Origin of the sequence: Grimontia sp. SpTr1 (assembly GCF_947387585.1) — a bacterium.
Classification (GTDB): Bacteria; Pseudomonadota; Gammaproteobacteria; order Enterobacterales; family Vibrionaceae; genus Enterovibrio; species Enterovibrio indicus.
This window is the reverse complement of record NZ_CANDOD010000001.1, coordinates 403701-461371: the sequence shown is the minus strand read 5'-3', so window position 1 is coordinate 461371 and position 57671 is coordinate 403701. Positions and strand designations below refer to the sequence as shown.

Genomic DNA, 57671 nt, shown 5'->3' with positions numbered 1-57671 from the left:
CCAGAACCGGACGCATAAAGGTATACAGCCAAGGTCGATGCGCGGCGAGAATACCCAATGGCACGCCAAGTAGTACCGACAACATCGTAGCAGTAAGCACCAGCACGAAGGTTTCAATCATCTCCGTCCAGTAGCCCAAATTCAAAATCAGCAGAAGCGCTGCAACAACAAAAATCACCAGCGATACGCGTCGGTGAAGCAGCCAGGCGATGCCCGCAGTCAACGCAATTGGCACATAAGGTGGGAACCATTGCATCACATCGACGAGGGAAAGAATCAGCCATTCAAGCGAAAGTGAAAGCGCGTCGAAAAAGCCCGCTGCATTGTAGGTAAGCCAATCGACAACGGTTTCCATGTAGTCGCCGAGTGGAATTTTATTATCTGTAATCCAGTTCATGTGTACTCCAAAATCCATATTGATGTGCTGGGCTGATGGTCAGCCCAGCACCTGCTTTCGCGTTACTGCTTGCGAAATGCAGTTGGGTTTACTGGATATTGAGGTGAGCCTTCACAGCGGGCAGTGCATCTTTGCCGTCTTGTGTTTTCACGCCGTCCAACCATGTAGTCAGCACGTCAGGGTTGCTTTGCAGCCATTCCTTCGCCGCCACTTCAGGTTTCTCACCGTCGTTCAGAATGCCGTTCATGATTTCGTTTTCCATTGGCAGGGTGAACTTCAGGTTAGTCAACAGTTTGCCGACATTCGGACATTCCGTTGTGTAGTTTTGACGTACGTTGGTGTAAACATTCGCACCGCCATAGTTGGGGCCGAAGTAATCATCACCGCCGTCCAGGTATTCCAGCTCAAAGTTGCTGTTCATTGGGTGCGGCGCCCAGCCCAGGAACACAATCCACTGGTCACGTCGCACGGCACGTTTAACCTGAGACAACATGCCCGCTTCGCTTGATTCAACCAATTCAAACTCTTTCAGTCCGAAAGCGTTGGCATCAATCATGTCCTGAATCAGACGGTTACCGTCGTTACCGGGTTCGATACCGTAGATACGGCCTTTGAAGTTGTCTTCAAACTTTGCGATATCAGCAAAGTTTTTCACGCCACCTTCAAACGCATACTTTGGCACCGCGAGCGTGTACTTTGCGCCTTCCAGATTCATGCCGATGGTTTCTACGGTGCCTGCCTCGCGGTATTTCGCAATGTCACCTTCCATGGTCGGCATCCAGTTACCGAGGAATACGTCGATGTCGCCATTTGCCAGCGAGGTATAGGTAACAGGGACAGACAACAGTTGGATGTCAGTGTTGTATCCCATACCTTGCAGTACAAGCGTGGTCGCAGCCGTCGTCGCGGTAATATCCGTCCAGCCCACATCAGAGAAGCGGACTGTTTCACACTGGTTTGCCATTGCTGGCATGGCAGTGAGACCTGCCGCCAGTGTGATGCTCAAACCTGCCAGTCGCTTGGTCTGTTTATTATCCATGGTTACTTCCTCTTCCTTTCTTTTTGGCTGAGGGCACAACGACTTGCTGCGCCCTTCCGTTTTTGTTTGGGTGTTGCTGATGTTGCTTGTCGCCTTAACCTCGCATACTGCATAGCTCGCTTACTGCAAAGGATTCAGGCGTTGCTGGGTTTCCCAGTTTGGGTCAATCCACACCGACACATCCGTCGGCGCCTCCATGGGCTGCCCCAAAATCATGTCTGCAGCACGCTCGGCGACCATGATGGTTGGGCCATTCAGGTTGCCGTTCGGGATCGTTGGGAAGACAGATGAATCCACTACACGGAGGTTGGTAATACCGCGAACCCGAAGTTCGTTATCGAGCACGGCCATGTCATCGCTGTCCGCCCCCATTTTGCAGGTGCAGGATGGGTGGTAAGCGCTTTCCACATTCGCCTTCACCCATGCATCAATTTCTTCGTCGGATTCAACTTTCATACCCGGTTGGATTTCGCCATCGCGATAAGGCGACATCGCTTCCTGCGCCAGAATCTCGCGGGTTAAGCGAATGCAGTCGCGCCAGTCCTGTTTGTCCTGTTCGGTGCTGATGTAGTTGAAGATGATTTCCGGCTTGTCATTGGTGTCGGCACTTTTAATGTGCACATGGCCACGGCTTTCCGGTTTGTTTGGCCCAACATGAACCTGGAATCCATGCCCCTCCACCGCAGACTTTCCGTCATAACGGATTGCTGCCGGCAAGAAGTGATATTGAATGTTTGGCCATTTAATACCCGCGCGGCTTCGGATAAATGCACAGGATTCAAAGTGATTGGTCGCTCCGAGACCGTCTTTGAACAAAATCCAGCGAGTACCGATCAAACCTTTACTGATAAGTCCCAGCTTGCCGTTCAAAGTGATGGGTTGTTTGCAGAAGTATTGGAAATAAACTTCCAAATGATCCTGCAAGTTTTCACCCACGCCTGGAAGATGGTGTTTCACTTCCACGCCCGCATTTTCCAGCACAGATTTGTGGCCCACACCAGATACCTGCAACAGTTGCGGAGAACCGACAGAGCCTGCAGCACTGATCACTTCTTTACGCGCTTTTACCTCGAACGAGTGCCCGCCTTTTTCATAGGCAATACCCGTTGCGGCTTTGTTTTCTATCAGGATTTTTTTGACCGTGACGCCCTTGATTAGCGTCAGGTTGTCGCGCTTTAACGCGCGTCGAAGATAGGCATTAGACGTAGAGGCCCGAACACCACCATCCACGGTCATGTGCATGGGTCCAAAACCTTCCTGCTGATAACCGTTGTAGTCTTCTGTGACCGGATAGCCAGCCTGCTCACCCGCATCAATAAACGCGCGATACAGCGGGTTAAGCGCCATATCGTTGCCGTTGCAGGTGCCTACAGGGCCGTTGCCGCCGCGGTATTCGTCTTCGCCGCCAATCCAGGTTTCCGCGCGCTTGAAATACGGCAGACAGTTTTGATAGTTCCAGCCTGCCGCACCATTGGCTTCCCATTCGTCAAAATCACAGGCGTGACCTCGAACGTAAACCATACCATTGATAGATGAACTTCCACCTAAAACCTTGCCGCGAGGGCAATGCAGCTTCCGTCCGTCCAACCCTTCTTCGGCTTCGGTTTCAAACTGCCACGCGTACTTTTCAGTGTTCATTGGGTACGAAAGCGCAGTCGGCATTTGAATGAAAATGCTTCTGTCAGTGCCACCCGCTTCAAGGATCAGCACCTGATGTTCACCTGACGCACTCAGGCGATCTGCCAGTACACAACCCGCCGATCCAGCACCAACAATGATGTAATCAAATTCTTTGTTCGACATTCCAGCCCCGATTTCTTATGCGTAAGGACTGTCTACATCGCCCAATTCGACGTAAACACTCTTGGTTTGGGTGTAGCTGCTTAGGGTCTGGATACCGTTCTCACGACCAATACCGGATTGCTTGTAACCGCCAACTGGCATTTCCGCCGGAGATGCTCCCCAGTTATTGATCCAGCAAATACCCGCCTGAAGCTTGGCAATAACGCGATGAGCGCGGGAGAAATTGTTGGTGAATACGCCTGCTGCAAGGCCATAAGAGGTGTCATTCGCTCGGGAAATGACTTCCTGTTCGTCGCTGAACCGCAGGACAGACATGACAGGGCCGAAGATTTCATTCTGAACATGTGACATGTCATCCGTACAGTTCGCAAACACGGTAGGTGCAACGAAGTTTCCTTTCGCCAATTCACCTTCTGTCACTTGGTATCCACCACACAACAAGGTCGCACCACTTGCTTTACCCTTTTCGATAAAGCCGAGCACTTTGGATAAATGGTCTTTGGAAATCAGCGCGCCGATTTGGGTTTCCGGGTCGGTGGGGTCGCCCACCACCAGTTGTTCCGTACGAGCTTTCAGTTTCTCAAGGAAAGTGTCATAGATATCGTCATGGACAAAAACGCGGGTACCGTGCGTACACACCTCACCTTGGGTGTAAAAATTCGCAATCATCGCGCCAGATACTGCGTTATCAATATCAGCATCGTCGAAAACGATCAGTGGCGATTTACCACCCAACTCCATGGTGACAGGCTTTAGCGTACCCGCGGCATCAGCCATGACCTTTTTGCCCGTACCGCATTCACCGGTGAAGGACACTTTGACGATGTTGTTATGACGCGACAACATTTGGCCCACGCGGTAGTCGCCTTGAACCACGTTAAATACACCATCTGGCATACCTGCTTCGGTAAAGATCTCTGCCAATTTCAGCGCTGTCAGCGGTGTTTCTTCAGAAGGCTTAAACACCATGGCATTGCCTGCTGCAAGAGCAGGGCCCGCCTTCCACATCGCGATTTGGATCGGATAGTTCCAGGCACCAATACCTGCACACACGCCAAGCGGTTCTTTTCGCGTATAGAAGAATTGGTTTTCGCTCAGGCTTTGTTGTTCACCCTGAATAGCCACAGCAAGACCCGCGTAGTATTCGATAACATCAGCGCCAGTGACTACATCCACATACTGGGCTTCTTGCATTGGCTTACCGGTATCCAACACTTCCAGCGCTGCCAGTTCGTCATTGCGTTCACGCAGAATTGCCACCGCTTTGTTGAGAATGCCGCGACGCTCTGCCGCACTCATTGAAGACCAAACCTTGAAACCTTCCCATGCGGAAGTCACAGCGATATCGACGTCCGTTTGGCTTGCTTGTTGTACTTCAGCAAGCGCTGCACCGGTAGCAGGATTTAATGTGGTAAAGGTTTCGCCGGAAGTCGCATTAACATACTGTCCGTGAATATATAACTGTTTAATATCCATTTAATTTTTGCCTTTTGATATGGATTCAACATCTTTCAGCTGAAGCTTGAGATAATCTTCGACTGTCGCCATTGCTGCGCGCGGATCGATACCTTCCGGCGCAAGCGCACCACGAAGCCATATTCCGTCGATCAATGCTGCAATGCCTTGGGCAACGAAGTTAGCGCGCTCTGTAGACATCAGCTTTTTTAATTCAATGCGAAGGTGGGATAAGAGGCGTTTTTCATTGACGCGTTGCAATCTAAAAAGCACAGGTTCGTGCATAGCGTGCGACCAGAACGCCAGCCAGGTTTTGGTGACCGCGGCATTCACCTGATTCGGGTCAAAGTTACCTTCCACAATCGCCAGAATCCGGCCATATGCATCATTTGGCGATGTACCATTGAGACGCACCTGCACGCCTTGAGAAAGCTCTCGCAAAACCGAACGCATCGTTTCTTCGAGTAATCCGTTTTTGCCGCCAAAGTAATGGTTGATGATGCCTGCCGACACACCCGCTTTACGGCTGATCAGTGAAACGCTGGCACCTGCCAAGCCTACTTCATCTATCACCGCCATGGTGGCAGCAACAAGCTGCGGGCGGCGAATTGCTGGCATCCCTACTTTTGGCATTCCGCTCTCCTTTTTTCTTGCATTCAATCTCCCTAAACACCATCACATTTAGGTTAAAAATGTAGCGCAGATGTTTTTTGATTGAACGTTCAATTAAAAATAGACTTACAAATTAAACATTTGTTGTCAAAACAATATTTGATGTGTAAAGGCGAGAAATGAACAATCCAAAGAATTTAACACTTTACATTCAGTGACATACAGATGATTGATGGCGGAGTGGTGAAAAGACTGATTGAACATTATTTAGCACACTAAACATTTTTGAAGGCGCTTAACCGCCCTGACACTCTCATATTGAGAGTGCTATTCCATGCTGAGGTGTACGCCTAAACAATCTGAAAGTGGGTCACTGAATCATGCGTTTGATGATTTTGACCGTGATTAGCGGGTAAACGATCAACGAAACCAAAATCATCAAAAATGCCATGCCAAGGAACAAAGATTGATATTCAAAAGTGGAAGGCAGCAACAGAATCAAAGCGACCGATACGGCTCCCCTCGCACCGGAGAAATTCAACAGCCAGAATTCATCTGTAGACAGTGCTTTATGTTCTACACGCATGACTGGTTTTAAAGTACCTAAAGCAATAAACCGCGCAGCGAACAATAGAATGAGAGCGAGTACGGTGTAAAAAACAGATAATGTGGAATCTGATGTCAGTGTGAAATAGCTGGTGCCCAACAGAAAAAACAGCAAGGCATTCGCCGCATAATCCAGGTATTCCCATACTTTTTCTTCTGATTCACGGTTCTTGCTGTCGTGATCCGGCTTGTAGCCGTATGCCAACGCCGCAGCGAATACCGCCAAGATTCCCGAGAAGTGAAGGAATTCAGCCAGCACAAAGCTACCATAAGCCAATGCCAGCGTAATATTGGTGGTAAGGATGTAATGCGAAGTGTGCATTAGCCTTAATACCCATCTCGCAACCCTTCCAAGCACAGCCCCAGAGATCAGTGCGCCAAAAATGTGAGTAACAAAACTGAACCCTGTTTGCAGAGCATCGAAGCCTTCATCGCCAAATATCAGAAGCGCGAGAATCCCCGCTACGGTTACCACAAACCCGTCATTGAGAATCGACTCTCCCTCAATCAGCAGCTTTTGGTTTTCCGTCACGGCTTCATTCCCTTTAAACAGCGCACTGACAGCTAGCGGATCAGTCGCGGAGATGATCACGCCAAATAGCAGTGCAGGAAGCCAATCCACGCCAAGCAGAAAATACAAAGCACCACCAATAACAAGCATGCTGATGATAATACCTAGCGTGCCTGCTAACACAGCAGGCAGCAAAATAGGCCGAAAATGGAACAAGCACATCTTCTTGGTAGAAGCGAAAATCAGTAGCGGAACAAATACATAGAGGACAACTTCCGGATGCAGTACCAATTCAGGCAGTCCTGCATCAGAGGCAGAGGCGACCCACCCATAAAGCAACCCGGCAAGCAGAATCCAAATGATGTCAGAAAATACCATCCAACGTTCGGATACATAGAAAATAGCATTCAACGCAACCCAGCCAAGCGCGGCGTACGTCACCAGAGCAGGAACAGATTCAGTCATAAGGCTCTAAAAGTTCAGAAGAGGATTGAGTTAACCCTAGCCAGTTTTTAGTGACGAGAGCCACCTTCTCAGAGCAAGAAAAGAGAGATTGATTCCTTGGGTGCAGATTTTGAAAATGTGGTTAGAAAAGGGGCTTGAGCCCCTTTTAGATTGACTCCGGAAGCATTGGGGTTATGTTTAGTTTCCCCAGAATGTGTCTTCTGAAACCTGATCTGCCGAGTAAAGCCAAGCTTCAACAATCTTTCCATCCTCGATAGTCAGCATATCGACACCGACCATACGCATTGATTGGTCTCCACGTGCAGCCGAAAACTCGACGATCACAGCGACATTGTTTTTATTGCCACCAACAACGTTAAAGGTTTCAATTTTAAATGAGCCTTGTGACACTTCCATCATGCCGCCAATCATGCCAAAAACTGCTTGCGCACCTTCGTGCTTTCCTGAAAAGTGATTGTTTCCTGGTTGGTACCAAACAACATTTGGTGCTATCAGCGCACCCAGTGTTTCCAGATCACCCGTTTGTACTGCCTGAAAATAAGTTTTGGCCACTTCCAAGTTCTTGCTTACATTGCCTGCATCCATCTCAATGTCCTCTTAGATTTTAAACTCGCGACTTTTTGGGTCTGTTGACCTTTTGTTTACGAATTAAATCTTATGAGGCAACTCGATAGCGAAAAACCGTATAAAATGAACACACTGTTTACTATTTGGATTCAATGTGAACTTAACGCATCTAGAAACCTTCAAGGCCGTGGCTCAACTAAGCAGCTTCGCAAAAGCGGCAGATTCAATGGGCGTATCCAAAGGACTGGTCTCACGACACATTCGTGCTTTGGAGAGTGAGCTATCATGCAGGCTGTTCTTCAGGACAACACGTTCCGTCGTACTTACAGAACCTGGAAAAGAGCTCTTCAGCGCCGCACAGCAAATCGAAACGATCTCCCAGAAAGCGATGCAAAGTATCAACATGTTGACTCAAGACGGCTATGGCTACATTCGGTTTACTGCACCAGATGCGCTAGGCCCTCTTATTGCCCAATCAGCCCTTCCCGCCTTTGCCAAAGAGAATCCCAACATACACTTAGAACTGGATTTCACTACGGACATTAAAGATGTTGAATTTGGTGAGTCCGACGTGGCGCTGAGATCTCAAAAAGCCCTACCTGACAACCTAGTTGCGAAAGATATTGGCGCTTTGAAAGACGTACTGGTTTGCTCACCTTCGTTGGTTAATCGTCACCCAATAAATACTTTGAGTGACATTCTCAACGTGGCATGCCTTAAAAGCACATTTGATGCATCTTGGAATGATTGGTCATTGCACTCTGAAGACGGGCAAAGGGTTCAACTCACTATTCATGGGCAATACGCCAGCTCAAGTTATGAGGGGCTCATATCACTGGCGATGGGAGGCTTAGGAATCGCCTGCATTCCTCTGGCCTTGGTTGAGAAATCGCTGGCAGATGGCAGTCTCGTTCGTGTCTTACCGAATTGGTCAGCCAGTCAGCATCATTTACATCTCGTCTATACACACCAGCGTTTCTATCCCAAAAAGTTAAGGGAGTTTATTGATGCGGTGCTAGCGTGGAGAAAAAGCAACAACCATTGGTTCATTGCATAATCGCGACTGTATCATTTCCGAAGAATAACCCTTTTCCTTACTGCTCTATGCTGAAAACGTATTCGAACGAAGGAAGCAAGCGATGGCCGAGCAAGCGGGAGGAGAGCAGGAATTTACAACACCACGTAACCCCCAATCAGGAGTAATGCGTCGATTTCTCGCCAGCCATCAAAGCTCGCTTCCTATTCTTTTCCTTGCGGTATTCGTTGGCCTATTAGCAGGGCTGCTCTGTACTTTCTTCGATATCGCCATTGATTGGGTCATCACGCAACGTAATGAATGGTCAAAAGCCCATGGCGAAATGTCGCTGCTGACCATAGTGACTGTTGTCTTCAGTAGCGCTTTGCTCTCTGCATTCGGCTTCCTTTTGGTAAAGAAAATCGCCCCGGAAGCAGCCGGCTCTGGGATCCCTGAAATAGAGGGCGCACTTGATGGGCTTCGTCCCGTTCGTTGGTGGCGGGTAATTCCAGCGAAGTTCTTTGGCGGTATAGGCGCCATTGGTGCAGGACTGGTTCTGGGGCGCGAAGGGCCTTCGGTGCAAATGGGCTCCAGCGTCGGCAGAATGATCACTGATATATTCCGGCTCAATGATGATGAAAGTCGCCACACCTTGGTAGCTTCAGGGGCTGCCGCAGGTTTAGCTGCAGCCTTTAACGCACCACTTGCAGGAATTATGTTTGTCGTTGAAGAGATGCGCCCTCAGTTTCGCTATAACCTGATTTCGATTAAGTCCGTCATGATTGCCGCAATTGTCGCGACCATTACCTACCGATATTTTCAGGGACAAGGCGCGATGATCCCCTTACCTGCACATGCCGATGTGCCTTTGGAAGCCTTGGGGCTTTTCCTAATTCTGGGGCTGATGTTTGGTGGTTTTGGCGTACTGTTCAACCGGATGGTGGTTTGGAGTATGGACGGTTTCGAGCGTCTGCACCGACATGAAACTAAGCGGTTTATCTGCATTGGCGCAGCGCTCGGCGCCATGTTTGGTGTGATGATCATTTTTCTGCCTCGATTAACTGGCGCAGGTGAAAATCTCATCACAGATGCCGTTGGCGGGTCGTTTACGCTTTCGATGCTTCTACTGCTATTCATGGCACGAACCGTCACCACTCTCGCCTGTTTTTGTTCCGGCGCCCCTGGCGGTGTTTTTGCTCCAATGCTTGCGTTGGGAACGCTCTTTGGTACCTGTTTTGGTGCCGCTTGTATGTTGGTATTTCCGGACTTTGATATCACTGTTGGAATGTTTGCTGTCGCAGGCATGGGCGCACTGTTTGCTGCTACCGTTCGCGCACCCATCACCGGAATACTTCTGGTGATCGAGCTCACCCATAACTATGAGCTTATCCTCCCTCTTTTGATTACGTCTCTCGGTGCAACCATGACGGCGCAAGCCATGGGTGGAAAACCGCTCTACAGTCAGCTATTGCAACGTACACTGAGTAAGCAAAAAGCGGCCGAAAGCATTGAAACTCAAAATACGTCGACATAAAAAAAGCCGCATCAAAAAGCGGCTTTCTCGAGGGGGAATCTGTTGATTTTAGGCAGTCTGCGCCTGTCGGTTGCTGTAAGGGCTTTTTAAGTCTGTCAGGACTTTCGCACCATACATACCGCGGTAGAAAACCCACAGGTAAGTGACACCCGCAGTCAGCATACCAATACCCAATGGGATCAGCAGCAGGTTTATCAACGCCAGAGGCACAGCAATCCAAAAGGTGCGAATGATCCAGCGGAAATGGTCGACATACATGTCTTCCCCGGCTTCCAGAGCTTCTTTGCGCTTAAAGTAAGCAAATGCAGCACCCGCGATGCTGAAAACACCAAAGGTCAGCAGGCCACTAAGCAGCAGCATGTAAGCAATCATGGCAGAAGATTTGAACTTTGAAGGCTTTGTATCTGTTGTCATTATATTTGTACTTATTTTTACGTGAGCGTGAAAAAAGCGCATGTTAATTCATTAAATTGACCCAAATCAACACATCAATAAACATTTAGATAAATCACGTTACAAACCCAATTTTTTGTTCATTTAACAAGCAAAAATGAACAACTGAGATAAATTTACCGCCCAAATATAATTTTTCGTGCAAATATTCATCAAAATTGCGTTCTCAGGTACCCATCCTCTGCCGGTAACGCCTTTGAATAACCTTTGCCATATAGCCAATCACAACCAGGTTCATACCCAACGCTAGATATGCCATGGTTTTGCCTGTAGTGATCACTTCATAGACTTCGAAAGGCAAATATATCGCCCCACTTGCCAAAGCAAACCACTCTGTCCAGCCAAAGGCTCGCCACAATCCATAGGCTTCGACAAAACGGACACTGGCATAGAGCACCGTTCCCAATGCAAATAGGGTCAGGTTCCTGTCATCAACACTTGCCAACGCTTTATGAATCACACTTGGAATTTCTCCAGCAGGATTAAGCCGCAAATGGCGCAGCATCTGTTCGCATAGTTCTTGGATTTCAGCACCACCCAATTCATGTAAAGCCAAGCCAACTATCAAGGCCAACAAACCCTTCCCTGCCTCCAAAATGGCAATGGCTCTCAACCCCTTGGGTTGGTGACTTTCTATCGTTTGATGATTCACATTCAGGCACTCATAGGAAAAGCTTATTAAGCGTGGGCAGTATCGTGATGAGATGCAGTAACAGAGACAAGAAAAAGGGCTCTTAATGAGCCCTTTAGGAAATGAATGTCGATTAAATCGAGTAGATGAAGTAAAGCTGAGCTTTCATTCGGATGATGATGCCGCGAATCACATCAAGGAAGCTCATAAACCCGATAGGCTTTTCACCTGATACCCACGCCAGTCCCACTGCGCCAACAGGAATGTCATAGCCTTCGGGTTCTTCTAGTTTCAGCCTGACAAAATGGTGCTTGTTGGCAAGATTTGAACCTGTAGTCATGCGCACATTGTCGTCAGTGGCAATCAGTCGGGCCTGAGATTCTCCTGTTGCTTCAACAATCCCCTCTACTTCTGCTTTAAAGATCTTACCTGGGTAAACCGGGCTCGCGAATTCAGCATACTGCCCTACTTTCACATTGCGGATAGCTTGATGATTCACTCGCATCAGCACATATTTTTCATCGGTGTACATATGGATGCGAGGAACCATGCCTACATACTGACCTTCGCGCATGATGAAGTTAGTCACGTAACCATCTGCCGGCGCACGCACTCGGGTTTGTTCAAGGTTCCACTCAGCCTGCGCGGTATTCTCTTTTGCACTTTCCAAGTCTGCTTCTTTAGTGGCGACTGCCAGCACCGATTTTTCTTTGTTCAGACGCGCTTGCTCAACACCAATTTCCGCTTTTTGTATTTGCTTCTCGAGCGTGGCGACTTGAGCGCCAGCGAGTTGAACCTTGTTGCGTTGCTCGTCCATCACAGATTCAGTGACTGTATTTGGTGCACGCTTATTCTGAGTGATGTATCGGTTTAGCTGGTTGGTCTTCCATTTGGCATCTTCTTTTGCTGCTGCCAGTTGGCTTTCAAGCACATTGAGATCAGCTTTCGTTGCTTCATATTGCTGTTGGTTCAAAGAGACATCTTGAATCGCCACTTCGAGTGCCACGTTTGCCGCATGCTCGGCAACAGCAGCACGATTAAGAGCGATTTCGTAAGGTTCGGCATCAAGCGTGTAAACAAGCTGACCCTCTTCAACGCGTTGGTTTGGATTAACGTAAATCTGATCAACATTGCCGCGAATTTGATTTGAACCCGGGCGCAATTGAATATGCGGAGACTGCACCACAGAACCGCCAGTTAGGTCCATCGGCGTGAAATTCAATAATCCAATCCAAACAAAAATCAGCCAAGAACCACCGCCAATGTATGCGAATGCCTTGCTATAAACGTTCCATGGCATGCCAACGAGGCGAAGCAGGTAAATAAAGAGTGCCCATACGGCCAAACCTTCAAGCATGATTTTCCTCCTTCTCGCTAACTGTGTTTGTGGTGATTTCGGTTTCATTGACTGGCGTACTCGGCTCACGCCAGATGTCCCGGATCTTTCTCAGTGCTTTTTCTCCATCCACAAACGCGAGAATCACGGCAACCACCCACACCCAATGCCAGATAAAACCAATCCATGTCAGGGCGGATATCAATCCCATTTGGTGATGCTGCTTTTTGCGGGCTTTACTGACTGGCAATTCATGGACTTTCCAGAAGCCAAACGCGATTGCACCGACCGATCCCAACAGAACAACCAGCGCGACCACATGGAGGACAGTATCCGTGGTGGTATCTACAAAAGGGGTTGCCAACAGGCTCATTTGATTACTCCGACATTCATTCGACGTATGAATGTTCACACGGGAAGACTAACGACACTTGAATATGGATTGATTAAATTAATTTAATGCATATATTGAATCATTCTATCCACTATAAAGTGATATATATGTTCGACATCTCATTTATCCGCATGGCTTACATCCGTCCGCTAATCAGTGGCTCATGTTCGAAATATCACTTAACACCGGAACAACTGGGTATTCCTGCCTCTTTGTATAGCGATGAAATGGCGCTCGTTCCCCATGCAGTAGTCAATGGATGGCTAACAAAGATCGCCGAGCTCTCAGGCAACCCGTCTTACCCACTCGCTATTGCAGATTCCCTGACGATTTCCTCCATTGATGTGAAAGCAAACTGGTTTATGTCTGCACCGGATTTGGCAGTCACCTTCAGGCGAATCAACTATGGTTTGAGCTGCTTTCACTCAGGCGCTCACTATGTAGGAAGGCAATCAGGAAAATTGTTGAAGTGGTGTTATGACAACGAATACTCAGGAACGGCGGCAGGTATCGACTCACTGCGCGTCGCCATTATGATGACTACCGTTCTTCGCCATTTTACCCATGAAGGATTTGCTCCGCTGGCCGTCAGGCTCAAAGGGACGGATATAGATATCAACGCCGCAAGCGAATGGTTTGGATGTGAAGTGAAGACAGGTTGTGCCATGACGGAAGTCTGGTTCGATAACAAATTGCTACTTTTGGAACATGCCGTGCCGCGCGACCATAACAAAGCAACAGTGATTTCTTTGTTTGATTTGGATGAACTGGTCAATATGCCGCAACGCGATGATCCCACCAAAGCGCTGTATGAAGTCGTGAACTTCACCCGTCATTACGGCATGCCCTCTTTGGAAACGGTCGCATCAACGCTGAGTCTTTCCACGCAGCAATTGCAGCGGCGATTACATCGACTGGGTTTCAGTTTCTCGTCCATGCGGGGTTATGTGCTGAATAACATTGCGGCGAGGTACATGTTAAAGGGCTATGCCCCGGATGAGGTTGCCCGTCTACTTGGCTACAGCAACCCACAAAGCTTCACCAAAGCCTTCCAACGCGTCCGTGGGTGTACGCCGAAAGAGTACATGCGACGTATGGAACACTGATCGCGCAAACAATAAGCATGCAGCCGATCTGCCCTTCCCTTTTCTATTGAAAACACAGTAATATTTGTTTGCTCATTTTGAGCATTATTCTCAGGGCGGGGCGAAATTCCCCACCGGCGGTATGTCAGCACGCAAATCATTGTAAGACTGGCGAGCCCGCGAGCGCCCAAGCGCATGCTTGGGGTCAGCAGACTTGGTGAAACGCCAAGGCCGACGGTTATAGTCCGGATGAAAGAGGATGATAAAAATGCACCGATTCACGGCGGCGTTCGCTTAGCCGAAGATCGTTGGATTGCGTATGGCTGCGTTCGCAGTTTGCGCTCATCTATGCCCTGATTCTGGTATTTAAACTTAGGAGTTACCATGAATCAGACTCACACATCTCTACTTTCTGGCACCCCATTTGAGCGCGTTGAAGCGGCGCTTGAAGCACTGCGTTTGGGTAAAGGCGTTTTGCTTCTCGACGATGAAGATCGCGAGAATGAAGGTGACATCATTTATTCTGTAGACCACCTAACCACCCAGCAAATGGCACTTATGATCCGCGAATGCTCCGGCATCGTTTGCCTGTGCCTGCCTGAAGAACAAGCCGATAGGCTGGAACTTCAGCCAATGGTGGCCAAAAACAACAGCGCCAACCAGACTGCTTTTACCGTTTCCATCGAAGCGAAAGTGGGCGTCACAACCGGCGTTTCTGCGGCTGACCGCGTCACTACGATCAAAACCGCCTCTAACCCAGATGCAAAACCTTCTGATCTGGCGCGTCCTGGCCACGTGTTCCCACTCCGCGCACGCAAAGGTGGTGTTCTTGTCCGTCGTGGTCACACCGAAGGCACTATCGATCTAATGCAAATGGCCGGCCTTTCGCCTGTTGGTGTTTTGTGTGAGGTGCAGAATGAAGATGGCTCCATGGCAAAAGCGCCAGAGATCGTCGAGTTCGGTAAGAAGCATGACATGCCAGTACTGACCATCGAAGACATGGTTCAATACCGTCTCGCGTCAGCGGAGAAGATCGCTTAATCTTTCGAACGATAAGCAATTTTGAGATCGCTCACACTTTTAGATTGATGAGCGGTCTCTATTTTGTAAAAGAATAATTCCTCTCATCGTGCAAGCTATCACCAAATTGTTAACCCCACTCCTTCTTTCGGAAAGCAAAATTCACCCAACACAAGAACCACTCGTCATTCCATTCACGCGGTGAATTTCATCAATCCTTTTTATCTTCAGCATCCAATAGCTGAATTGATATGGATTGCATTCATCATGAGAATTTCTAGATACAACACTGTGAACTGGAAGTTTATTTTATGAAAAAACACTTTGAGCTCATCGACAAGCCGACTTTCTTCGGTGCGTTGGGGCTGCTGTTTTCTGTCATCGTTCCATTGCTGGTTTGGCCTGACCAAGGCGCAGAGTGGATTGCGATTGCAAAAACCTTTATGACAGACAAGCTGGGCTTTATGTACCTGGCTCTTGGTATCGCTGCCTTCTTTTTTATGGCTTACATCGTTTTCAGCGATATCGGACAAATCAAACTTGGTGACGCAGACGAGAAACCAGAGTTTGCAACCGGCTCTTGGGCTGCGATGCTTTTCTGTGGCGGTATCGGTGCCAGTATTCTTTACTGGGGCACTATCGAGTGGGCTTACTACTATCAAAACCCTCCTTTCCAACTGCAGGCTGGCAGTGAAGAAGCCGTTCGTTGGGCGGCGACCTACGGTATTTTCCACTGGGGGCCAATTGCTTGGTCTATTTACCTGATCCCCGCTATTCCAATTGCTTACTTCTTCTACGTTCGTAAACAGCCTGTACTGAAAGTATCTGCGGCGCTGATGCCAGTGATTGGAGAAGCACGCAGCCACGGTAAGCTGGGCAAGTTCATTGATGTACTCTTCATCTTTGGTCTTCTGGGTGGTGCTGCAACCACATTAGGTCTGGCCGCACCATTGATCAACGAAGGTATCAGCTACCTGTTTGGCATTCCTTCTACCACAGTGACTCAAATCGGTGTTCTGCTGCTTTGTACCGCGCTGTTCGCCTACTCGTCTTACAAAGGTATGGATGAGGGCATCAAGGTTCTGAGTAACATTAACTTTTGGGGTGCACTCGGTCTGCTGGCATTTGTACTGTTTGCTGGCCCAACGCTGTTCATGCTGGAAACCGGTTTGGACTCCATCGGTCGTATGCTGTCGAACTTCTTCGTCATGGCAACCTGGGCAGAACCGTTTGGTGGCTACGGCACGTTTGAAGACACCCACTTCCCGCAAGATTGGACTATTTTCTACTGGGCATGGTGGCTGGTATTCGCGCCAAGTATGGGTCTGTTTGTGGCGCGTATTTCGCGTGGCCGTACTATCAAGCAGATGGTCTCAGGCTCCATCTTCTTCGGCTCGCTGGGCTGTGCGCTGTACTTCATGATCCTGGGTAACTTTGGTCTGTCGCTGCAACTGTCAGGTCAATTGGATGTTGTTTCTATCCTGAATGAGAAAGGCGCGACAACGGCGATTTTCTCAATCCTTGAGCAGCTGCCTATGAGCACTGTGGTTATCGCTGTGTTCACGATTCTATGTATCATTTTCACCGCGACCACGTTCGATTCCATCTCGTTCATTCTGGCTTCTGTAGTACAGAATAACGTGACTGAAGACCCGCTGCGCTGGAACCGTCTGTTCTGGGCATTCACCCTGTCTGTGATGCCTTCTATCCTGATGTTTATGGGTGGTCTGGCAACGCTACAAACGGCGGCAATCGTCGGCGGCTTACCTCTGCTGGTGATTGCGGTCATGCTGATGATCTCGGGTGTGAAAGCAGCAACGCTCGACCTTTCACATCAGGAAGGCTACGAAGACCCAACCATCAACATCGAAGAGTTTCCGGAGGTTGACCCTTGGTCTCGTGAAGGTATGGCTATGGCAAAGTTTGAACGACTGAAAGACGAAGCGATCACAGCGGCAAACGAAGAGCGTGAGAAGTTGGATGCTATCTGGGACCTCAAGAAAAACATCCGCGCAGAAGCGTTGTCGCGAGGCGAAACTGGCATGGAATTGGGCGATGCTCCTCAAGAGCAGCTGGATGAAATCCAACGCCTGACTGACGAAGCCATGGCCGCCAAAGAACATAAGCTTCAGGCTTCTGAAGCAGCGCAACAAGCACGTATCGAGTTCAATGAACTGATGCGTGAGAAGAAGCGTTTAGAGCAAGAAGCGGAAGAGCAAATGGCGTAAACCGCCAACATGGCATGATAAAGGGCACAATTTGTGCCCTTTTCTTTCATCTAAATGTTTCTATCTCAGAAACGACTGTTTTTCGTTCAAAGCCCAAAGCCCGTTCAGACTTTTTTACAGAGTCAGGCTCGAAGATTCTGAATTTGTTCTTACCCATATCTTTTGCTTCATACAAGGCTTCATCAGCAAGACGAACCAAGCCATCGCTATCTATACTGTGGTCTGGGAATACGGCAAACCCGATGGAAAGCCCCACCTGAATCTCAATATCATCCACATAAATGGGTTTACCCACTGCTTCGATTAAGCGTTGGGCGATATCCGGCAACATATCCCGGCTTTCGGGTCCGTTATAGATAATAGCGAACTCGTCTCCACCCAACCTCGCAACCGTGTCTTGCTCCCGGCATTGTTTAAGCAGCCGCCCAGCGACGATTCTCAAACATTCATCACCGATCGGGTGTCCGTGCAAATCGTTGACGGGTTTGAAGTCGTCCAAATCCAAGATGGCCAGGGCAACATGACGTCCCTTCAAACTTGCTGCATGCAAAGCCAGCTTTAAGTCATCACTAAACCGAATGCGGTTAGCCAGCTTGGTTAGAGGGTCAGTCATTGCCAGTTCGGTAATTTTCTCCTCGGCTTCCAAGCGTCGCCGGATTTCTTGCTTCAAGCGAAGGTTCCAGTAATAGAAAAGGCCTATCGTAGTGGCAGAGCAGATGAAAATGGCGAAAATCACTGACCAGAACAATCCCCAATCTATGCCTGTTTCATAGCGAACAGGGAACCAGCGTTCAAAAATCTCTTTTCGTTCTAGCGGAGAAATATCATTGATGGCGATGTTGAATAGGCCTACCAGTTCTGGTCTGTTTTTGTTCACCAACATCGAGAGCTTGGCGTTGGATGGCAACACACCACCGATTTTCACATTGGTGATGTGATGGTCCTGAATCACATACACCAATGACCCCAGCACAGAAACGAATCCAAACAGCTCTCTGGATTCTACTTTCTTTAATCCTTCCTCTGTGCTTTCAAATGTCTGGACGGTTAAGTGCGGATACAGCTTTGGGATCACTTCGGCGGCAGGCGAGTTAGCCAATACGCCGATTGTTTCATCGCCAAGGTTGACCAAATCATCAACAAAGGGAGCATCGACATGCGTTGCCAACGCACGATGTGAAATAAAATAAGGTTCGGTGGCTAAATAATCTTGAAGTTTTTGTTCGGTTGCTACGTCTGCAACAATCAAATCACAGACACCTGCTTTTAAGGCTTGCAGGCTTTCGTAATAAGACTCTGTGGGGTGAAGAACGAAAGGAAGACCAAGTTTTCGGCTGATTAACTCGGCATAGTCTGCCAAAACACCGACGTATTCTCCGTCATTATTTATTGCTTCAAAGGGTAACCAGTTCGGTTCCACACACATGGAAACATGGCCTAAAGCACGAACTTGGAGTTTTTGTTGGTCGGTCAACTGTTTTGCGCGCGCGACTTCAGAGAACATCACCATACAAAACAGGATAAAAAGATAACGCTGATACTGCCCAGAAATCCGTGAAATAACCGGTGAAAGTTTGGCCATGGCTTCCTCCCCAAAAAAGGTTACCGATTTGCCGCAACCCTAGATGTATTCTGCCATGGAGCAACACGAACATTGTGTATCAATAATAAAACAATCGTTGCATTGATTGAATTATCATGAGAAATGAAATTGCCTTCAAATCATCACACCAAGCATTACCCATTCACATAGTGAATACCACCAACCTATAAGCGAAAAACTAGATTATTATTCTTTTAACAATTCTCGCTCAGACCCAAATTGATCAAATACTCGATTAGTATGGATGCATTTTTTCTTTTTTTATTAGCTAGATAACAGCATCACACCCCATGAAAGCGCTTTCACTATCTATCAGAATTTTCAACTTCATTTATTAGGGTTTCATAAACAATTTTCCCACTCGAACTTCAACAAATTTCTGATTGATGTTTCATTCACAAAAAAGAAAATTCTGTCATAACAACACAATGCATATACCCACAACCCACATTTCTATAACGACTCGCCACGTTTCTACCCGTCTGAGAGGTCCGAAATCCGTTTTGTACGTCGCCGGCGACTTCTCATTGCGAAACCAGGGTCTATTGAGCTTCCTCTGGATTTATTAGAGTAATAGCTCTAATATGTTCGCAACTTCCTCATGCGGAAACCATTATGCTTGCCAGAAAACCCTTCCTTGTCCGTTTGATCATTGCATTGATGCTTTTGCCCAGTGTGAGCAGCGCAGAGCCCATGACCTTTGAGCAGGCATGGCAATCTGTCTTGACCCGGAATGATGCGATAGCCGCAGAACGCGCTAACGTTCAGCGCGCCGAACACATGCGAAACGCCGCATCGGCACATCACCTTCCTGCGATTTCACTTAGCGGTAGCTACACCCGCTTGGATCAGGACGTGGAACTCAAACCGTCCCAGCTAGCTCACCATATGAATGGTGGCGATGCATTGGGCCAATTGGCTGGTTCCGTTCCTCAATTAGCTCCCCTGATGGGGAACCTCGATAACCTGCTGACCACCACCTTGGCCGACCGCGATATCTACACCAGTTCGATCCGCGCTATCTGGCCGATCTTTACCGGCGGCCGTATTCTTTCAGCGGAAGACATTGCCAACGCCCAGCGCGATGAAGCCAGCTTCTTGATGCAAATGGCTCAACAGGCGAAGTTTGAAGATCTAACGAAAGTCTATTTTGCGACCGTGCTGGCTGCGCAGGTGTTGGAGACTCGCGTAGAAGTGGAGCAAGGGCTCGAAAAACACCTCGACCACGCGAAAAAGCTGGAAGAGCAGGGGCAAATTGCGCGCGTTGAACGCTTGCAAGCGGAAGTCTCTTACGACAAAGCCAAGACCGAACGCCGTAAAGCCGAACGTGACCTGGAAATCGCGCAAGCTGCGCTGCAAACACTGGTGAAAAGCGATGCACCGGTGACGCCATCCAGTGCCCTATTTACTCAGAAACACGCCCCTGCGATGGCGCCATTCATGCAAAAAACACTGGCGGATTATCCCGGCCTGAAAGTGTTGGACGCCAAACGCGAACAAGCTGATGGCTTGGTTAACCTAGAGAAAGGCAAGTACTACCCGCAGGTTTATCTTTACGGTAACTACAACCTCTATGAAGGTGATTCCTTGACCGCTGAATTGGCACCTAACTGGGCAGTTGGCGTGGGCGTAAGCATTCCCCTTATTGACAACGGTGGCCGTTCAGACAAAGTGAAAGCCGCTCACAGCACCGCACTTCAGGTTCAGCACCTTCGCGCCCAAGCGGAACAAGACCTTTCACTGCTGGTTGAGAAAACATGGCGAGAAGCAGGACAAGCACTGGAAGAGTACCAAGGCTTGGCTTCAAGCATTTCCCTTGCACAAGAAAATCTCCGCTTGCGTGAAAAAGCCTTCGCGCAAGGGCTTTCTACTTCACTCGATGTCGTCGATGCTGAGCTTTATCTCGCCGGCATCAAAACCCAGCAGCTTGCAGCGTCATACCAATACGTGCTGTCGCTTTCCCGTCTACTCGCTGTTAGCGGCGAGATGAATCGTTTCCCAGAATTTCAGGCGGCATCACTCCAATCAACCCAACCAATAAAGGGATAAATCACAATGAGCAAATTGAAATCTATTGCGCTGGCCTTGCCTGCTGCTGCCGTTATTGGTTGGATTGGCTACAGCTTTTACCAAGCTTATCAACCCGTGCCTGAGCGTTTTCAAGGTCAGATTGAAGCGCAGCAATACAGCATTTCTTCGAAGGTCGCTGGCCGTATTGATAATGTGTTGGTGCGTAAAGGTGAAACCGTGAATAAAGGCGATTTGATTTTCACCCTTTTTAGCCCAGAGCTTGATGCCAAGCTGGAGCAAGCGAAAGCCGGACAACAAGCAGCAGACGCCATGGCAGAACAAGCTGAAAGCGGCGCTCGTGAGCAGGAAATCAGCGCTGCGCGCGACCAATGGCAAAAGGCCCGTGCTGCGGCACAACTGGCGGACAAAACCTTCAAACGTGTAGATGCGCTCTACAAAGAAGGTGTTGCCGCTGAACAAAAACGCGACGAGGCATACACCCAGTGGCAAGCGGCTAAATACACAGAAAATGCTGCACTCCAAATGTATGAACTGGCGAAAGCCGGTGCGCGCTCTGAAACCAAACGGGCAGCGCAGGAAAAAGTCCGCATGGCAGCCGGTGCGGTTGCTGAGGTGGAAGCTTATGCCAAAGACACCAAGATCCATAGCTGGTATCAAGGCGAAGTCAGCCAAATCCTGCTTCACCCTGGCGAGCTGGCACCGCAAGGTTTCCCGGTTGTCACTGTCATCGACATGAAAGATGCCTGGGCAGTCTTCAATATTCGCGAAGATAAACTGCGTCAGTTTGCCAAAGGCGCTCAGTTTGAGGCCAACATTCCTTCTCTGGGAGAGAAGGTTTATGAGTTTGAAGTCACCTATGTTGCCCCATTGGCGGATTTCGCGACGTGGCGCGCCACCAACAGCCAGAACGGCTATGACATGCGTACCTTTGAAGTAGAAGCCCGCCCTTTGACACCTATTGAGGGTCTGCGCGCAGGCATGAGTATTCTGGTCTCCGAGCAGACTCAGGGTTGATCACCATGGACAAACCTTCGTTTGCGTCACGGCTTCTAGATGAGTGGCGATTAACTTCATCAGATAAGTGGCTAACCGCCCTGCTGGGCTGGTTACCCCTAGCGTTGTTTCTGTTGGTGGGGGCGATTTTCTCATCAGGTACAGGTCGCGATTTGCCAATTGGCGTGGTCGATCTTGACCATAGTGCCATGTCGCGTAGCCTCACCCGTTACTACGATGCCAGTCCTGCTTTGGAAACTCGTAGTTTCACCGGCGTTCAAGAAGCTACCGCTTCACTGAACAGTGCGGAGACTTACGCTACCGTCATCATTCCCTCGGACTTTGAGAAAGCCACTCTTCGCGGCGAAAGTCCAGAAGTGACTGCCTTCTACAACAGCCAATATATTCTGATTGGTAAGCTGGTGAATGCAGCGATTACCCAAAGCCAAAGTACCTTTGCGGCCATGGTGGAAACCAAAGGGAAAATGTTGCATGGCACGACGGTTTCCACTCAAGCGGCGGGACAGTCTGTGCCTGTCCGTTTTCAGTTAGTGCCCTTGTTTAATAACGGCACTAACTACGCGCAGTTTCTTGTCTCGGCGATTATTCCCGCGCTTTGGCAAATTGTGATTGTCGCGAGCGGCATGCTTTCCATGGCACTGACCGACAAACGCATAGGGCTGGAAAATCAGTTCAAACAAGGTTTGTTCTCGGCGCTAATCGCCAAAATAGTAGGCTTGCTTATTCCGCTCTGGCTGATGGGCGTTGTCTTCGCCACCGCCATGCACTTTGGATTAGGCTGGCCGATGAACGGAAGCTGGACGTTACTTTTCGCCTCACAAGGCTTGATGGTGTCAGCAGGTCTCGCGATAGGTTCCTTACTGTATTTAGGCACACGAGATGCGACCCGCGCGATGAGTCTGGTCGCAGGTTTTACCGCGCCAGCCTTTGCGTTTATGGGAGTGAGCTTTCCAGCCAGTGACATGCCGTTTCTGGCGCAGTGTTGGCGCGCAATGTTACCAGTGAGTCATTACATCACGGTGCAAATTGGCCAGTTCAACTATGGCGCGACAATGATACAAATGCAGCCCATGCTTCTCGCTTTAGCGGCTTTCAGCCTGATTTGGCTGCTTGTCGCCGCTAAACTCAAACGGCTCTGCCGCTCAGCGACGCTCATTCAGGAGGCTGGCATATGAGTTGGACTGCGTTGTTTAAGCAAGAACTGAAGGCACTGTTTACCAATCCGGCAGTGGTTTTCACCGTGTTTGGCGGCATTATTATTTATTCACTGCTTTACCCATTGCCGTATGAAAACCAACTCCCACGCGAACTTCGTGTTGCGGTTGTCGATCACGATAACAGTCAGGAAAGCCGCACGTTCGTTAGAATGTTGGACGCCACCCCACAGCTTTCTGTTGCGATGCGATTGAGCACAGAGACGGAAACCAGCGCTCAAATTGCCGGTGGTAATATCGAAGGTGTCGTTGTGGTTCCACAGCACTTCTACCGCGACCTGTTGATGGGCAAAAGCCCGGTGATTTCCGTTGGAGGAGACGCTTCTTTCTTCCTGACCTACGGCACTATCGCAGAAGGTGTCGTCAATGCGGGCAACACACTTGGCGCGTCAGTAAAAACGACGCGCGCCATGATGCAAGATACGCCAATGGAAGCAGCATCCAAGCAGATAACACCGTTCTCACTAAATTTGGTGCCGGTTTATAACCCAACGACTGGCTACGGAAATTACGTGGTTCCCGGCGTGTTTATCCTGATCTTGCAGCAAACTTTGCTGATCGCTTCCGGCATGCTGGCCAGCGTAAACCCACATAACGGGGCGAAAAATCTTATCGCGCGAACCTGCATTCTTACTGCGATTTACAGTGTAATGGCAATGTACTATCTGGGCGCCAGCCTTGAGATAAACGGGGTTAATCGTTTGGCAGAGCCTGTAAATCTCATCATCATTATGATGCCTTTTTTGCTGGCGACGATTGGCCTAGGTACGGTGATTGGAAAATGTCTTTCAAGGCCGGAAATCATTACCTTAACGGTGTTGTTAAGTTCGATGCCTCTGCTGTTTACATCAGGATTTGTCTGGCCAAGCAGTGAACTGCCAGTGTGGTTGAACTCTTTGGCGCAAATCGTACCTTCCACACCCGCTATTCAAGCGACTATTCAGCTCAATCAAATGGGCGCGACGATTCAGAGCCAGCTAGGACACCTTTCTCAACTATGGCTACTAACTGTAGTTTTCGGCGCTATCGCCTTGATGGCAAAAACTAAGCATAAAGCAAACCAACCCCAATAAAAAAGAACCCCGCTAAAAGCGGGGTTCTTTTTCAATTAGCACTTAAATTAACGACTCAATCGCTTCGATAACCGCGTCTACTTTAGCGCCATTCGCAGCTTCAGAGTGCGGAGCAGCAAAGCGATGCGAATCATTGTCATAGTACTTACCGGAAGCGTCAGCGAATTCGTCGGTCAGCGAGGCTCGAGCGAGAATATCGGCGCCAATACCAATATCACCGCCTGACACACCAAACCCTTCCGTCACCATTTTGCTGCCGAGCATTGAACCCGGGTTAACGGCCACCAACATGGGACCATCAATACCTAGATCGTGCGCCAGCTTTTGCGTCCACATAGTGATGGCCAGCTTACTTTGTGCATAGGCCGAGAATTCATCACCGACTTTTACATCACCTTTCAGCTCGGCAATGTTGACGGGGGCTTGCGCGGCAGAAGAGAGGTTAACAACACGCCCTCCTCCGCCAAGCAACGGCAGCAAGCGCTTAGTCAGCAGGTAAGGCGCGACTGTGTTTACAACGAACCGCACGTCGAATCCATCTTCGGTGATTGGCGAAGAGGTTCGGAAAATACCCGCGTTGTTAATCAGCACATCCAACGATGTATGGTTTGCCACCACCTCATCAGCAAACTTTTCGACATCCTTCAGGTTCGACAAATCTGCCAAGTAGGTTTCCACATTACCAACGCCTTCAATCCCCTGAACTTGGACTTTCGCATTATCCAGCTTGGCGGCGCTGCGCCCATGCAACAGGATATTGTGACCTTGAGAAGCCAGTAGTTTAGCGGTCTCCAACCCAATACCATCTGTTGCACCTGTAATTAAAATCGTTTTTGTCATTGTTATTCCCTTGTTCGTAGGGGCTGTCGACCATTGGTGGTTAAGCGTTGGCAGCACAAGCATCTGAACTTCTTACCCTTACCACGACATGCGTTGTCATGCTGTCTCTGTTTTAGCGATTGCTGTTGACTACCTTTACCCACTATCCTATTTGAAACGGTTTCATTAGTAATTGCGCACAACAAAGAATCACTTTTTAGTTTTTATTGATAATGATGAATATCGAACACCTCAAACTCTTTGTCCGGTTAGCCTCGACAAACAACATCAGTGCCGCGGGCGCCGAGCTTGGACTCTCACCTGCGGTCTCCAGTGCGCACATTAACAAGCTCGAAGAAACCATGGGCGTAAGATTAGTGCATCGCACCACACGAAAAGTCTCTCTGACCGAAGAAGGCATTGCCTTTTTGCCTCATGCAGAGGATGTGTTGGCGAGTGTCGAGGCGGCGTGCGCCTCGGTCGGAGGAGGAACGACCACACCAAGGGGAACACTTCGAATAACCGCCCCTGCATCTTTTGGACGAATGCATCTTATTCCTGGGCTTAAAGGCTTTTTGGAGGAATACCCCGATCTTTCGCTCGACCTGCGCCTGTCAGATTCTATCGTCGATCTGGTTGAAGGCGGCTTTGATATCGCCATTCGAAATGCCGAGCTCAAGGATTCCAGTCTCATCGCGCGTAAGCTTGCAACGGATAACCGAATGCTCTGTGCCTCACCGTCTTATATTGCTAAAAACGGCAGGCCAGAAACCCTAAAGGAGCTGAGCTCCCACACTTTTGTTCTACTCCCTTCTTTGGAACAACTGGCGTTTCGAACACCCAGCGGGCTTGAAAGCATCAAAGTGAAGAGTTTGTTGAGAACCGACAACGGTGAAGCCGTAAGGGACGCCTGTATTGAAGGAATTGGCATTTCTGTTTGTTCAAATTGGGCAGTACACGAGCAATTGGAACGTGGTGAACTCGTGAGAGTTCTCGAGAACTTCCAGTTGGAATCAGACACTGCAATTTGGGCTGTCTACCCAAGCTCGAGGCAACTCGCCCCCAAGGTGCGCGCATTCATTGATTACTTTGCCCAACGCTTTGAAAACATGCGTTGCTGGGGGGAGAGAGGCTGACCCACCATACGACGGAATACTGATTTCTCATATTGAGAAATCAGTATTCCGTCCCTTTTCTTATGACTGTCAATCTGAGAAAAAAGCCTATTCCAGACTGATTCTCACAATAATAAATTTATAAATATCAGCAAATTAAAAATGGCACGCTCTTTGAAATGGGGTTATTAACATTTTCAAATCCTGGAGCAACTTATGTCTCGACGTGCCATACCTCTCGCGCTAGCGTTGATGTCGCCCGTTGCCTATGCAACGCCGTTCGATACGTGTCCAAGTAAAGCCTATTTGTTCCAAGCTAATCCGGTACAAGTGTATGGCGTTAATCTCGTCACCGGCGAACACAGCCTGCTGCAATCTGATACCGGCTTGAATGCCAATATCAACGGCGTAGGTTTCAACTTCGAAGACAGGTATATCTATGGGTACGACACATCCAACAAGCAAATTGTCCGTTTAGGGCAGGATTTCCAAGCGGAAGTTTTAAACGTTTCTGACGTCCCCACTGACCACACTTTCTTTGTCGGTGACGTTTATGACCACACTTACTATCTGTACCGCCAAAACAAAGGCCTTTTCAAAATTGATTTGAGCCCATTGGACAGTGACCCGAATGCTACTTTAGAGATGGAGAGAATCACAACAACTGCTTCGGTCAGATTGACCGACTTCGCTTTCCACCCAGGCAACGGCGGGCTTTACGGCATCGACAACCAAAGCGGCAACGTCTATTTGTTTGATACCACAGATGGCAGCACCTCCCTGGTTGGTAATGCAGGTATAACCGGGACATTCGGCGCAGGCTACTTTGATGTCAACGGCTATTTCTACGTTTCACGTAACAGTGACGGACAGATCTTCCGCATCGATTTGTCTGATTACGGCGCAGATGGCGACGTCACCGCAGATGAGTTCGCACCCGGTCCTAATTCAAATCAAAACGACGGTGCCCGCTGTGCAAATGCGCCCGTCATTGATGAAGATTCCACTATCGACTTTGGTGATGCACCGGACAGCTATAAAACGCTTCTTGCTACCAATGGCCCGCGCCACCAAACCGGAACGGCCTTCTACCTTGGTTCAGTAGCTCCGGATAGTGAGGGTGACGGCCTACTATCCCCACTTGATGACAACAAAGCAGGCCTTGCCGATGAAGACGGCGTTGGCTTTGTAACAGCTTTAGAAGCAGGCCAGAGCGCCATTGTTTCTGTTCAGGCATCTACGCAAGGTTACCTATCAGCATGGATCGACTGGAACGCCGACGGTGACTTCGAAGACTCAGGTGAGAAAGTAATAAGCGACAGCCTGCTCTCTGCTGGTTCCAATGCGCTTGCGCTATCAGTGCCGGTTGATGCAGCAATCGGTTCCACCTACAGTCGATTCCGTTTTGCTGAACAATCTGGCCTAGACTATTTTGGTGGTGCCACCAGTGGTGAGGTGGAAGATCACCCTGTCACGGTAATGAAGTCAGGTACAACACTTGTTCATTACCCAAGTGAACAAGGCTACGCGTCTATCGCCTTCGAAGATAACTGGCCAAAAGAAGGTGACTACGACATGAATGATGTGGTGGTCCGTTTCCGGATCACCGAAACACTTGATGAAGATAACCACGCGACAAGAATTTTAATTACTGGTTATCTCGCTGCTTATGGTGCGGGTTACCACAACGGCCTTGCCATCCGTCTTCCAGGTTTAAATCGAACCGACATAGACAGCGCCTCCACTACCCTGAAACATAACGGTGTCGCACAACAAGAAAACGGACTCGAAGCCGACTCTACAGAAGCTATCTTTATCATCGAAGAAGATCTGAAAACAAAGATCCCATCTGGTGAATGCAATTTCTATAGAACGGCACAGTACTGTCAGGAAGATATATCATTCGAGTTTGAGATTGATATCTATACCAACGAAGGCGTAAACACCTATGGACTCGCCGACATGCCTTATGATCCCTTTATCTTCTCCACCCCCGGCAGTTATGTCCGTGACGGGATCTGGTACAACCCAGGGCGGGGATTAGAAATTCACCTCCCTGACCAAGCACCAACAGAGCAGTTCGACACCTTCCTCTATGGCTGGCAGGACGACGACAGTGTTCCGGCAGAAAACCGCTACTACAAAACCAGCACTAACCTACCTTGGGTTCTGCTCATCACCGATGAATGGAAATGGCCACAAGAACATATCGACTTGATTCAGGCTTACCCATTGTTCGCAGGCTACACAGAGAGCAGCGGTGTATCGAATACCACCTGGCATGCGGAAGAAAATGCAGCCGAAAACAAAATCTACGAGCCAGAGGAGTAACTGACATGAAATATTCACTTATCACACTAGCTCTGGCAGGTTTGCTCACTGCATGTGGTGGGGGTGGAGGCGGTGGAGAAACCACATCCTCAGGCCCAACGGGTACAGATAGTGGAACGGCATCAACATCTGATACTGCCACCACGAGCACAACGCCTCTAGGCATGATGACAGATACTTCTGGTGCTGATGTGACCATCCCTCCGACGGTGCTGAGTTCTGCCACCGATATGTCTGAGATGGTCGTACCCGCGGATTTCAGTTATGACGCTGTCGATTCACAAAGCGTGGATATTGATATCAGCAGCTACACCACCAGCAAAGGATATATCTCCATTTACGGTGGCTTCACCCAGAATGACGATGGTTCTTACAGTGCAGATTACAACAGCCGAATCACCTCGGCCGATGTAGAAAACGGATTGGCTTCCCTCACCTACCCCTTGGCCGATTCCCAATACTACATGCTGGCCGAGGTCTTCTTCTATGATGGCACTACCCCTATCCAAACACGGATCAATAACGAGCAGTCCAGTTGGGTTTGGTAGTTATTAAATAAGCAAAACAAAAACAGGCGGCATTTAGCCGCCTGTTTTTATTGCTGCTGTAGTTTCCCGAACGACAAGTTTGGCTTCGAGTTCAAGTTTGTCATTGACCGGCTCACCCGCGAGTTTTGCCAGCAAATAGTCTGCGGCTTTCTCTCCTATTTCTCTGGAAGGTACTTTTATACTGGTCGGTGATAGATGGAATATCAGAAGTCATAATATTGTGCATCTTACAGAAGCCAAAATTGTAAGCTTACAAAATTACACGTCTTCTAAATGCTGCGGACGTACTTGAGGCGGTTAGTCAATGTCTAAATAGATTTTTATCTCGTTTTCTGTGAGTGGGGCTAATGGAAGCGTCTGTACATAATCTAAGGTATCAGTCACGCCTTTGAACACTCGCCAAACATAGACACTTCCATCCACCGAAGTTGAAGCTACATGGGATGCGTTCGCGTTAAAGGTAACGCCAGTTATGGGAGCAATATGCTTATCAAATTGTGTCACGGGTTGTTTGACTGAGGCTGATTCAAGCCCAGTTATACTCCAGAGGGCAACTTTATTACCCGACACGGTTAGGATGTATTTACCTGTAGGATCATATTGGACTTTATCAACGACACCTTGTTGGGATTCAAAACAAAATAATAAAAGAGGCTCATTGTGACTAGGAGAGTCAACAACGACCCACAAGCAACCTTTATTTCCTGATGCCGTCAATACACGACTCCCATTGGAACTAAAAATCGCATGCTTCACGTTTTCAGAATGAGGAAGTGAGGTGACCTTCTCAAGTTTTATAAAGCCTTGATGATTTACTGGCGGTAACGCATAAATCTCTGCGTTACTTTTACGACTAATCAACAATTGATCACCGGCAGGGCTGAACACCACACTATTGACCTCGCCAGATAACTCACTAGGCATTTCGACTTCGTTACAAGTCACTGTTTGCCATAGAGTAATTTTCCCCGTTTTAGACTGAGCAACGACATATGCCTCTAACGGATCAACCCAAGCACTAAGTAATGGGTCATCACTTTCAAATACGCACTTTGAAACATGGTCTTTTGCATGCCAAAGCACTGCAGTGTTGTCTTCAGACACCGATATCAGATAAGTCCCAGAATTACTGTATCCTATATGTCGTATCTCTTTATTATGTGGGCGAAACTGATGCAGCACTTTACTGGTTTCTGTTTCCCAAAGCACTATTTCGCCATCTTCATCCGCCGTGGCCACCGTTTTTTCATCGGCAGAAACCGCCATTGCTGTTACAGACTCAAAGTGTGTGCCCGTCGAACTCAATTCTTTATTATTATCTAGATTAATTACCCTGATACCCGACTTTGAAACCAAAACAAGGTCATGAGAATTAGGGAGGAATCTAAAGCTTTCAATCCCATCCCACGTTATCGATTCTTTGCTATCGGATGATTTTGATGACTGTTGTTTATTCGTTAGCTTAACAGGGGAGTTTTTATTCGCTGTGATTTTATATTTTTCTTCAATAAACTCAAAGTCCTCAAAGTACTCAAAGTCCTCTAATTCGGCGATGATCTTCCAAACTCCATCATCGCTATAATATGTATCTTCATCGCCGCCTTCTTCAATTTCCGACTCAGACATCACCTCAAGTCCGGATTTAATATCAAAAACCCCCTCTCTTAGAACCCAAACTGAGTGCTCTCCAAAAAATTCGCCGCTATTTTCTGTTTTCCTCTTGAAAAGAGATTCGCCTGTTGACGTAGAAAAAACTTCTAATTTCTCTTCGGTTTCCACCAGAAAATACAGCCCATTCTCACTCACAATAGGGTAATATATATTAGGGTTCGTTTTCCTCCATTTTGTTTCCCCAGAAGAATCCGAAACCAACCACAAGTCAGTATTGGATACGAAAAGTATACCATCATCTACTACACTTAGCAGCTCAACACCATTTTCTGCTTTCACCTTGAAAAGAGATTCGCCTGTTGACGTAGAAAAAGCTTCGAAGCTCTCGTCATTTTTCACCAGAAAATACAGTCCATTCTCGAACACATAAGGAGTATAAAAATTAGGCTTCGGTTTTTTCCATTTTATTTCCCAAGATGAATCCGAAACTAACCACAAATCTGTGTTGGATACGAACAATATGCCACCATCTACTACCTCTAACCGTTCAGCGCCCGTCTCTTCCCACAATATCTGATTTGTTGCAGGGTCCCAGACAATTGAGTTCCCGTCGCCTTCTAAAAGCATCAAATGATCAGAAATAAACCGTACTGACCAGTCAATATATTCAGATTCCCCCTGTGATTTATCAATTACTTCACCCAATTCCAAAGGCTTACCAAGTTCGAACTCTAAGCTCTGTACTCGACCCAGTCCGTTCTCATCTGGAACATACCAATATAGGCCATCCTTACTGACAGTCATGTCCCAAAAATCAATGTCAATATCACCAATTTTCACATGGGCTTGTGCGTGCAATGAGGGGAAAGATAGCAAATTGAGATTATCACCACGTTTTTCAACAGCATATCTCTCATCCAATATATAGGGAACTACATCAGTTTCTGTCGAGACTTTCCAATCCTCCTTAACCAATTCCAAAGCACTTCCGGAGGTTTTTCTATATTTATCGTAACCGACTTTATTTGAAAGTAACAACTCACTATTGTTTTGCAACCAATAAGCTCTAGTAGTGGATGATGATGAGCTTCTGCTAAGATCTTGAAAAGGTACTAAGGTTATGTATCTAGCCTTTATGCCCTCAAACCCAATTGAAAGCAATTTATTGCCGACAAATGCAGCATCAGTAATTCCTTTTTCACTACGCTCTGCCATTCCACTGTTGATATTCCACATTGTACCTACTCTCGAGTCATCAACACTGAAAATTCTTTTACCATCAGGACTGAATTTAGCTTTTAAAACCCAATCATCATGAACAAATTCATTTATCAGGATTTTTGTTTCCACGTCCCATACTTTTACTTTTGAGTCATCAGATGCTGCGAGAATGTACTTTTGATCAAATGAAACTTGCACATCATTTACCCAATCACCATCTAGATTTTTTATTTCAAATTCATTCCTCATCTGATTAATATTCACAACTGCCACTCTGCCATAGCGATCACCTATAACAAACCACTCACCATCATTACTGAAAGACAAAGCTGTTGGCATTAAATTAGATATATATGAATCAATTTTGTGATTGTTTTTTATATCCCATAGCACTACGGTACCTTGCTCTTCATCTTCTTCCCGTTCAGTGACAGTCAATAGTTGGGTTGCTGATGAATTAATCGCTGACGCTATCACACCATCCCCAAAAAAATCTATCGTGACACTGTTGGGCATAACGACGTTATTTTTCATAAACCAGACGATAGCTTTCTCGTCACCTCGTGCAACCAAAGCATTGCCGGAACTGCTAAAATACAATTCTCGGACTTCTCCAATATCTGGTCTTAAGTTCTTTTTGAGTTCACCATTTTCATCCCAAACCCATATTTGCCCAGAAAGATCAGCCCCCACAACCAAGCCACCAGCTTCATTTCCACTACTATCAAATAAAGTAACGGCATCTAGCACAAAAATATTGCTAGGTTCCTCATCGATAAAGGGTGCCAAACCGTCCCAACGGTAGAGCAACCTGTGCAGGGTAGGCAAAATCTCCTTAACTTTGGTCAGGTCGGGCTCAGCCGGAACGTCACCCAGCCTAAAAAGTAACGGATTTAGGCTATAAGCGGCTAACGTAATTCCAAGCGGAACATCTCCCAAAAAGGCGACTTCACTGGCTTTGGCCGCAACATACTTTGCGACACTGATTTCAGCTCGCTGCTGTTCAGATATCAATTTGACATATGCCACTAGTAATCCTGCTGATGACATAAGTAATACGCCAACAAGCCAAGTGAATATCTTGGCATTGCGATTTTTGAGTACTATTTGCTTTTTTAAATTTTGCTCTTCTCTTCTTTTCGCATTTTCTGAATTAATTGCCGCTAAGTCCGCTAATGCTCGACTTCGCCGAATGTACTCTTTGCAATCTTCACTTAGATCAACTTCACGTTTTGATTTCCATTCGATAGCGCGTGACAACCTATTGCCAATTAACAATCCATCGTCGCTATTGCCATGTTGTTGCCAAAGGTGAAAATCACGCAAGACTTCGTCTTGCCACCGATAAAAGTCGCGATCTTCATCAACCCATTCCCTCAGCTTCCCCCACTTTTCAATTAACACTTCATGGATAACTTCTACCGTCTCGATACCCCCTTCAGCCAAAGGCTCAGGAACCTCTGTGCCAACATCACCTTTCGCGGTTACCACCAATCGACTACTCTCGTTCGCTAATTTTTGCGCGAGTTGCCAATCTTCCGGTTTTAGTAAAACCTTGCTAACCACTTTACGGGTATCTTTTGTGCCTTCTCCAAGTTTGACTAAGTGACAAAAAAGGCGCCGCGCATGACTTTGCTCATGCTCGTCCAATGCGTCATACTGTTTCTGTGCGTGTTTCGCAAGCGCCCCACCAACTCCTCCAATCTCACGATAGGCGTCGTGTGTGACTGTATCTGAGTAGTCATAAAGCCATAACTGTTCTAACGAAAACTCTAATAAGGCAAGGTTTCCAGGCTCATTCCCTACATCAGAAAGAATGGTTTCTACCAACCCAGGCTGAAAGGAAACACCTCTCAATTTTGCTGGCTTTTCTATAGCTTGAACGAGGTTATCCTCACTCATTTGCGAAAGAAACAAAGCTCGTTGACTTAGGTAGTGTGAAAGTTGATTGTGATCTCCAGTTTGACTGATAAAGTCAGCACGAATCGTAACTAGCAATGACAAAATTGGTTGTTTACTGTCTCGCCGAGGAAATTCACAGCAACTCAGCAAAACATCGAGAAACTTTCTTTGCGTGTGTTTATCTTCGACGGACGTATACAGTTCTTCAAACTGGTCCAAAATAAGGAGTAAGCGCACACTAGGCGTCTCATGAATAATATCGTCGATCAACTCTGGGAGTGTTATCGTTTCATCTTGCAGTGATTTTGCAAGGTCACTCTCTTGCTTTAAACGTTGAGTGTCTTCAAGCGCCGGTTTCCAGATACGTACCAAAGCTTTTGCTAGTGCCGCAAAAGGATTTCCACTTGAACTATGCGACACACGAAAATAAGTAACACGCCACTCATCTTCTGCTTGAGAAGCGAGTTTAGGTAATACCCCTGCTAACACCAAAGAAGACTTTCCCGCTCCAGAGGCACCAATCACCGCCGTAAATGGTTGACAACGTATACGTGAGACGACCTCGGCTATTTCCTCTTCGCGTCCGAAAAACAGGCCATGATCTTGGGGTCTAAAATGATTTAGCCCCTTATATGGATTGCTTTCGCGTGTCGTTTTTTCGGTCTTTACTGTTTCGCTCGCTGGCGAAGAGACATCTGAGAATGGAAGATCTACAACTGAGTGAAAGTTGTAGACTACGACTTTCCCCCGATGTTCAACACTCCTTTGTTACTATCAATATCAACCTTACCTACGACTGCCCCGCTGTCACTAACACTCCCAACTGACTGATTTACGCTGTTGTCTGCAGCACCTTCTAGAAAAGGTGTAAGCTCATTAATCATACCTATCAATTCAGAATCAGTGCCGAGATTGAAACGGCTCAATCCGCTTTCCAAAGCTGTTTTACGATCCTCCCTTTGAGTGTCTGTCACTGCTTCATTTGGATTTGAGAGAGCTTTCGCTATCTCAGAGTTGTTGCTAGTCCGCTGGGCTAAATACGCCTTTATTCGATTAAAAACAGCTTCTCCCGCTTGTTTTCCTATGGTGGAAGTGGCTGCCTTTACTAGGAGAATAGATATCTCTGTAATTCCCATGGATGAACACCTATTTTGTTCTTTTAATGCAGTATTAATCATCCGAGACACTTAAAGTGTAAACTTTATTAGACAAATAAAAAATTTTGACATAACGGATTAAAATCAACATCATGTTAGAGAAAATAACACTAAAAAAACGATGATGAATATAAATTCGGTTCTCACCAGCACAAATGTTCTCAGATCGAGTTTTCTATCACCTACTATCAAAACGAAAACTTTCTAATGGTTTATCTATCGAAAATTATCAAAAAATCTCACCATCACATTTCCACCCCAACAAATAAAGATATTCCACCCAATATACTCCACGTGTATTTTTTAAATTCAAACATCGAAGATTTTTAAAATTATTGGGTGATTAATCTCCGCTTTAATTACTAATTAAAGTCATCATGAAATAACATAGCTTAAGATTTAAACGATAAATAGGCTCATTTTAACCCGCCTGTTTTTATTGCTGCTGTGGTTTCACGAACCACTAATTTAGCCTCAAGTTCCAGTGTGTCACTCACGGGTTCACCCGCAAGTTTTGCCAGCAAATAGTCTGCGGCTTTCTCACCCATTTCCCGCGAAGGTACTTGCATGGTCGTGAGAGCGGGTTGGATATGAGACGCCATGGCCACATCATCAAAGCCAACAATGGAGATATCTTCCGGAATCCTCAGCCCAAGCGACTGCGCTTCCAGCAATGCGCCCATGGCAATTATGTCGTTACCGCAAACAATGGCTGTGGGTCTTGGCGTTAACTCCACCAGCTTTCTGAGCGCCTGACGGCTTTCCGCCAAATCATAACGACATTCAATGATCCTGTCTGAGGTCAGCGCTATTCCCGCTTTTCTCAGTGTATCTATGCATCCAGCGATACGATCTTTAGGTCTGTCATTCAGCTTGGTAATACCGGGAATGGCTGCGAAATCCTTATGCCCCAGATCAATAAGAAACTGCGTCGCCCTTGCTGATGCGCGGTAGTTATCAAATCCTATACAAGGATGAGGTAACTCAGGCTTGAAAGACCATGTATACAGATATGGGAGCTGCTTTTTATGAAGAATATCGAAAAGCTGAGGCTGGTGTTCAGCGCCCACCAGCATCAGACCTTCTACGCCACGGGAGATCAAACGCTCTGCCTGAGCCAGCTCTTCTTCTGTCGAATAATCCGAGCTCGCAATAAACAGGGTATAACCTTTTTCCTGCAACCTACGTTGAAAAGCCTGAATACCTTCCGCAAAGATCGCGTTGTCTAAGGTGGGGACGATAACACCGATGGTTCGCGAACGTTGTGAGGCCAGCGCTTGAGCAGCACCATGGGGAATATAGCCAAGTGATTCAATCGCCGACCGAATCAAGGCGCCCCGCTTCTCACTCACAGACGTAGGGTTTGCCAAATAGCGGGATACCGTCGCCGTCGACACCCCTGCTGCAATCGCAACATCTTCCGCCGTTGGCGCATCTGACGGTCGTTTTTGTAAGCGCTTACGCGCTGATTGAGTCTCTTTTGTCATAGAAAGTTATATCGTTGACTCACTTTTGGGATTTATAAACCGCAACTTACCTAATTATAGCGTTACACAAAAATTTTACCGCCAAAAACTTGACAGTCGTTCAGCCTCTCTTCTATCTTCACAATGTAAGCGCTTACATTTAACAATCATTTTACAAGATTGGTGAGTGCTATAACTACAAAATGGCGACTGCAAGCCAACACGACTGATAACAGCGAGGCAATGCAACATGACGTTAAGGAAACGCTACATACTACCCGCGGTGCTTTTTTCACTCTATTTCCTCAATGTGATTGCCACCAAATTTCAGATCGCTTCTGGGTCCACATCCATAGTTCGTGTCGGTGATGTCGGGGAGTTCCTTTTACTTCTCCTTGCTTCACTGACTTTCGTCGTCGCTATGTTGTCAGCCGAAAAGGAAGCTGATGGCCGTGCGACAGAATTACGATAAAAAGCAGAAAGGAAGTAGATATATGTCTGTTCACCATAAGGATGACTCCCCACAAAGTGCAGAGCGTCGCCGTTTCCTGGAAATTGCAAAAAAAGCAGGTTTTACGGCAGCTGTCGTCGCAGGTGCCTCGGGGGCCTTGTTGACCTCAACCACCGCACACGCTGCGGCTAATGAAGAAAAAGAACGACAGAAGCGAGCTAAATACACCATGACGATTGCTACGGCATACATCATTGGTGCATCCCGCAGCTACCCTATCATGCAGCTGGATTTCAAAGAAAACATCCAGAACATGACCAACGGTGAAGTTTACGTAAAACTGGCACCGGGTGGTCAACTGGGTGCGGGTGGCGCATTAGCGCAAAAAGTACAGGCAGGTACCATTCAGGCCGCGCAACACTCTCTCTCTAACTTTGCACCGTTTGCACCTGCTGTCGATCTCATCAACATCCCTTACTGGTGTGGTGAGAACCAGAAGTTCGTCAATCTGGTAACGTCTGACGCTTGGAAGAACGAAATCCACCCGAAAGTAGAGGCGAAAGGCTTCAAACCGCTTTGGTATGTGGTGATCGACCCACGCGTTGTCGCGATTCGTAATGGTCTTGAAGGTCCAATCAAAACCCCAGATCAAATGGAAGGCATCAAATTCCGTGTACCGGGTTCGAAAATCCTTCAGCAGTTCTACCGTCTGTTGGGCGCAAACCCGACGCCAGTTGCCTGGGGTGAAACACCGTCAGCAATCAAACAAGGCGTGGCAGATGCCCTTGACCCTTCGGTAGAAGCGCTGAATGTCTTCGGCTTCAAGGATGTGCTTTCCTGGGTTACCTTCAACCGCTCAGTACCAGACTCTCAAGTCTTCTCTTGTAACTTAGAGTGGTTTAACAGCCTACCGGGCCACATTCAGGAAGGTATTGAGTTCGCCAGTGAAGTCACCTCGTTGCAAAACTTGGCAAAAGTCCCTGCTGCACGTGCCTATGCCATGGCTGAACTGAGCCGTGCTGGTGTGCAGTTCTATGCGCCAACTGATGACGAAATGAAGTTGTGGGCAGACAAAGCAGGCCATCAGCTACCCGCTTGGGATTCGTTCAAAAATGAACTGGCTGGATCCAAAGCGGCGTTCGACAAACTGCTCGCAGCGGCGAACGAAAACAAAGGTCCATTCGTTCACGACGTTTAATAGCTGAGTAAACCGCCATTTGGGTGGACGTTTCTCCTAGCGCACCCAAATGGCTCCCACTCTCTCTCAAACGGACGTTGGACGAACGCAATGAATTTCTTAAAACAAATCGACGAAAATGGTGAGCGCTGGTTGCTGTTGTTCTTCTACACCACCATCGTCATAACCATCGCCATGGAAGTATTAAGACGCTTTGTCTTCAGCTACTCCTCCATTTGGGGTGAAGAAGTCGCAAGGTATGCCTTTATTTATCTGGCGTGGGTCGGTGCATCCGCGGCCGTAAAAGAGCGCGCGCACATACGTATTGATGTCTTGCTGCATTACCTGCCCAACCGAGGCAAAGCAGCCATTTATCTGCTTGGGGATGTCGCCACACTGGTTGTCGCATTATTCGCGCTCTATTGGTCAATCCACCCTATTGAAATATCACTGAAATTTTGGTCTGTGACCCATGGTTTGGGGCTCAGTCAGGCTTGGTTTCTTGCCGCTGTTCCGCTGGGATTCTCCATGATGATATTCCGACTGATGCAGTCTATGCGCCGGGATATCCGCAGCCTCACACAGAATACGCCTGTGTTCGAAGGCAACAAGCTGTTTGATTAGGAGGTCTCATGCTGAATTATTACTCGCAACAGGTCTCCGTCGATCTTGGCTGGGAATTCTATGGCCCTGTTATTGCCATGCTGGTACTCATCGCACTTGCGGTACCGGTATGGGTATCACTGGGTTTGGGCTCAATTGCCCTCTTATTTATCACCGAAGTGCTACCTCTGTCCTTGTTTGGTGAATCTCTGTTCGACGGTATTGATGCCTTCGCGCTGATTGCCGTCCCACTTTTTATCCTGACAGGTGATGTTCTGGTGAGAACCGGTCTCTCGAACAAGCTCCTTGACGTGGCAGAAGCCAGTGTTGGTGGCGCGAGAGCAGGTTTTGGTAGTGCAACTGTTTTAGGCTGTGGTTTCTTCGCCTGTATCTCAGGTTCGGATGCGGCAGGTGCAGCAGCAGTAGGCCGAATGACCATTGACCGTCTGGTGGCGCAGGGTTATCCAAAGCCTTACGCCTGTGCACTGGTCGCCGCGGGTGCTTGTACCGGGATCCTGATCCCGCCATCAATTGCCTACATCATTATTGGTCTTGTGCTGGGTATTTCTGCATCAACGCTGTTCCTGGCAGCGGCAGTACCGGGTGTCATGGTCATGATGGCTATCATGCTGACCAACGTCGTCATGAACCGTATCTATGGTTATGAAAACGCGGGACAAGGCTTCTCGATCAAGCGCTGGTTTTCAGTAGTGGTTGATGCACGTTATGCCCTGTTGGTACCTGTCATCATTCTTGGTGGTATTTACTCAGGTGTGTTTACTCCGACAGAAGCGGCCGCGGTGGCTGTGGTTATCACCATCATTATCGGCCTTTTCCAGGGCACGCTGAAAATCAGCGATTTCCCGAAAATGTTGGAAAGCTCTGCCAAAGTAAACGGCGTCATTCTGCCCATTATTGCGCTGAGCCTGCCACTGGCGCAGACACTGGCCGCGCTGGATGTACCACAGGCATTCGTGGAAACCATGACATCGTTTACCGATAGTCGCACGGCACTGATTCTGATCATGATTGGTATTTTGATCATCTCAGGCTGTTTTATGGAAACCACGCCAAACATTCTGATTTTGTCGCCAATCCTGCTGCCACTGGCACGCGAGATCGGCATGGAAGATGTGCAGTTCTGCATCATGATGGTTACCGCTCTGGGTGTCGGCTTCATCACACCGCCACTTGGGCTGAACCTCTTTGTTGTATCCGGATTAACGGGGACCTCGGTTCTGAAGATTGCCGCGCGATCGGGGCCCTACGTCATATCCATGTTAACGGTGGTATTGCTCCTGGCATTTATCCCCGAATTGTCGCTCTGGGCGCTCGACTAACCCAACGTATTTAACCCTCCTCTTGCTTGTCGCCGACAAGCCAGACAGGGAAGTTGCGCCCAAAATTTAACGAGGAAATTATCGACATGGCTGTTAAGTATCTGAAAAAGGCAGAAAAAACTGCTGCAACAGGTGAAGACGATGTTCGCGCAATCGTGGCGGACATGCTCAAAGATATCGAGCAGGGCGGTGAAGAAACCTGCATCGCTTATACGCGAAAATTTGATAACTGGCATGGCGACATTGTCGTCTCTCAGGAAGACATCGACGCGGCAGCAGCGAAAGTGCCAGAGCAACTGAAAAAGGATATTCAGTTTGCTTATGAACGCGTTCGCGACTTTGCCCAGGCACAGTTAGACAGTTTGAGCGAATTTGAAACCGAACTGTCCCCAGGTTTGTTCGCGGGTCAGCGCTTGATCCCTATGCAAGCCGCAGGCTGTTATGTGCCTGGTGGCCGTTACTCACATATCGCATCAGCAATTATGTCTGTAACCACTGCAAAAGTGGCAGGCGTTGACCATGTTATTGCGTGCTCACCTCCAGGCCGTGAAGGCGGTATCCACCCTGCCATTCTTTACACTCTAAGCCTGTGTGGCGCTGACACCATTCTGAACTTGGGTGGCGTTCAGGGCATCGCAGCCATGGCATTCGGTCAATTCACTGGACACCCAGCAGACATTCTTGTTGGCCCGGGTAACCAATTCGTAGCTGAAGCTAAACGTCAGCTCTATGGCCGTGTTGGTATCGACATGTTCGCAGGGCCTTCTGAAGTGATGGTGATTGCAGACGCTGATGCAGACCCAGAACTGGTCGCCGTCGATTTGGTCGGTCAGGCGGAGCATGGCCCCAACACCCCAGCTTGGCTACTGACAGATTCAGAAGAGTTAGCTGAGAAAGTCATGAAACGACTGCCTGAGTTAATTGCTGATCTGCCAGAGCTCAATAGCAAATCAGCGGAAGCTGCTTGGCGCGATTACGGCGAAGTGATTCTTGTCGACACCAAAGAAGAAGCCGTGAAAGTCAGCGACGAATACGCTTCTGAGCACCTCGAAGTACACGCTGAAGATCTGGATTGGTGGCTGCAAAACCTGCGCAACTACGGCTCTCTCTTCCTTGGCGAAGAAACCAATGTGGCCTTCGGCGATAAAACCTCTGGGCCAAACCACATCCTGCCCACCAAAGGCGCAGCCAAATACACCGGCGGCCTGAGTGCGGGCAAGTTCATCAAGGTGGTGACCTATCAGCGCTCCACCAAGGAAGCGAGCAAAGATGTGGCACAGGTAACTGCGCGAATTTCCCGCCTTGAAGGTATGGAAGCACACGCGAAAACAGGCGATGCACGCCTCGCGAAATACTTCCCTGATGAGCAGTTCAACCTGCAGCCAGAGTAAGTAAAACGAAGAGGGACTGAGATGACGGGCAGCATGATAAATCAACTATTCAACCTTGAAGGTCAAGTCGCATTGGTGACGGGAGCGGGTTCCGGTATCGGGCAACGCATGGCTTATGCCCTCGCCAAAGCGGGTGCAAAAGTGGTGCTCTCCGGGCGCCACGCAGAAACACTGGCACAAACGGCGGTCGCCATTGCAGGTGAAAGCGGAGACGCCGCCATCGAAACCGTTGACCTTAACAAGCGTGAAACGCTGCCCCGATTCATTGAAAAAGTGTCATCGCACTTTGGCGCGCCAGACGTTCTGGTGAATGCCGCTGGCGTCAACCTGCGCCAACCAGCCGATGACATCACGCTGGAAAGTTGGGACATGACATTGAACCTCAATCTGTCTGTTCCCTTCTTTCTTGCCAAAGCCTGTTTGCCCGGCATGCGGGAAAAAGGACGCGGAAAAATCATCAATATCGGCTCGCTGCAAAGCTATCGCGCCTTTGCCAATTCGATTCCCTATGGCGCATCAAAAGGCGGCGTGGCGCAGCTGACAAGAGCAATGGCAGAAGCCTGGTCAAAGGAAGGCATTACCACCAATGCCATTGCACCTGGGTTCTTCCAAACACCACTGACAGAAAAAGTGTTCAGTGACGATTCCCTCTCCAAGCACCACGCATCAATGACAGCGGTTGGGCGCAATGGAGAGCTGAGCGACTTCGATGGACTGACGGTGTTTTTGGCATCCAAAGCCTCGGATTACATCTCAGGCCAGATGATTTCTCTTGATGGCGGTTACACCGCGAAATAGGCAAGCAGTAAGGAATAACAATCATGGATATGAAAGCGCTGGTTTACACAGGTCCAAACCAAATGACCTACCGAAACGAGGAAATGCCGACACCACGTGAAGACGAAGTGCTGGTCGAGATCCGTGCTGTCGGAATTTGTGGGTCTGACTTGCACGCTTACCTCGGCCACGACGAGCGCCGCCCTGCCCCGCTGATCCTCGGGCATGAAGGAGCAGGCATCGTCCACGGTGGTGAATGGGACCAAAAAGCTGTGGTCATCAATCCACTGGTCAGCTGTGGAAAATGCGATTACTGCCTGACAGGCCATACGAACCAATGCCAATCGCGAGAGATCATTTCCATGCCGCCTCGTGAAGGCGCATTCGCCGAATTTATTGCGATTCCCAAACGCAATCTGGTGCTAGTACCGGATGGCATGTCACTCAGCACAGCATCACTGGTTGAACCTATCGCCACGGGCTGGCACGCCGTCACCAAAGGCGCAGAGCTCAGCAAACGTCCTTTGGTGGAAAGCAAAGCATTGGTTTATGGCGGTGGTGCCGTTGGGCTTGCAGCCGCGCTTTCTCTTGCTGCACAAGGCTGCAAACAAATCTATCTGGCAGAAACCAATGCCCTACGCCGTGAAACCGTGGAAAAGGCCAATGTCGCCACTGTTTTCGATCCGCTGACCGATCAGGTCGTCGGCGAGAACACCATGGATCTCGCCGTGGATTGCGTGGGTAACAAACACACACGAATGGGTGCATCAGCGGCGGTTAAACCCGGTGGCGTGATCATTCATGTGGGACTGCAAGACAGCCTGGAAGGACTGGATGTTCGTAAGTTCACCCTTCAGGAAGTCACCTTCGCAGGCAGTTACACCTACACCATGCAGGACTTCAAAGCGACGCTAGAAGCCATGCATAACGGTGCGCTTGGCGCACTGGACTGGATTCAGGAGCGCCCGCTTAGTGATGGAGCGAACGCTTTTGACGATTTACTTAACGGACGTATCGCCGCTGCAAAAGTGGTGCTGCTCCCCGAAGGGTAAACAAACACCGAGGCAAGGTTGGTGAAGCAGATTGCCCAAGCTGTATGCCAGCCACGCCAAGGATATATGGAAGTAAGTTTTAAACCTTGATTCAAAAGGAGATGAAAATGCAAGCACCGGACTTTCTCGTCCATGACTCGTCTGACACTGTCGGCGTGATTGTGGTCGAGGGCCTCGAAGCAGGCCAAACGCTAACCGGATGGGTGATGGACACAGATGCCACCATCGAAGTACTCGCGCTGGACGCAATCCCTCTCGGCCACAAAGTGGCGCTGAGCGACATTAACGACGGCGACACCATTCTCAAGTATGACAACGATATCGGTAAAGCTGTCGCAGACATCGCGAAAGGCGGTCACGTACACGTACACAATGTGAAAACCAAGAGGTGGTAACCATGAGCAAATACACATTTATGGGCTACCGCCGCGAAAATGGCCGTGTCGGTGTGCGCAATCACGTCATCATCCTGCCATTGGACGATCTGTCTAACGCAGCATGTGAAGCTGTTGCTAACAACATCAAAGGCACACTGGCGCTGCCACACCCGTATGGCCGCCTGCAATTTGGTGAAGATTTGGAACTGCACTTCCGTACCCTGATTGGTACAGGTTGCAACCCGAACGTGGCTGCGGTTGTGGTTATCGGTATCGAACCGGGCTGGACCAGCCGTGTGGTTGAAGGCATCAAAGCTTCTGGCAAGCCTGTACAAGGCTTTGCGATTGAGCAAAACGGTGACATCAACACGATTGCTGCCGCTTCCCGCGTAGCGAAAGAATACGTTCATTACGCGAGCGAACTGACCCGCGAAGAGTGCGACGTGAGCGAGCTGTGGGTTTCAATGAAGTGTGGCGAATCTGACACCACATCTGGTCTGGCAGCGAACCCAACCGTGGGTAACCTGTGTGACAAGTTCTCTGCAGAAGGCGCGACCCTGTGTTTCGGTGAAACATCAGAGCTGACCGGTGCAGAGCAAATCTGTAAGACCCGTGCAGTGAGCCCAGAAGTTGGACAGAAGTTCCTGGACACTTGGCAGGCATACATGGACGAAGTTATCGAACCACACAAAACTTCTGACCTGTCTGACAGCCAGCCAACCAAAGGCAACATCGAAGGCGGCCTGACCACTATCGAAGAGAAAGCGTTTGGTAACTACCAGAAGATCGGTAAAACCACGCAGTTCGTTGATGTTCTGACGCCAGCAGAGCGCCCAGAAGCAGGCCCAGGTCTGTACTTCATGGATACCTCTTCTGCGGCGGCAGAGTGTGTGACGCTGCAGGCAGCTGCAGGCTTCGCGGTTCACCTGTTCCCAACAGGGCAAGGCAACGTCATTGGTAACCCTATTGTGCCGGTTATCAAAATCACTGCGAACCCGCGGACCGTGCGTACCATGGGCGAGCACATCGACGTGGACGTTTCTGGCATTCTGCGCCGTGAGCTGAATCTCGACACAGCGGGTGATGCGCTGATCGACATGACGCTGCGCACCGCAAATGGCCGCGCAACGGCAGCGGAAGCGCTGGGTCACCGCGAGTTCGTTCTGACCAAACTGTATCGAAGCGCATAAGCATTTCGCTTATTCGGCGCGGCAATCATTTGATACAGCAAGACCGACGCTGGGGAAACCCAGCGTCCTTTTCCTTACCCCAATCGCAGGAGCCAGTTATGCCTGTGTTTATCGACCCTTCGGAAGCTAAATCCCTGACCGCACAAGCGCTGGAAAACGCTGGCGTCACTTCGGCTAACGCTAAATCTGTCGCTAACGCCCTAATTCAGGCTGAAATCGATGGTCAATCAGGTCACGGACTCGCCCGCCTTGCGGCCTACATTGAGCAGGTCAAATGCGGAAAAGTGATGGGTGATGCAACCCCCAAGGTGGATACCCCAAAACCCGCGGTTTGTCATATCAATGCAGAGCTCGGTTTTGCCTTTCCGGCTATGGACAAGCTCGTTTCCCTGCTTCCCGCCATGGCAAAAGCACAAGGTATTGCGTTAGCTACAGTGAATCGATCACACCATTTTGGACAGGCCGGATTTCACGCAGAACGAATCGCCAAACAAGGTTGTATCGCCTTGTTATTTTCCAACAGCCCGAGCGCTATTGCGCCTTGGGGTGGAAAAAAAGCCCTCTTTGGCACTAACCCTATTGCTTTTGCCTGCCCACGAGACGGCGCACCGCCAGTGGTGATCGACATGAGCCTGAGCAAAGTGGCCCGCGGCAAAGTGTTAGTCGCTAGAAAGAATGGCGAATCTATTCCAGAAGGTTGGGCGATTGATGCCCAAGGCAGACCCACTACCGACGCCGATGCTGCGGTAAAAGGCTCGATGCTACCGATTGGTGATGCCAAAGGGGCAGCTTTAGCGCTGATGGTAGAGATTCTCTCGGCAAGCCTCACCAGCGCGCTTTATGGCTTTGAAGCTTCAAACTTCTTCGATACCGAGGGAGAACCGCCCGCAATCGGTCACGCCGTCATTGCCATCGACACTTCTGTTTCTGGAACACAATTTGCTGAACGCCTTGAGTTACTCCTTAACACCATGTGTGAGCAGGAGGGTGTTCGCTTGCCCGGACAGCGTCGAATTGTCCGCCGTGAACGCGTGCTCAAAGATGGCTTACACCTCACCGATGCCACCATAAAAGAACTACGGGAATTAGCTCAACTATCAAATAATCAATAACATGGAAGTTATTCATGCAATCACAACTAAAACAACGTCTCCCTAATTGGCAATCACTGAGCCAAAGTGCCCGTACCCTTGCGCCTGGTCTTTTACTTTCCGTCACCGTTGCTGCTGCAGCCACCTTTCTCGCTGCGCATTATGGTGCACCGCAAATGCTGTTTGCCCTTTTGCTGGGCATTGCGTTTCACTTTCTCGCTGATGATTCCAAGTGTCAGGCAGGCGTAGAGTTTGCCGCCAAAAAAGTACTCCGATTTGGCGTGGCGTTACTTGGTCTTCGCATCACGGTGGAAGAAATGACTTCTCTCGGCTGGGAAGTGTTGGTCTGGGTAGCGCTTGGTATTGCGCTCACTATTTCTATCGGCATGTTAGTGGCGAAAATTCTCGGCCGCCGCATTCAGTTTGGTGTGTTGACGGGTGGCTCAGTCGCTATCTGTGGCGCATCTGCTGCGCTGGCCATTTCGGCCGTTCTACCCAAACACCCGTTCAGTGAGCGCAACACGCTGTTCACGGTTATCGCGGTCACCGCATTCAGCACCATTGCTATGGTCATCTACCCCATCTTCGTTAACCTTTTAGGCTTTGATGACCGACTGGCTGGTATTTTCATCGGCGGGACCATTCACGACGTCGCACAGGTTGTTGGTGCGGGCTATTCTATTTCCCCACAAGCCGGCGAGTTCGCCACCATCACTAAACTGCTGCGCGTGGCGTTACTGGTTCCGGTGATTCTGGTGATTTCCCTTTACTTCCGAAGCCATCCTGACAAAGACAGCGAGAAAGCCGATATCCCACTGCTTCCGTTTTTCGTTGTCGGTTTCTGTATTTGTGTTGCTATTAACAGCGCCCACATTCTGCCTGTTGGTGTCACCAACACCCTGTCAGGACTCTCATCCTGGTGTCTGGTTTCGGCAGTTGCGGCCTTGGGGATTAAAACCTCTGTGAAGAAACTCTTCACCATCGGCTACGAGCCGATTCTGATGGTAGTGATTGAAACAGTCGCCATTGCAGCTTGGGTATTAGTGGGGATTTATTGGTTCTTCTAGCAGCCCATAAAATCTAAATCCCAATCTTGCTGTAACTTCCTTCAACGTAATCTGCACGTAATGTCTTCTGCACGGGCCAAAAAACGTTAAAGGGCATCAGTTTTGACGGTGGCAACTTTTTTAAAAACGTATGACCGCTAAGATCTGATATTAGATACTACTAAGTAAATCCGGAGATACTTGGGATGGGAATTTGATATGGCCGGTATATTCAGTTTTAAGTGTTCAAGCTGCGATGAAATACACGAAGGCTCTCCAAGTTTCGCTTACCGTGCGCCTGATCCATGGTTTGATCAGCCAGACGAAGTCAGAGAAGCGGGTAAGCTGGGAGATGACCTCTGTTACTACAAAGATGAAGACGGTTACCACTATTTCGCACGGGTCATTTTAGAGATCCCAATTCATGGCGTGACGGACCCTTTTATGTGGGGAGTGTGGGTATCTCTAAGCGAAAAGAGTTACGACCACTACATTGCCACTTGGGACGAACCCGAAGATGGCATGGGGTATTTTGGATGGTTCTGCAATCGCCTTCCTTATTATGAAAACACTCATTCTCTTGCTACCGATGTGATGCCACAGCCTGATGGACAACGACCCACCTTAACTTTGCATGAAACCAAACATGAGCTTTATGAAGACTTTACTCATGGTATCAGCATCGAAAAAGCCCAGAAAATTGCTGAGATCTGCATGCATGGTTGAGTGGGCTGTAACTAAATCCTAACCACATCCACAGCCACGCTTAGGCTGTGGGTGTCACCCCCTTCAAATACCACGCCTTGCAGCGGTGTGATATCAGCATAATCCCGGCCCCACCCTGTCACGATATGTTGGTCGCTGGCGATCAAGTTGTTCGTCGGGTCGAACTCCACCCAGCCCACATCAGGGACAAAAATCGCGAACCAAGCGTGAGACGCATCTGCACCCACCAGCCTTTCCTGTCCAGGAGGCGGCACAGTTTCGATGTAACCGCTCATATAACGGGCCGCAAGACCCACCGAACGCAGGCACCCAATCGCGAGTTGTGCGTAGTCCTGACAAACGCCGCGCTTTTGCTCCAGCACTTGCTCTGGTGGCGTGGTGACATCCGTCGCAGCGGGATCGAAGGTGAATTCATTGAAGATTCTGCTGGTCAACGCCATGGTGGCTTTCAGCACGGGCTGAGCGTCTTGAAACAACTCATCAACGAAAGCAGCAAGCTTGTCTGAACGCTGGATTTGCGCTGAATCCAACACAAATTCACTAGCCATTCTGGCTTCTTCGTTCTCTGTGCGTTTTAGAATAGCTCTCAGCTCGCCACAGGTTAGCGTGTGAGTATCAATCATTTCGCTCCATGGCGTGGGTTGCACATCCAGATAACTGACAACATCAATCGTCAATGTCTGGTGTGGCTCCTGAATCGAGAAGTAAAACGTCTTGTTGCCGTAGTAATCCACACCTTCGTTTTGGTAAACAGGCGAAGGCGTCACATTCAGCCAGTGGTTATAACAACGCTGATTATCAGTATCGCGCGGCACCAGGTGTGCCATGTTGTAGCAAAGCGTCACAGGCGCACTGTAGGAGTAGGTTGTTTTATGTTGGACCCGGAATTTCATACGTCCAATTTCCATTTAGGTTTGATGAGCTGTTGCGGTCCAGCCGTGTGGTCGAAGTACTTGTCTGCGATGAGTGATGTGAACTGTTCCAGGTTCGCACTGACGCTGTTCAATTGCGCTTCAAGCGCTGCGCGTCGATTCTCATCATTTGCCGTTGAAAGCGCATTGAGATCGACCTGTTGAATGTCACTCAAGGTTTTCAAAATCACGCGATTTTCCGGTGTCCAGCCGCCCGGAACGTAAGACTGATGCTTCGGCAACATATCGAGGAATTCACGAAGCCTTTCGATTTGGTACACCAGCGCCCTTGGGTTGGTGCGGTCAATCATCAGCAGATCGAGACCAAAAGGCACCCGCGCTTTAGTGCGGTATCGGCGACGGAAGGAGATTAGCGCTTCCACGCTCAGTAATACCGACTCCAACACCTGTTGTTGCGGCAGGCTTGGCAACTGCTCCACCAGCGTGGATTTCAACAAAGTAACGGTCTGAATCGCACGCTCTGTGCGTTGACCCATTTGCAGGAATAACCAATCGTGTCCACGCAGCATACTTTCGTTGCTCAAACCGGAGAGCGCCAGCAGCGATGTGACCAGCCCATCCAACGATTCCTCTGGTGCTTCCGGTAAACCATTCATGAAAGCACGGTCGATTTCGTAGAGGTTGTCACGCAGGCGGTTAAGGATGATGCGGGTATCGGCCGACAAACGTTCCCTCACCTGCTCGCCACAAGCCAGCATCGCCAAGAGGTTTGACTTGATGGAACCGACACGGTTGCCATTGGTCACCAAGTCTGCCAGTTCACCTTCTGGGTTTTCGAAAAGGTCTTCATCACCCTCCGTGAAGCCCGGTAAGCAGCGGGTTTGCAGAGAAACCGCTTTTAGTAACGTATCCCGGCTTTCAGTCTCCAGAAGCTCCAAACCACTGAGCTGCTTGAACACCACCCGGATAAGGCGAATGCTCATTTCTGCGCGTTCGGCGTAACGACCAAACCAGAAGAAGTTATCGACCACACGGCTAGGCAGGTTGCCTTCCTGAACGAGTTCAAAGCCCGCACGTTCCAGCAATGACTGGTGAGTGTGGTCAGGTTTATCTGCCGTAATCCAGAAATCTTTGCTGCGGGAGCCTGAAAGGTGGGTGACAACATAATCATCCTGCGCATCCGCCACACGACTCAAACCGCCCGGCATCACCGCATAGCTTTCCCCGTCTGCCACACTGAACGCTTTCAGAAGGCTTGGACGGCTTTCCAGCGAACCGTCACACCAAACAGGGATCAATGAACCCGGCACATAACTTTGCGCCACATAGTTATTCGGATTTTCACGGATCTTCGCCAGAATGACCTGCTTTCCCGCTTCGTCGAGGCTGTGACCATAAACAGACATGCCTTGGGAGCGACGGTACGCGGGTTTAATAATCAAGGAATCCAGATGGGTTTCAACGTATGCCAACGCATCTGGATGACCACACCAATAAGAAGCAACGTTCTCGAGCTTCAATGGCTCATTGAGGTAAAACTCACACAGCTTTGGCAGGAAAGACATCAAGGCTGGCGATTCCAACACAGCGCTACCCAGCGGGTTCGCCAGAATCACATTCCCGCTGCGTACCGCTTCCAACAATCCTGGAATCCCATACATAGAGAAGGCGCTGAGTTCGACCTGATCGCAGTCGTTATCGTCTGTTCGGCGCAGAATCACATCCACGGGTGATAGGCCGTTGATAGACTTCAACCAGACTTTCCCGTTTCGGACAGTCAGATCCCCGCCCTGCACCAAGGGATAGCCCAAGTAGTTCGCGAGATAAGTATGTTCATAATAACTGCTGCTGGTTGAACCCGGTGTGAGAACCACAATCTTCGGATCATCGGTTTTGTGAGCGGCCAGCTCTGTCAGCGTATTTCGCAGCGTTTGGAAGAAACTCGAGTGGCGTTTTACATAACTGTGGCGGAAGATCTTGGAGTGAACGCGGGAAATCACCGAACGGTTTTCCAGCGCATACCCCATACCTGCTGGTGTCTGAGTCTGATCACCAATCGCCACAAAGTGACCGGAACTGTCGCGGATTAAATCCGTCGCTTGCAGGATAAGGTGTTTTTCGCCCGGCATACGGATGCCGTAGCACTCCCGGATAAAGTCAGGATGACTGAAGACAATTTCAGGCGGGATGATGCCTTCTTTGATCAGCCGTTGTTCACCATATATGTCCTTCAGGATGCGGTTAAACAACTCTGCTCGCTGGCTAAGTCCGGCTTCAACCTGTTGCCATGCCTCAGCGTCGATCACATTGGGGAGAATATCCAGCGACCAGACATCTGGCGACAAGGGGTCGTTTTTGAGATCGTACGTCGCCCCATCATCACGCAGAATACGCTGCGCACGGCGATGCAGTTCATCTAACCTTTCGGCGCGAAGCCCGGAAAAGTGGGAGAGAATCGGCTCCCAATGCGCGCGGACTTTTTTGTTCCCTTCGTAAACTTCATCAAAGGCGTCTCCATTGCCTTGCTGAAGATAAGTGAGGGGCGAAACCGCCCCTTCAAGCTCAGTATCTGAGTCATTCATCATTGTTGTTTTAGAAACCTTCCTGTTTTCTTCGTAACGAAGGATACCTCATTCAAACTAACAGTCGGGAATTCAGCTCACTCTAGTGTTCCGTTTTCTCAAATCTAAGGTATTCGGATACTCAAAACTCACCTCCTCCTTCTGAGGAGACATAGGCTTGGCAACCTCTTCATTCGGATAGAACCTACGCAATGCATCAAAGGCTGGAGGCGGCATCAGCGGCCCCTGCGTAAAGCCATCGTCATTGAAACGGGTGATACGGCGTCCTTCCGCTTCGTTGCCATTCACCGGGAAGGTATCGTAGTTACGTCCACCTGGGTGACTGACATGGTAGGTACAACCACCGACCGACAAACCGTTCCATGTATCCACCAAATCAAACACCAAAGGCGCATCCACACCCAATGTCGGGTGAAGCGCTGATGGTGGTGACCAAGCACGATAACGCACAGCAGCAACAAACTCCCCTTGTCTGCCTGTCGGGCGAAGCGGCACACGGCGACCATTGCAGGTCAGCATGTAGCGCGAGTCTGTCAGTCCATTCAGTTTGACCTGAATGCGTTCGACCGACGAATCCACATACCTGCTGGTGCCGGATTGAGTCACTTCTTCGCCCAGTACGTGCCAAGGTTCTATCGCCCAGCGGATTTCGATTTCCATATCATCTAACTGCAATCGACCATAATGCGGGAATCTGAATTCTTCAAACGGCGCGAGCCAATCCAGCTTGAACGGGAAACCATGCTGCTGAAGATCGTCCACCACCTCTTTGATGTCTTCCCACACAAAGTGCGGCATCATGAATTTATCGTGAAGCGAGGTGCCCCAGCGCACCAGAGGCTTGTGATATGGCGCTTTCCAGAACCTTGCAGCCAGACAGCGAATCAGCAGGTTTTGTACCAGCGACATGCGTGCATGAGGCGGCATTTCAAACCCACGGAATTCGAGCAAACCTTGCCGGCCACTCGCCGTGCCTGCTGCATAGAGCTTGTCGATACAGAACTCCGCGCGGTGAGTATTACCGGTAATGTCCACCAACAGGTTTCGCATCAGTCTGTCTGCGAGCCAAGGTTGATCGACTAAGCCATCAGGGAAGTTCTGGAAGGCGATTTCCATCTCATACAAGGCTTCATCACGCCCTTCATCTGCACGTGGTGCCTGACTGGTTGGGCCGATAAACATGCCTGAAAAAAGGTATGAAAGCCCCGGATGATGCTGCCAATAGTTAACGAAGCTGCGCAGCAAATCCGGACGGCGCAGGAACGGACTGTCAGCGGGTGTGACGCCACCTAAAGTAATATGGTTCCCGCCTCCGGTTCCTGTGTGACGGCCATCCAACATGAACTTTTCTGCGCCAAGGCGACATTCATGAGCTGCCTGATACAAGGTTTCGGTATTCTCAACCAGCTCGTTCCAGCTGCGGGACGGATGAATATTCACTTCAATCACACCCGGGTCTGGCGTGATCAGGAACTTCTGTAAACGGTGATCTTTCGGAGGCTCATAGCCTTCAATCACCACCGGCAATTCCAACTTCTTCGCTGTTGCCTCGACGTGATGGATCAGCTCAACATACTCTTCCAGCGTGTTCATCGGCGGCATAAACACATGCAGCCTGCCATGCCTTGGTTCCACACAAATCGCGGTGCGAACCACACTGACATACCGCTTTGGTGCATCCGCATCTTCCGGTGAGATATTTTCCTGTGAGTAAACGGGCAGGTCTTCTCGCGGTTCAAACGGGTCTCGCTCTGGAATGATTTCTTCCGGCGCGGTAGCGGGCAAAGATTCCAGCGGCAGGCGGAAACCCATTGGGCTATCGCCTGGCACCAAGGTGATCACGTCAGAGCGCATCGGCCATTTGGAGCTGTACCAGCCCGAACCGGAATGAGCGATGGGTAGGATATAGCCAGTCACACTCTCTAAGCCTTTGCTGAGTATGTTGGCAAGGCGGCGTCTTTCGAGATCATCCGTGAGTTTGGCTTTCTTCGGGTTCACGCCATCCGGCAAACCCCGCTCCAGCCAAAGGTAATAAAGCGAGTCTTCAAAGCTTGGCTGAACAAACACAGAAGACAAGCCCAAGGATTGGCTCAGTGTATTACTAAAACGCTCTGCGTCTTCAATGTCATGCCCATAATCTTTATCAACGCGGGCAAGCAATGCCGGATAGCGCCACAGCACTTCACCGTCCGTGCGCCAGAAACAACCCAGCGCCCAGCGCGGAAGCTCCTCACCGGGATACCACTTGCCTTGCCCATAATGCAGCATGGCGTGGGTAGCGAATTCATCCTTCAAGCGGATCAGCAGATCTTTTGCCAGACGCAGTTTGTCGTCACCCAGTGCTTTGGTGTTCCATTGGTCTGAATCCATATCATCGACAGAGACAAACGTCGGCTCTCCGCCCATGGTCAAGCGCACATCCCCTGCTGCCAGTTCAGCATCTACTGCATTTCCCAGCGCTTTGATGTTTTCCCATTCAACATCGCTGTAGGGTTTGGTAACTCGCGGGTCTTCATGGATGCGCGTGACCGTATTGCTGTAATCAAAGGTGACTTCACATTTGTCTGTGCCACCCGTGATTGGCGCGGCAGAAATGGGGTCTGCAGTACAAGCCAGTGGAATATGCCCTTCTCCGGCAAGCAGACCACTGGTCGGGTCCAAACCTACCCAACCTGCCCCGGGCAAATAGACTTCACACCAGGCGTGGAGATCGGTGAAGTCTTCTTCTGGGCCAGATGGGCCATCGAGGGCTTTCACATCAGCAGTAAGCTGAACCAAGTAGCCCGAGGCAAAACGCGCCGCCAAGCCTAATCGACGAAGAATTTGCACCAACAGCCATGAGGTATCGCGACAGGAGCCTTTCTTCAGCGTCAGCGTTTCCTGACAGGTTTGCACACCCGGTTCAAGGCGAATGCCATAGCTGATCTCATTTGCCAGTTGGCTGTTTAAGCCAACAAGGAAATTAACGATTGGCGTTTCACTCCGGTCAATCGCCGCCATCCATTTATCAAGCTCAGGGCAATCTTCGGATGTTTTCAGATACGGCGAGAGCTCTTCGAGTAACAGCGCATCATATTTGAACGGGTAATGCTCTGCGTATTCTTCAATAAAGAAGTCGAAGGGATTAATGACCGTCATATCGGCGATCACTTCCACTTCAAATTCCAGCTTGCGTGTTTTCTCTGGGAATACCAAACGCGCTTGATAGTTACCAAACGGGTCTTGCTGCCAGTTGATAAAATGATCTTCCGGCGTGACTTTCAGAGAGTAAGCATGAATGTGGGTACGCGAATGAGGCGCAGGCCTCAGCCGCAGGATATGCGGCGAGACATGGACATCGCGATCAAACTCATACGACGTTTTATGTAGGATCGCAACGCGAATTGTCATGCAGCCTCTCCGTGTTTGAAATCAAACCAGGTATCGCGGATCTGGCTTTGCAGATCGATCAGCGCCAACTGGATGTCATTGAGATATTCACTGAGAGACAGGTTGATATCGTCCTCGCTTTCCACCTCGTAGGTTTTGGCGCGGAGTGCTTCCGCAGACTTAGCAACCGCTTCATAGCGTGGCAGGTAAGTCGACGCGGTTTTGATTTGGCGCAAGCAGAATTTCAGCGAACGCGGGAAGTTTTGGTCGCCCAGCAAGAACTGACACGCCACCACACTATCAATGCCTGTTTTCATGGTGCGCTGACAGGTCAAATAGCCACTTTGCGATTTCAGTACTTTGGACCAAATGGCTTGGTCCAATACCACTTTCTCTTCCGGCAAGGCGTTGACAGAGATGATGACCGCGGAATCCAGAATGCGCGTGCACATGTCTGCCCTTTCGGTATAGCGCCCCATCACGTTAAAGCTCCAGCTTTCGTCACGGCTCATGGTGTCTGCCAGCAATCCATTGATTTTCTGGCAGCTTTCAATGATCGCATTCAAATAAGCATGGCGATTCGAACGGTTGATGCCTTGCTGAATGTTGTTCTTTGCGTACTGGCAAAGCTCGTTGATCAGCTCCCACATTTCTTCCGGCACTACGTCACGCGTAGTGCGGATGTTTTCTTTCACCATTAACAGGGAAGACAGCAGCGAACTTGGGTTGTCTTCTTTCGCCAGCAAGAAACGCATGACGTTTTTCTCACCCTGATCTTTGTAGATAGCGCCGAATTCTTCGACACAGCCATTAATTTCAATCAGGTTGTACCAAGAAACTTTCACGTCGCGTGGCAGGTCAAACAACACTTCATCGTATACGCTCACCAAGCGAGCGATGTTCTCTACGCGCTCCAGATAGCGCGCACTCCAAAACAGGCGTTCTGCAACTCTCGATAGCATCACTTCGCTCCTTTTGTTCTAACAATCCATGTGTCTTTACTGCCGCCACCTTGTGACGAGTTGACCACCAGCGAGCCTTTCTTCATGGCGACGCGGGTCAATCCACCGGTAGTGACATAGGTTTTATTGCTTTGCAGGATGAACGGACGTAAATCGAGATGGCGCGGTTCCAGTTTTCCGCGTCCCACCAGCGTAGGTGCCGTTGAGAGTTTTAAGGTAGGTTGTGCAATGTAATTACGTGGGTTTTCCTGAATCAGTTTGGCAAAGAGTTCCTGATCTTTTTTGGTGGAGTGCGGTCCCACCAGCATGCCATAACCGCCTGATTCATTGGCAGGTTTCACGACTAACTTATCGAGGTTTGCCAGCACATATTCGCGCTGTTCTTTGTCTTCACACAGGAAGGTTTCCACATTCGGCAGAATCGGCTCTTCATTGAGGTAGTAACGAATCAATTCCGGCACGTAAGCGTAAACCACTTTGTCGTCTGCCACGCCAGCGCCCGGTGCATTAGCCAGCGCTACGTTTCCAGCTTTCCAAGCACGCATCAAGCCCGGCACACCCAGCATGGAATCTTTGTTGAACACTTCCGGGTCGATAAATTCATCGTCAATACGACGATAGATGACATCGACACGCTCCGGGCCATGAATGGTTTTCATATACACGCAGTCATTGTCGTCGACGAAGAGATCATTACCCTCCACCAGCTCAGCACCCATTTGCTGGGCAAGGAAAGCATGCTCAAAATACGCGGAGTTATAGATTCCCGGTGTCAGTACGACGATTTCTGGCTGCTTCACTTTGCGCGGCGACAGCGCTTTCAAAGTTTGGAAAAGCTCAGATGTGTAAGCGTCGATGGGAAGAATGTCATCATTCTCGAACAACTCCGGCAACACACGTTTAGTGACAGCGCGGTTTTCCAGCATATAGGAAACGCCGGACGGTACGCGGAGGTTGTCTTCCAGCACATAGAACTCACCATCACCTGCGCGCACCAAATCAGTGCCACAAATGTGTGCCCAAACACCGTATGGTGGCGAAACACCGACGCATTCTGGTCTGAAGTTTTTGGATTCTTCGATGATATGAGCGGGGATAATGCCGTCTTTAATGCAGTTTTGATCGTGGTAGAGGTCGTCGATAAAGCGGTTGAGTGCGGTGAGTCGTTGCTTGAGTCCTTTTTCTGCGATGGCCCAATCCTCGGCATCTATGGTTCGGGGAATGATATCGAAAGGCCAGGCCCGGTCTATGTTTCCTTCATCTGTATAAACGGTAAAGCTGATGCCCATGTCCTCAATAGTGGCTTCAGCCGCCTGCTTGCGTTTTTCTAGCTCATCCGTTGAAAGATCTTCTAGGTATCTAATCAATCGGTCAGAGGAAACGCGGTAATTTCCTTTACTGTCCACCAGTTCGTCGAAGAACTCTCCACTGTCGTACTTCGTCATCAAATCACTCATGGCGGTTCTTCCTTTTTTTGCGATCCACCTATCTGACTCTACGCCCATCCTTATTGTGAAAACTTGACGAATTTCGCGATTTTATTCTGATTTTTTGCATATTTTTCAAGGCGATCGGCTAACCATTTGGACAAAGCACTTAGCATAAGCACACAAGACTCATTAATGAGTCACTTTCGTCGGCATTTATGGTCTACACATGAAAGGAATAGGGACTTTTTGATGGCTCAACAAATATGCGCTATGAATCGGCAATAAATGACAAATAACGCCCTTATCATCGGGCGAATAAAGTCAGATATTTTAGGATATTAGTTGACCGAAAACCGTTTAGGAGAGAGGTTCTGCCCCAATAAGGTGCAATTAATTTGGCTTTTACTGCCATTTTTTCATTTGTGCATTTTTTGTTCAGCTTGCCGCGTATTTCCTAGAAAGAGTCATTTAAACCTTACTGGGTAATCTGGACTGGATTTCCTTCATCAAGCCTTCCGGGTCTCGGTAGGCATAATAATTCACCACAATACGTTTCTCGCCAGCAGAAATGACAATAGAAAAGTCATTCGATTTAGAGCTTGTGACCTCACGCCAGTGAATTCGATTTTTACCCTTCTCAACATACTCGTCGGTCACACGGGTATTTTTCGAATCAAACACCCAGAACAAAGAAACAAGAATGCCGACAAACGCCAGAAAACCATACAAGGCATTCATCCAAATGCTTTGCTCTTCGCCCCCCAGCACTAACTGCAGGTTTAGCACGCCAAATGTCATGCCCAACATCAGGATGACGAAGGAAAGTGGCTTGTTCAGAATCGCGTAATTCTTGTCCATGTCGGAAGATTTTTCACTCACTGATAAAAACTCTCAATTTGAATCTATCCATAAGACCGCGCATGTTACTGAAAATTCATTAACTATTGTGCCTGTCTAATTACACAGTAGCGGGTTTTCT

At 49.0% G+C, this 57671-nt stretch carries 46 protein-coding genes, 1 pseudogene and 1 riboswitch (1 of these 48 only partly in view); of the genes and pseudogenes, 24 read left to right on the top strand and 23 right to left on the bottom strand.

The window, feature by feature from the left end; all coding sequences use genetic code 11:
- The 7 genes from choW to QL223_RS02100 all read right to left on the bottom strand — a co-directional run.
- Positions 1-397: the 5' portion of a choline ABC transporter permease subunit gene (choW, locus tag QL223_RS02130; protein ID WP_281543733.1), read on the bottom strand. The gene continues 452 nt to the left of window position 1, outside the view; 397 of the gene's 849 nt are visible here — the first part of the coding sequence; its start codon is at positions 395-397; its stop codon lies off the left edge, out of view.
- A gap of 88 nt (positions 398-485) precedes the next feature.
- Entirely contained in the window at positions 486-1436 is a 951-nt protein-coding gene (locus QL223_RS02125) for a choline ABC transporter substrate-binding protein (RefSeq protein ID WP_281543732.1), read from the bottom strand.
- 120 nt (positions 1437-1556) lie between these two features.
- A complete protein-coding gene (betA, locus tag QL223_RS02120) occupies positions 1557-3239 on the bottom strand; it encodes a choline dehydrogenase (RefSeq protein ID WP_281543731.1) in 1683 nt (560 codons plus the stop codon).
- Between the two features lie 15 nt (positions 3240-3254).
- Positions 3255-4715 (bottom strand): betaine-aldehyde dehydrogenase, encoded by a 1461-nt coding sequence (betB, locus tag QL223_RS02115; RefSeq protein WP_281543730.1) that lies wholly within the window; start codon positions 4713-4715, stop codon positions 3255-3257.
- On the bottom strand, positions 4716-5327 hold the full coding sequence (gene betI, locus QL223_RS02110) for a transcriptional regulator BetI (protein ID WP_281543729.1): 612 nt from the start codon (positions 5325-5327) through the stop codon (positions 4716-4718).
- A gap of 349 nt (positions 5328-5676) precedes the next feature.
- Positions 5677-6888: a sodium:proton antiporter gene (locus tag QL223_RS02105; RefSeq protein WP_281543728.1), complete on the bottom strand. Its 1212-nt coding sequence runs from the start codon at positions 6886-6888 to the stop codon at positions 5677-5679.
- Positions 6889-7065: 177 nt separating this feature from the next.
- Entirely contained in the window at positions 7066-7473 is a 408-nt protein-coding gene (locus QL223_RS02100) for a nuclear transport factor 2 family protein (RefSeq protein WP_002538021.1), read from the bottom strand.
- 136 nt (positions 7474-7609) lie between these two features.
- Between QL223_RS02100 and QL223_RS02095 the strand changes: the two genes are divergently transcribed.
- Positions 7610-8512, top strand: a complete 903-nt coding sequence (locus tag QL223_RS02095; RefSeq protein ID WP_281543727.1) for a LysR family transcriptional regulator — start codon at positions 7610-7612, stop codon at positions 8510-8512.
- Positions 8513-8594: 82 nt separating this feature from the next.
- Positions 8595-10004, top strand: coding sequence for a H(+)/Cl(-) exchange transporter ClcA (gene clcA, locus QL223_RS02090; RefSeq protein WP_281543726.1), 1410 nt, complete (start codon positions 8595-8597; stop codon positions 10002-10004).
- Between the two features lie 48 nt (positions 10005-10052).
- Here clcA and QL223_RS02085 read toward each other — a convergent pair whose 3' ends face one another.
- The 4 genes from QL223_RS02085 to QL223_RS02070 form a co-directional block, all read right to left on the bottom strand.
- Positions 10053-10418: a hypothetical protein gene (locus QL223_RS02085; protein ID WP_281543725.1), complete on the bottom strand. Its 366-nt coding sequence runs from the start codon at positions 10416-10418 to the stop codon at positions 10053-10055.
- A 205-nt stretch (positions 10419-10623) separates the two neighbouring features.
- Positions 10624-11109 carry a DUF2127 domain-containing protein gene (locus tag QL223_RS02080; protein ID WP_281543724.1) on the bottom strand — a complete coding sequence of 162 codons (486 nt, stop codon included), beginning with the start codon at positions 11107-11109 and terminating at the stop codon, positions 10624-10626.
- A gap of 112 nt (positions 11110-11221) precedes the next feature.
- Positions 11222-12445 carry a biotin/lipoyl-binding protein gene (locus QL223_RS02075; protein ID WP_281543723.1) on the bottom strand — a complete coding sequence of 408 codons (1224 nt, stop codon included), beginning with the start codon at positions 12443-12445 and terminating at the stop codon, positions 11222-11224.
- On the bottom strand, positions 12438-12797 hold the full coding sequence (locus tag QL223_RS02070; protein ID WP_281543722.1) for an MFS transporter: 360 nt from the start codon (positions 12795-12797) through the stop codon (positions 12438-12440). Before QL223_RS02070 ends, QL223_RS02075 begins: the two co-directional genes overlap by 8 nt.
- Before the next feature lie 128 nt (positions 12798-12925).
- Here QL223_RS02070 and QL223_RS02065 point away from each other — a divergent pair, with 128 nt between their 5' ends.
- From QL223_RS02065 to QL223_RS02055, 3 genes are all read left to right on the top strand, one after another.
- Positions 12926-13924 (top strand): AraC family transcriptional regulator, encoded by a 999-nt coding sequence (locus QL223_RS02065; protein WP_281543721.1) that lies wholly within the window; start codon positions 12926-12928, stop codon positions 13922-13924.
- Between the two features lie 82 nt (positions 13925-14006).
- Positions 14007-14168, top strand: a riboswitch (FMN riboswitch).
- Between the two features lie 119 nt (positions 14169-14287).
- On the top strand, positions 14288-14944 hold the full coding sequence (gene ribB / locus QL223_RS02060; RefSeq protein WP_281543720.1) for a 3,4-dihydroxy-2-butanone-4-phosphate synthase: 657 nt from the start codon (positions 14288-14290) through the stop codon (positions 14942-14944).
- Positions 14945-15234: 290 nt separating this feature from the next.
- Entirely contained in the window at positions 15235-17151 is a 1917-nt protein-coding gene (locus QL223_RS02055) for a BCCT family transporter (protein WP_002538009.1), read from the top strand.
- Between the two features lie 46 nt (positions 17152-17197).
- Here QL223_RS02055 and QL223_RS02050 read toward each other — a convergent pair whose 3' ends face one another.
- Entirely contained in the window at positions 17198-18733 is a 1536-nt protein-coding gene (locus QL223_RS02050) for a diguanylate cyclase (RefSeq protein WP_281543719.1), read from the bottom strand.
- A gap of 636 nt (positions 18734-19369) precedes the next feature.
- Between QL223_RS02050 and QL223_RS02045 the strand changes: the two genes are divergently transcribed.
- Genes QL223_RS02045 through QL223_RS02030 form a run of 4 tightly spaced genes read left to right on the top strand, consistent with a single transcriptional unit; the run spans position 19370 to position 24086 of the window.
- On the top strand, positions 19370-20803 hold the full coding sequence (locus tag QL223_RS02045; protein ID WP_281543718.1) for a TolC family protein: 1434 nt from the start codon (positions 19370-19372) through the stop codon (positions 20801-20803).
- A gap of 6 nt (positions 20804-20809) precedes the next feature.
- On the top strand, positions 20810-21799 hold the full coding sequence (locus QL223_RS02040; protein WP_281543717.1) for an efflux RND transporter periplasmic adaptor subunit: 990 nt from the start codon (positions 20810-20812) through the stop codon (positions 21797-21799).
- Between the two features lie 5 nt (positions 21800-21804).
- Positions 21805-22974 carry an ABC transporter permease gene (locus QL223_RS02035; RefSeq protein ID WP_281543716.1) on the top strand — a complete coding sequence of 390 codons (1170 nt, stop codon included), beginning with the start codon at positions 21805-21807 and terminating at the stop codon, positions 22972-22974.
- Entirely contained in the window at positions 22971-24086 is a 1116-nt protein-coding gene (locus QL223_RS02030) for an ABC transporter permease (RefSeq protein WP_281543715.1), read from the top strand. The genes QL223_RS02035 and QL223_RS02030 overlap by 4 nt, the downstream gene beginning before the upstream one ends.
- A gap of 42 nt (positions 24087-24128) precedes the next feature.
- Here QL223_RS02030 and QL223_RS02025 read toward each other — a convergent pair whose 3' ends face one another.
- A complete protein-coding gene (locus QL223_RS02025; RefSeq protein ID WP_281543714.1) occupies positions 24129-24926 on the bottom strand; it encodes an SDR family NAD(P)-dependent oxidoreductase in 798 nt (265 codons plus the stop codon).
- A 215-nt stretch (positions 24927-25141) separates the two neighbouring features.
- Between QL223_RS02025 and QL223_RS02020 the strand changes: the two genes are divergently transcribed.
- The 3 genes from QL223_RS02020 to QL223_RS02010 all read left to right on the top strand — a co-directional run bounded on the left by QL223_RS02020 (position 25142) and on the right by QL223_RS02010 (position 28899).
- Complete coding sequence (locus QL223_RS02020) at positions 25142-26041, top strand: LysR family transcriptional regulator (RefSeq protein WP_281543713.1); 900 nt, start codon at positions 25142-25144, stop codon at positions 26039-26041.
- 195 nt (positions 26042-26236) lie between these two features.
- Positions 26237-28351, top strand: a complete 2115-nt coding sequence (locus QL223_RS02015) for an LruC domain-containing protein (RefSeq protein ID WP_281543712.1) — start codon at positions 26237-26239, stop codon at positions 28349-28351.
- A 5-nt stretch (positions 28352-28356) separates the two neighbouring features.
- Positions 28357-28899 (top strand): hypothetical protein, encoded by a 543-nt coding sequence (locus tag QL223_RS02010; protein ID WP_281543711.1) that lies wholly within the window; start codon positions 28357-28359, stop codon positions 28897-28899.
- 297 nt (positions 28900-29196) lie between these two features.
- On the opposite strand, the gene QL223_RS25890 is transcribed toward QL223_RS02010, so the two are convergent.
- From QL223_RS25890 to QL223_RS01995, 4 genes and pseudogenes are all read right to left on the bottom strand, one after another.
- Positions 29197-31137 (bottom strand): PQQ-binding-like beta-propeller repeat protein, encoded by a 1941-nt coding sequence (locus QL223_RS25890; protein WP_348651381.1) that lies wholly within the window; start codon positions 31135-31137, stop codon positions 29197-29199.
- A gap of 735 nt (positions 31138-31872) precedes the next feature.
- Positions 31873-34257, bottom strand: a pseudogene (locus tag QL223_RS25885) (NACHT and WD repeat domain-containing protein); the annotation flags it as partial.
- A 110-nt stretch (positions 34258-34367) separates the two neighbouring features.
- Positions 34368-34811 carry a hypothetical protein gene (locus QL223_RS02000; protein ID WP_281543710.1) on the bottom strand — a complete coding sequence of 148 codons (444 nt, stop codon included), beginning with the start codon at positions 34809-34811 and terminating at the stop codon, positions 34368-34370.
- A 395-nt stretch (positions 34812-35206) separates the two neighbouring features.
- Positions 35207-36277, bottom strand: coding sequence for a LacI family DNA-binding transcriptional regulator (locus QL223_RS01995; RefSeq protein ID WP_281543709.1), 1071 nt, complete (start codon positions 36275-36277; stop codon positions 35207-35209).
- Between the two features lie 229 nt (positions 36278-36506).
- On the opposite strand from QL223_RS01995, the gene QL223_RS01990 reads away from it, so the two are divergent.
- From QL223_RS01990 to QL223_RS01935, 12 genes are all read left to right on the top strand, one after another.
- Positions 36507-36728, top strand: a complete 222-nt coding sequence (locus QL223_RS01990) for a hypothetical protein (protein ID WP_002541236.1) — start codon at positions 36507-36509, stop codon at positions 36726-36728.
- 22 nt (positions 36729-36750) lie between these two features.
- Positions 36751-37905, top strand: coding sequence for a TRAP transporter substrate-binding protein (locus QL223_RS01985; RefSeq protein ID WP_281543708.1), 1155 nt, complete (start codon positions 36751-36753; stop codon positions 37903-37905).
- A 90-nt stretch (positions 37906-37995) separates the two neighbouring features.
- On the top strand, positions 37996-38508 hold the full coding sequence (locus QL223_RS01980) for a TRAP transporter small permease (protein ID WP_281543707.1): 513 nt from the start codon (positions 37996-37998) through the stop codon (positions 38506-38508).
- A gap of 8 nt (positions 38509-38516) precedes the next feature.
- A complete protein-coding gene (locus QL223_RS01975; protein WP_281543706.1) occupies positions 38517-39827 on the top strand; it encodes a TRAP transporter large permease in 1311 nt (436 codons plus the stop codon).
- Positions 39828-39913: 86 nt separating this feature from the next.
- Positions 39914-41218 carry a histidinol dehydrogenase gene (hisD, locus tag QL223_RS01970; protein WP_062664810.1) on the top strand — a complete coding sequence of 435 codons (1305 nt, stop codon included), beginning with the start codon at positions 39914-39916 and terminating at the stop codon, positions 41216-41218.
- Positions 41219-41239: 21 nt separating this feature from the next.
- Positions 41240-42016: an SDR family oxidoreductase gene (locus tag QL223_RS01965; RefSeq protein ID WP_348651373.1), complete on the top strand. Its 777-nt coding sequence runs from the start codon at positions 41240-41242 to the stop codon at positions 42014-42016.
- Positions 42017-42039: 23 nt separating this feature from the next.
- Positions 42040-43047: an alcohol dehydrogenase catalytic domain-containing protein gene (locus QL223_RS01960; RefSeq protein ID WP_281543704.1), complete on the top strand. Its 1008-nt coding sequence runs from the start codon at positions 42040-42042 to the stop codon at positions 43045-43047.
- A 107-nt stretch (positions 43048-43154) separates the two neighbouring features.
- Positions 43155-43442: a UxaA family hydrolase gene (locus tag QL223_RS01955; RefSeq protein ID WP_281543703.1), complete on the top strand. Its 288-nt coding sequence runs from the start codon at positions 43155-43157 to the stop codon at positions 43440-43442.
- A 2-nt stretch (positions 43443-43444) separates the two neighbouring features.
- Positions 43445-44614, top strand: coding sequence for a UxaA family hydrolase (locus tag QL223_RS01950; protein WP_002541226.1), 1170 nt, complete (start codon positions 43445-43447; stop codon positions 44612-44614).
- A 98-nt stretch (positions 44615-44712) separates the two neighbouring features.
- Positions 44713-45726: an Ldh family oxidoreductase gene (locus QL223_RS01945; RefSeq protein WP_281543702.1), complete on the top strand. Its 1014-nt coding sequence runs from the start codon at positions 44713-44715 to the stop codon at positions 45724-45726.
- Between the two features lie 14 nt (positions 45727-45740).
- Positions 45741-46772, top strand: coding sequence for a YeiH family protein (locus QL223_RS01940; protein ID WP_002541224.1), 1032 nt, complete (start codon positions 45741-45743; stop codon positions 46770-46772).
- 198 nt (positions 46773-46970) lie between these two features.
- Complete coding sequence (locus QL223_RS01935; RefSeq protein WP_281543701.1) at positions 46971-47477, top strand: DUF2199 domain-containing protein; 507 nt, start codon at positions 46971-46973, stop codon at positions 47475-47477.
- A gap of 11 nt (positions 47478-47488) precedes the next feature.
- On the opposite strand, the gene QL223_RS01930 is transcribed toward QL223_RS01935, so the two are convergent.
- From QL223_RS01930 to QL223_RS01905, 6 genes are all read right to left on the bottom strand, one after another.
- Positions 47489-48370 (bottom strand): transglutaminase family protein, encoded by an 882-nt coding sequence (locus QL223_RS01930; protein ID WP_281543700.1) that lies wholly within the window; start codon positions 48368-48370, stop codon positions 47489-47491.
- A complete protein-coding gene (locus QL223_RS01925) occupies positions 48367-50934 on the bottom strand; it encodes a circularly permuted type 2 ATP-grasp protein (RefSeq protein WP_281543699.1) in 2568 nt (855 codons plus the stop codon). Before QL223_RS01925 ends, QL223_RS01930 begins: the two co-directional genes overlap by 4 nt.
- Before the next feature lie 69 nt (positions 50935-51003).
- Entirely contained in the window at positions 51004-54321 is a 3318-nt protein-coding gene (locus tag QL223_RS01920; protein WP_281543698.1) for a transglutaminase family protein, read from the bottom strand.
- The gene (locus tag QL223_RS01915) at positions 54318-55262 is read right to left on the bottom strand and encodes an alpha-E domain-containing protein (protein WP_281543697.1); all 945 of its coding nucleotides are present in this window, start codon (positions 55260-55262) and stop codon (positions 54318-54320) included. Before QL223_RS01915 ends, QL223_RS01920 begins: the two co-directional genes overlap by 4 nt.
- Positions 55262-56719, bottom strand: a complete 1458-nt coding sequence (locus tag QL223_RS01910) for a circularly permuted type 2 ATP-grasp protein (RefSeq protein WP_281543696.1) — start codon at positions 56717-56719, stop codon at positions 55262-55264. The genes QL223_RS01915 and QL223_RS01910 overlap by 1 nt, the downstream gene beginning before the upstream one ends.
- A 441-nt stretch (positions 56720-57160) precedes the next feature.
- Complete coding sequence (locus tag QL223_RS01905) at positions 57161-57550, bottom strand: hypothetical protein (RefSeq protein ID WP_281543695.1); 390 nt, start codon at positions 57548-57550, stop codon at positions 57161-57163.
- Positions 57551-57671: the final 121 nt, after the last annotated feature.

What these genes read in the sequence shown, in the direction of transcription:
- QL223_RS02125 (WP_281543732.1), bottom strand. Translation starts at nt 1,436, where the DNA reads ATGGATAATAAACAGACCAAGCGACTGGCAGGTTTGAGCATCACACTG.
- betA (WP_281543731.1), bottom strand. Translation starts at nt 3,239, where the DNA reads ATGTCGAACAAAGAATTTGATTACATCATTGTTGGTGCTGGATCGGCG.
- betB (WP_281543730.1), bottom strand. Translation starts at nt 4,715, where the DNA reads ATGGATATTAAACAGTTATATATTCACGGACAGTATGTTAATGCGACT.
- betI (WP_281543729.1), bottom strand. Translation starts at nt 5,327, where the DNA reads ATGCCAAAAGTAGGGATGCCAGCAATTCGCCGCCCGCAGCTTGTTGCT.
- QL223_RS02105 (WP_281543728.1), bottom strand. Translation starts at nt 6,888, where the DNA reads ATGACTGAATCTGTTCCTGCTCTGGTGACGTACGCCGCGCTTGGCTGG.
- QL223_RS02100 (WP_002538021.1), bottom strand. Translation starts at nt 7,473, where the DNA reads ATGGATGCAGGCAATGTAAGCAAGAACTTGGAAGTGGCCAAAACTTAT.
- clcA (WP_281543726.1), top strand. Translation starts at nt 8,595, where the DNA reads ATGGCCGAGCAAGCGGGAGGAGAGCAGGAATTTACAACACCACGTAAC.
- QL223_RS02085 (WP_281543725.1), bottom strand. Translation starts at nt 10,418, where the DNA reads ATGACAACAGATACAAAGCCTTCAAAGTTCAAATCTTCTGCCATGATT.
- QL223_RS02075 (WP_281543723.1), bottom strand. Translation starts at nt 12,445, where the DNA reads ATGCTTGAAGGTTTGGCCGTATGGGCACTCTTTATTTACCTGCTTCGC.
- QL223_RS02070 (WP_281543722.1), bottom strand. Translation starts at nt 12,797, where the DNA reads ATGAGCCTGTTGGCAACCCCTTTTGTAGATACCACCACGGATACTGTC.
- QL223_RS02065 (WP_281543721.1), top strand. Translation starts at nt 12,926, where the DNA reads ATGTTCGACATCTCATTTATCCGCATGGCTTACATCCGTCCGCTAATC.
- ribB (WP_281543720.1), top strand. Translation starts at nt 14,288, where the DNA reads ATGAATCAGACTCACACATCTCTACTTTCTGGCACCCCATTTGAGCGC.
- QL223_RS02055 (WP_002538009.1), top strand. Translation starts at nt 15,235, where the DNA reads ATGAAAAAACACTTTGAGCTCATCGACAAGCCGACTTTCTTCGGTGCG.
- QL223_RS02050 (WP_281543719.1), bottom strand. Translation starts at nt 18,733, where the DNA reads ATGGCCAAACTTTCACCGGTTATTTCACGGATTTCTGGGCAGTATCAG.
- QL223_RS02045 (WP_281543718.1), top strand. Translation starts at nt 19,370, where the DNA reads ATGCTTGCCAGAAAACCCTTCCTTGTCCGTTTGATCATTGCATTGATG.
- QL223_RS02040 (WP_281543717.1), top strand. Translation starts at nt 20,810, where the DNA reads ATGAGCAAATTGAAATCTATTGCGCTGGCCTTGCCTGCTGCTGCCGTT.
- QL223_RS02035 (WP_281543716.1), top strand. Translation starts at nt 21,805, where the DNA reads ATGGACAAACCTTCGTTTGCGTCACGGCTTCTAGATGAGTGGCGATTA.
- QL223_RS02030 (WP_281543715.1), top strand. Translation starts at nt 22,971, where the DNA reads ATGAGTTGGACTGCGTTGTTTAAGCAAGAACTGAAGGCACTGTTTACC.
- QL223_RS02025 (WP_281543714.1), bottom strand. Translation starts at nt 24,926, where the DNA reads ATGACAAAAACGATTTTAATTACAGGTGCAACAGATGGTATTGGGTTG.
- QL223_RS02020 (WP_281543713.1), top strand. Translation starts at nt 25,142, where the DNA reads ATGAATATCGAACACCTCAAACTCTTTGTCCGGTTAGCCTCGACAAAC.
- QL223_RS02015 (WP_281543712.1), top strand. Translation starts at nt 26,237, where the DNA reads ATGTCTCGACGTGCCATACCTCTCGCGCTAGCGTTGATGTCGCCCGTT.
- QL223_RS02010 (WP_281543711.1), top strand. Translation starts at nt 28,357, where the DNA reads ATGAAATATTCACTTATCACACTAGCTCTGGCAGGTTTGCTCACTGCA.
- QL223_RS25890 (WP_348651381.1), bottom strand. Translation starts at nt 31,137, where the DNA reads ATGCTTTTAGAAGGCGACGGGAACTCAATTGTCTGGGACCCTGCAACA.
- QL223_RS02000 (WP_281543710.1), bottom strand. Translation starts at nt 34,811, where the DNA reads ATGATTAATACTGCATTAAAAGAACAAAATAGGTGTTCATCCATGGGA.
- QL223_RS01995 (WP_281543709.1), bottom strand. Translation starts at nt 36,277, where the DNA reads ATGACAAAAGAGACTCAATCAGCGCGTAAGCGCTTACAAAAACGACCG.
- QL223_RS01990 (WP_002541236.1), top strand. Translation starts at nt 36,507, where the DNA reads ATGACGTTAAGGAAACGCTACATACTACCCGCGGTGCTTTTTTCACTC.
- QL223_RS01985 (WP_281543708.1), top strand. Translation starts at nt 36,751, where the DNA reads ATGTCTGTTCACCATAAGGATGACTCCCCACAAAGTGCAGAGCGTCGC.
- QL223_RS01980 (WP_281543707.1), top strand. Translation starts at nt 37,996, where the DNA reads ATGAATTTCTTAAAACAAATCGACGAAAATGGTGAGCGCTGGTTGCTG.
- QL223_RS01975 (WP_281543706.1), top strand. Translation starts at nt 38,517, where the DNA reads ATGCTGAATTATTACTCGCAACAGGTCTCCGTCGATCTTGGCTGGGAA.
- hisD (WP_062664810.1), top strand. Translation starts at nt 39,914, where the DNA reads ATGGCTGTTAAGTATCTGAAAAAGGCAGAAAAAACTGCTGCAACAGGT.
- QL223_RS01965 (WP_348651373.1), top strand. Translation starts at nt 41,240, where the DNA reads ATGACGGGCAGCATGATAAATCAACTATTCAACCTTGAAGGTCAAGTC.
- QL223_RS01960 (WP_281543704.1), top strand. Translation starts at nt 42,040, where the DNA reads ATGGATATGAAAGCGCTGGTTTACACAGGTCCAAACCAAATGACCTAC.
- QL223_RS01955 (WP_281543703.1), top strand. Translation starts at nt 43,155, where the DNA reads ATGCAAGCACCGGACTTTCTCGTCCATGACTCGTCTGACACTGTCGGC.
- QL223_RS01950 (WP_002541226.1), top strand. Translation starts at nt 43,445, where the DNA reads ATGAGCAAATACACATTTATGGGCTACCGCCGCGAAAATGGCCGTGTC.
- QL223_RS01945 (WP_281543702.1), top strand. Translation starts at nt 44,713, where the DNA reads ATGCCTGTGTTTATCGACCCTTCGGAAGCTAAATCCCTGACCGCACAA.
- QL223_RS01940 (WP_002541224.1), top strand. Translation starts at nt 45,741, where the DNA reads ATGCAATCACAACTAAAACAACGTCTCCCTAATTGGCAATCACTGAGC.
- QL223_RS01935 (WP_281543701.1), top strand. Translation starts at nt 46,971, where the DNA reads ATGGCCGGTATATTCAGTTTTAAGTGTTCAAGCTGCGATGAAATACAC.
- QL223_RS01930 (WP_281543700.1), bottom strand. Translation starts at nt 48,370, where the DNA reads ATGAAATTCCGGGTCCAACATAAAACAACCTACTCCTACAGTGCGCCT.
- QL223_RS01925 (WP_281543699.1), bottom strand. Translation starts at nt 50,934, where the DNA reads ATGATGAATGACTCAGATACTGAGCTTGAAGGGGCGGTTTCGCCCCTC.
- QL223_RS01920 (WP_281543698.1), bottom strand. Translation starts at nt 54,321, where the DNA reads ATGACAATTCGCGTTGCGATCCTACATAAAACGTCGTATGAGTTTGAT.
- QL223_RS01915 (WP_281543697.1), bottom strand. Translation starts at nt 55,262, where the DNA reads ATGCTATCGAGAGTTGCAGAACGCCTGTTTTGGAGTGCGCGCTATCTG.
- QL223_RS01910 (WP_281543696.1), bottom strand. Translation starts at nt 56,719, where the DNA reads ATGAGTGATTTGATGACGAAGTACGACAGTGGAGAGTTCTTCGACGAA.
- QL223_RS01905 (WP_281543695.1), bottom strand. Translation starts at nt 57,550, where the DNA reads ATGGACAAGAATTACGCGATTCTGAACAAGCCACTTTCCTTCGTCATC.